This is a genomic window from Marinomonas pontica (assembly GCF_026191375.1).
GTDB lineage: Bacteria > Pseudomonadota > Gammaproteobacteria > Pseudomonadales > Marinomonadaceae > Marinomonas > Marinomonas pontica.
In genome coordinates this window covers 1-57,671 of sequence record NZ_JAODTL010000029.1, presented here as the reverse complement: position 1 = coordinate 57,671, position 57,671 = coordinate 1, and the positions used below count along the sequence as shown (strand labels likewise).

Below are 57,671 nucleotides of genomic sequence, written 5' to 3'. Positions count from 1 at the left end.
ATTTGTCCCGACGCCACCTCGTCCGCCACGTAAAAGCGAAAGAGGCATTCTAGGTACAATTCGTCATCGTTGCTTTAACAGTATTGGTAATAGCTTGCTGACCTTGTGTGTGGCAACTATGCTGTTTTATCTAGTGAAACATGTGTTGGATTGGGCGGTGTTTAATGCGGTTTTCATCGCAGACAATCGTCGTCAATGTATGGATATCAGCCCAGACGGCGCCTGTTGGGCCGGTGTTATTAGCTGGTTCAATGGTTTAATTTACGGGCGCTTTCCAATAGATGAACAATGGCGCGCTCAATATCGGCGTCTTGCTCGGATTGGTTTGGTTATTACCGCTGATGTCGAAGCTTATTCCATTACGCAACTTTGTCTTGCTGTCTTGGATTGGCTTGTATCCTTTTGTGGGCGGTTATCTTTTCTTAGGCGGCCGTTTTGGCGAGGAATTAGGCTTGGTACATGGCGCGATGACGTGTTTGGCCTTGGCATTTTTGGTCATCCTTTACGCTAATTGGATCTTGTCGGCGCTGGGTAAAAAAGGCCTAAACGAACTCTTTGTGCCGCTGGTGTCTCGCTTGGTTGAGCGTCGTATCCATCTGTTTAGCTTTGTTGCTGTTTGGCTGCTTGTTGCATTGGTGATCGCTCTTGGCCTTAGCCAAGTATCACTTGAGCCAGTGCCTATTGAGCGTTGGGGCGGTTTGTTCCTAACCTTCATTATTGCTGGTTTTGCCATCACCATGGCGATTCCTGTTGGTGTGATTTTAGCGTTGGGTCGACGTTCTAAATTGCCAGTGATTCATTGGTTGTCGATGACAGTGATCGAGCTAGTTCGTTCTGTACCTTTGATCACCGTCTTGTTTATGGCGGTGACCTTACTGCCTATCTTTTTGCCGGCGGATATGGAGTTTAACAAGCTCACGCAAGTATTGGTCGCGGTGTGTTTATTTGCTGGTGCTTACATGGCTGAAAACATTCGTGGTGGTTTGCAGGCGATTCCAAAAGGTCAGTACGAAGCCGCGGCTACGCTTGGCTTAGGTTATCTGCACACAATGGTGCTGATTATTTTGCCACAGGCGTTAAGAATGATGATTCCAAATATCATGACGTCGTTTATCAGTTTGCTGAAAGACACCACCTTGGTTTCCATCATTGGCTTGTTCGACATCATGTTGATGGCGCGCAACATTGCTAACGATAAAGACTGGGTGGGAATGCACACCGAGCCTTTGGTAATGATTTCCGTGCTCTTCTTTATCTTGTGCTACAGCATGTCCCAATACAGTTTGAATCTTGAAAAACGTTTAAAGGTGGATCGCTAATGACGACGTCATCAGGAAATTTAGCTCAAAAAGCCGTGACTGAAACGGCGATTAAAATCGACAACCTGAACAAGTGGTACGGAGATCATCACGTTCTGAAAGACGTTTCTCTAGACATTAGTGAAGGCGAAATCATGGTGGTTTGTGGACCGTCTGGCTCAGGTAAATCGACGCTGATTCGTTCTCTGAATCATTTAGAAGAGTACCAAGAAGGCGTAGTTTCTGTGTTTGGACAGCCGCTTTCTCGGGATCGTCAAAGCCATAAAATTATTCACCAAACCATGGGCATGGTGTTTCAGAACTTTAACTTGTTTCCTCATCTGACTGTTTTGCAGAACTGTACCTTGGGTTTGACTTGGCTGCGCAAGATGTCAGAACGTGACGCCGACAAAATGGCGATGCGTTTGCTGGATCGCGTCGGGATTGCCCATCTTGCGACACGTTATCCAGGGCAATTATCTGGTGGTCAGCAGCAGCGTGTGGCGATTTCTCGATCTCTCGCCATGGAGCCCAAAATCATGTTGTTCGATGAGCCGACGTCCGCACTCGATCCCGAAATGGTGAAGGAAGTCTTGGACGTGATGATCGATCTCGCCAAAACCGGCATGACCATGGTGTGTGTCACTCATGAAATGCAGTTTGCTCGACAAGTGGCTGATCGGGTGGTGTTCATGGCCGACGGTGAAATCATCGAAGTTGGGCCGCCAGAGCAGGTGTTGGTGAATCCCCAGTGGGATAGGACTAGAGAGTTTTTACAACACATACTCTGAAACCTTTGAACGATTGCTGTGCTCGTTAATACTTTGTTAAAAATAGACTCGAAATGCTCATTTATAATTATAAACTCTGCTTTCTCGTCTATTTTTTCCTCGTCTTAGCTTCGCTCGCGACTTCGTTCATGTGGTTTAAATTAAATACGAATTTACCCTTATTTTATGGAATGAAATCGATATGTTGGCAAAAAATATATCGACGTATACCAACATGCCTTTTTGGCTGGCAGATACGTCTTTGGCGAGCAAAATACATTCAAATGCACGCTTTGAAATGTCACACAAAGCTGACGCTGTGATCGTTGGTGGTGGCTTTACGGGGCTTTCTGCGGCCATTACTTTGGCGCGAGCGGGGCTCAAAGTGGTACTGCTGGAAGCGGGGCAATTAGGTGAAGGCGCGAGCTGTCGAAATGGTGGTTTGCTTGGGCCAAGCTTTAGTAAATTAGGCGTTGATGGACTCGAACGCCAGTATGGTCGTGACAATGTTCATGAGACGATTCGTGAAAGCTTATTAGCCTTTAATTGGCTGGTGGATTTTATCAAGGAAGAACAGATCGATTGTGATTTGTCTTTATGTGGTCGTTTCCGTGGCGCCAGTCATCCGAGTCATTACGCGGGCTTGATCGAGCAAGCGGAAGAGCTTGCGAAGGTCGTGGACTTCCCCGCGATCACAGTAAGTCGTCAGGATCAATTCGAAGAAGTAGGTTCTAACGCTTACCATGGCGGCGTGGTTTATCCGACCGATGGCACCTTACAGCCAGCCAAGTTACATCGTGGTCTGTGCCAAATTGCTCAGCAAGCGGGTGTGTTGATGCTAGAACACACCAAGGTGCGCGATGTCAGTAAACAAGGCGCCAGCTACAAGGTTCAGTACGATGGCGGTATTATCGATGCCGATCAAGTGATTATTGCGACTAATGGTTACACCGGTGGCGAGTTCGAGAAATTCAAACGTCGCATCATTCCGATTCGCTCTGCGATGATTGCCACCGAAGAATTGCCTGAATCAGTGATTCGTTCCGTGAGCCCGAAACTACGCGCCCACGGCGGTACCGAGCGTTTGGTTGCTTATTATCGACCGTCGCCAGATGGTAAGCGCATCTTGTTTGGCGGACGAGCGTTTGGCCGCGGTGATCAGCCACAGCTGTATTCAAAATACCTACAAGACTTCATGATTCGTACTTTTCCGCAATTGGAAGACGCAAAGATCGATTATGCTTGGTCAGGTTATGTTGCCTACACTTTCGACCATGTGCCACACATCGGCAAGATGGACGATATGCATTACGCCATGGGCTACTGTGGTTCTGGCGTTGGGCGTGCCAATTATTTTGGCCGCAAAATCGCCCAGCAGGTATTAAACCAAGTAGAAGGAAAAACGTCTTTCGACCAGTTTCCGTTCAACACGCGTCCGCTTTACACGGGCAAGCCTTGGTTCTTGCCGATGATCATGAAATGGCACGACTTCGCCGACCGTCGCGGTTGGTAACTTGTAGTCGGCATACTTCCTAAAAAGCCCAGTACATACTGGGTTTTTATCGTTTTGAACATGATTTTTTGCTTACTCTCTACTAGCTTTTGTCACATAACTGTCATCTAGATGCTTTCTACTGTCTGTATAGTTGCTCATAAACTTTTAGGGAAAATGTTATGTATTCACCCCCAGTGGTGTCTTCGCTTCAAGAGCATGTGTCGTTTCTCTTGAATGAAGTGGAAACACACTGTCATCTTGTTGAGCGATTTTTTACGTCTGGTTCTACTTCTATTTTATCGAGTATTCGCAGCCGCCGAGGTTATGTACAGGCGTTGCGTGAGAAGGCCGATATTGAAACGGCGCGGTTGCTAGAGCGTCGTAAAGCGCATACAACGTTCCATGCGCAGGTGTCGGGAATGCACGCGTTGGTGATCGCGCTAGAGCGGTTAACTCAGCATTGTTTTGATTGTGTTCGAGAAGGCACGTTAGCGTCGTCTTATGAGCACCCAACCGGCCCAGAATGCAGTAAGTTGGTAAAGCGCATTCGGCGTGCGTTGCGTTTGGTGCGCGTTGGTGTGAGCGATAATCGTCGCCGTACTGGCATCAAGTTAGGTCGTCGGACTCATAAATTGCTCGCCAGTTATAACGAGCTGCAAGCGCTCACCGTGCAAGCTAAGGCAGATTTAAGCGATGACCAACTGCGCGCTGCGATTGTCAGTAACGTCAGTGTAAAACGCTTGGTCGAGCAGTTGGGTGTGGTCGCAGAAGCCTTGATTAAAGCGGATCTTGGCCAGATCGCCACTTTGCAGAATTATCCACATTTGTTAGACAGCGCAACCAATTTGAATTATGACCTGCGAGACTTGAAAGTTCGACGTTTGGCGTTGACTCGTTCTGGTAGCGCGATTGCGGCGATCACCCATAAAGACGAATCGGGCAAAGAGGTGTTGGCGGTGTACAAGGAAGGGGATCGCTCCAAGATCGAAGAAGAAGTCGCGGGTGTGAATCAGTGGCGCAATATCGATCCAAGATTAGCCCCTAGCGTGCTTTCTCAAACTGGAACGTCTCGAACCGACGGCGGAAAACACAAAGACAACAGCGAATCGTCGTCGTTACTCATTGAACACATTCCCGGAAACACATTAGAAGCCTTGTTGTTGGCGGGGGATCAAGACGGTACCCAAGCCGCGCTAAAAACCTTATTCAAAACGCTGAACCAAACGTGGAAAACCACATTAACAGCGGAATCCTGCGCTGCGAATTTTATGGTGCAGTTGCAAAAACGCATTGGTGACAGCCGCAAAGTGCACCCCGATTTTTTTAAAGACGAAGAGCGCATCGGTTGTTACGTCAGCCAAGGTTTTGATGAGCTGGTGGAGTGTGTGGCGGAAAAAGAAGCACAATGGCGTGCGCCTTTTTCCGTGCTGACACACGGCGATTTTAACGTCGACAACCTCATTTACGACGACACGGAAAAACGTGTCTACTTTATCGATTTACACCGCTCGGCGTATTTTGATTACGTTCAAGATGTTTCGGTGTTGATGGTTTCTATCTATCGCTTGCAGGTGCTAAGCGGCGAAGCGCGAACCCAGATGATGGACAGCGTGAAAGCCGTTTATCGCTTTGCTAGGCGCTTTGCGGCACGCCAGCAGGATACGACCTTTGAAGTCAGGCTGGCGGCGGGGCTGGCGCGATCTTTCGCGACCTCTACGCGTTTTATCTTCGATAAAAAACTGGCTTCTCGCATGCATTTACGCGCTCGCTATTTGCTTGAGCGCTTGGCGAAGTTATCGCCCGAACAAGCCCAAAAATTTACCTTACCATTGAAGGATCTCTATGTTGAATAAGCCGAAAATCGGGGTCATTGGCATCCCCGGAAAATGGTCGACTGAAGTGTTGGCTGATCGCCTTGAAGAGCAAACTGGATTTCGCGCCGTGATCGATATGAATCAAGTGGAATTGCGTTTAGACACCAATGAGCTGATGTATCAAGGGCTGGATTTGATGACGCTGGATGGCTTGATCATCAAAAAAATCAGTGAGGTGTATTCTCCAGCGACAGAAGATCGGATTCATTTGTTGTCTCACGCCGAACGTGCGGGGGTAAAAGTATTCAGCCCGACTGACAGCGTGGGTAACTTGGTGAACCGCTTGAGCGGCACGCTGGCGCTGCAGCAGGGTAATATTCCTATGCCGAAAACCCGCATTACTGAAAGTCCTGCTCAAGCGTTTGAAACAGTGCGAGAGTTCGGCTCAGCGATTTTAAAACCGCTGTATTCCACTAAAGCGCGCGGCATGATCATGTTGACGGACGACGACAGCGATGAATTTGTGCGCAACGCCTTAGAAGAATATCGTCAGAATCAGTCCATTTACTACATCCAGCAAACGGTGAAACTGGATGGTCGTGATTTGGGCATGGTCTTTGTGGGTGGCGAGTATCTTTGTACTTATGCTCGTGTGGGCAATAAGGACTCTTGGAATACCACCATTAACAGTGGCGGGAAATACGAATTATTCGAGCCTGATGTTAGGCTGATTGAGCTGGGTCGCAAAGCGCAAGCGTGCTACGACCTTAGCTTCACCACGGTGGACATTGCCCTAACGGATCAAGGTCCGGTGGTGTTCGAAGTGTCGGCGTTTGGTGGCTTTAAAGGCGCACTTGAAGGGTGCAACATAGACGCGGCACGGGTCTACGCAGAACATGTTTTACAGGAGGTAACGAAATCATGATTAAAACATTATTGAACATGGCCCACGTGGATGAAGGGACAAAACATTGCACCGACACAATACGTTTGGTGTTTGCGGATTTGGCCGTCACGGTACACGCCAATGAGCCGATGTTGCTGGCCGCACTGGCGGATTATTATCGCAGCTACACAAGCATTGAAGCGCAAGCGACAGTGGCGCTGGATTTGTATGTCATCGAGCAAGAGGCCGCAGGCGAAGAGCTGGACTGGCTCGCCGTGCCAAGAGAAGAAGGCAAGCAAGGTCGAAAAGAAGGCTACATTGATGTGGCTGGCGGTCGTTGGATTAAGAAGTTCAAAACCGGTATGGCGTTTTTACAGCGTCCACAAAAGTTATTGGCGATTGGTCCCTGTGCGGCGAATTTGGCGCAAATTATTAATTTTATTAACAACCAGTTTTTAAATTTGTATTTGCGTCATGACTTTACCTTAGGGCATGCGTCTGCGTTCAGTGTTAATGGTGCGGTGACGGCCATTGCGGCGGGCTCTGGTGGGGGGAAATCGACGCTGATGCTGCGTTGTCTTGAAAACCCAGCGCGCCACTTTCTGACCAACGACCGAATCCTGCTGAAGAAAACGGAGCAAGGCACAAAGGCCATGGGGTTAGCAAAACTGCCAAGAGTAAACCCAGGTACTTTGTTGCATTCGGATCGTTTGCGTCACATTTTGCCCGAATCTCGCCAGCAAGCGTTGGCGCAAATGACGCAAGCTGAATTGTGGTCAATAGAAGAAAAGTACGATGTGCAAATCGAAGACGATTACGGTGCTGGTCGCGTGGATTTGGCGGGTAATTTAGAGCGTCTGATTATGCTGGATTGGTCATTGAACAGTGACGAACCCACTCAGATTGAAGCGGTTGATTTGTCCTCCGAACCCGATGCCATTGAAGGCTTGCGTAAGCGTCCTGGGCCTTTTTTTCAAGGCAAAGACGGTGCGTTTATTGATTTGAATGCGATTAGGTCGGTGTCGCACTATGCCTCTGAGCTTAGCCAAGTAGCGGTGTATCGATTGAAAGGCAAAATCGATTTTGATTACGCTTATGAATTAATCGCTGCGCTGGACTGAATGTCACGTGCCTGATTAATGGCTCTTTTAATAAAAAAGGTAAACACAATGCAAAGCCCAATCCCTGCTATCTCTGATCGACCTCACCATACGGATATTATTGCGCGTCTACCAAAAGAGTGGACGTCTTGGCCACGGGACGACAGCTCGGTCAACAGCCATGTATTGGAGCCCAATAAAACGCCTTCGTTGTTTCGGAAGAAAAATTTGCGTTGGCCAAAGCGTTCGGTGGTGTTTATTTCCGATCCGCACGCGGACGCTCATGCATTTGAAGCGTCATTGATCGCGGCGGGTGTGGCAGAGCGCAAGAAAAAAGCGGGCTTGGGTCAATTGACGTTGACGAAAAAAGGCAAACAGTCGGAGATCATCGTCGGTGGGGATTGTTTGGACAAAGGGCCAAGCAACCTCGAATTACTGCGCAGTGTAAAACAGCTTTATAAGCTGAAAGCGCGAGTGACGCTGCTGGCGGGCAACCACGATTTGCGTTTGCTCATGGGCTTGTTAGCGTTGGCGCGAAAAAAGACGTCGGCAATCAGCACTTTTTTGTGCGCATGGGCAAAAAAGTCGTGCCATTGTTTCGCGAAGTATTCGACGAATATTTGGCAGACACGCATTGGGACAAAAAAATCCCTGATGAAGATACCTGTCGAGAATTGCTTTTTCCTGGCGACGAATGGTTTAAAGAGTTTCCTTTTCATGCGGCTGGCTTTTTGACGGCGGAAGGCATCGATCGCGAAGTGCGCAAAATGGAATCGAAGAACCACAGCTTTGAAAAGCATTGCTTGGCTGCGGGATTGAGCCTGCGCAAGGTGTACGCTACCTCGTTGAAATGCCAAGCTTTGTTCCTACATAAAAAAGGCGAGTTCAATTGGTTTTTCCGCAAAATGGAGCTGGTCGCGAAACGTGGCTCGTTCTTGTTTTTGCACGCGGGATTGGATGACAGCATGGGGCAAATGCTACTAAAAAGCGGCACCAAATACGCGAACAAGGCCTTTCACCGTAACCTCAAGCGTCGTGACTTATTCAGCTTTTACTACAGTTCGATTGCCAACACCTTTCGAACCAAATACCGCGATGCCGACCTGCCACTGACCAAACGTGGCGTCGAAGCGATTCATAAAGCGGGCATTCATGTGGTGGTTCAAGGCCATATCAACCGTCAGCAAGGTCAGCGAATCACCATCAAAAAAGGCTTGGTGCACGTGGAAGCGGACATCACGCTAGACGCGCATTCTCGCAAAGCCGAAGGTTTAAGCGGCTTTGGCATAGGTGCGACTTTAATAGGGAAAGACGCCGGTATTGTTGGGTTAAGTTGTGACTACCCAACCGCAAAAGTCATTACGGCTCAGGATCTACAAGGAATTTACGGATAACATTTATGAAATCAAAAACCGAGTTCAAATACGAAGCGTTACTGGATGCTGATGATATTCAAGGCGTATTAAAAGCGCTTTCCAAAGGCTTATCCAAAGGCAAATTGGAGTTCAGCGAAGACAAAGACGGTGCGTTGACGCTCGACCCAAAGGGCCTGATGCGCTTGAAAGTCAGCGCGTCAGAAGACGAAGACAGCCAGCAATTTGAAGTCAAAGTACGCTGGGAAAAACGCCCTAAGCGCCTCAATAAAACCGCTCCCACTATTTCGTCGTGATCGTAGCGTTGGTGTAAATAGTGCCTTGAATCGCAAACTTTGCTAGATTGTCTTATCTATTGTTGATGACCACGAGGTGATTCATGTTAGCGCTGAGACCGAACTGCGAATGCTGCGATAAAGACCTGCCGCCGTCTGCCGACGACGCGATGATTTGCAGTTTTGAATGTACCTTTTGTCGTGATTGTGTCGATTCTGTGTTGCAGGGTCGTTGTCCAAATTGCGGCGGTAACTTTTCCCCTAGACCGATTCGTCCGGTCAGTAAACTGGCGAACAATCCACCTTCGACTGAGCGGGTTGTTTCGGACTGTTCTACCTCATAATATTAGATAGACCTGTCTCGACAGGTCGTTTTATCCAGCCCATTACTATAATTATAAAAAAGAAAAGGGGATGTCCGTGCTTAAACACCTGTTCTTCCTTGTCAGTTTGTTGTGCTCGCCTTCGTGGCTGTTGGCGGCAAATCCGTCTATTAATGAGCTTAATTCTTGTTTTGCTTTGGTGGATTTTGTCGATTCAAAATTGGACGAATTCGCGGGCAATTATGCAAAGGAAGACGTGCTCGCGGTGCATGCTGGTTTATCGGCGTATGGCGGCTTTTTGCAAAATGACATGATTAAGCCCAAGTTGCTGAACATGTATGGTGGCAATGAAGCCCAAGCGAAACTCATGCAAGCGTTGTTTGATCGTCAAAAAGCCAGCTTTTATAAGACGCTAAATGGGCGTTACACCGAGAAAAACTCTTCACTGAATACGCTGCAGGCATCAATGATTGTCGTGCGAATGTCAGCATTCCCCCTGCCATCGCCAAAACCCTTAATACAGCCATCAACACCATGATTAAAATGGCGAGACAGAGACCGTAAGCCATCAGGCTTGGCTTATTGGCAGGGGCGGCGCGCTAAAAACCGCTAGGTTGATCGATCAAGTTAGCCACTGACAGCAAATGCTGCTCATTGAGGTAGTTCAACAGTTCCGTGTTGACGTCATTTTGTATGGTAGGCAATCCTTGGTTGCCAAAGATACGATTGATTTCAATCACATATGGCACTGAACCGACCATGGCAATGTCGAAACCTGCGTGGTTGATGTCTAACGATTCGGCCAAATAGGTGACAAGATCTTGCGCTTCTTTTGGAATCAAGGCCGCTTCCACCTGCCCACCTTGGCTGATGTTGTTGTGAAAGCCGTTGTCTGACTGCAAACGCCAGTAACCGTTAACGATTTTATTACCAACCCAGATGACGCGCATGTCTCGGTCAATGGGCAGGTATTCTTGCGCATACAGAACGTCTGTTTGCGCCACGTAGTCGCGCCATTGACCAATGGTTTCGATCAAAAATACGCCGTTGCCCATGCTGCTGCGTGGAATCTTTGCCACGAAAGGAGAAGGCATGTCGTCCCAGATTTTCTCGGCTTCGTAGGGCGTGTTGGCTGCGATAATCGTGTAGGGATGTTGTGCGGGTGCGACGGTACGAAACGTCCGTGTCATTTCCACTTTATCGTGCCCAATCATGTAGGTGGCCAGACTAGGAAAAATTCGCTTTTTCAGCCCGTGAACCAAGGCGTTGAGTTGCCAATATTGAGGAAAAAGCAGCCAATCGGCGTCTTTTATTTCATCCAAATGGTCGTACATCGATTCGGGTTTGATGTAGCGAACTTGCGGCAAATGCAAGGTTCTTAGGGCGTCAAAAGAGATGATTTTCATAGCGTATAATCAGTAGACAAACATGCCGCGATTTTGGGACTTAGCGCCTAAAAAAGAAACAAAAAACGACGGGGTTTATATATCCAATCATGCTAAAAACTTATTTTATTAGACCGTTTTGTTTTTCATATGTTCGCTTTCTCGTGGCGCGTATTTCAGAAAAATGCCAAGTGAAATCAATAGAAAACCAGCGCTGGCGATGATGGCCACGGGGTAGTACAAGTTCCCCGCCATATCGAGTTGGCTATATTTGATCACCATAATGAGGCCTTCTAGTGCCATCGCAACACACACGGTGCCAATAAAACGGGGCAGCGTGCGTTGTAATAAGACAATGATGTCATGCTCATTACCGTGACCGTACTCTTTATTTATCACCATGGCCAGTTCAAACACGGCAATCGCGATGATGTTTGAATTGATGATTTTAATGACGATTTGGGTAAAGCTTTCACCACCTCGAAAATCGCTTATGGCACCCGCAAAGCTGGCAATGACCACCAAGCCTGCCAGAGTGAAAAAAATGGTTGAGAACGTTTTGGCGAAAGTTTTTTGGACATTGAAGTTCATTGCAAGCAGCCATGTTGTGGAAGTTGTTCTTTACAATGGGGCTTATGGGGGAAATAAACAGTCGGATCAATACGTTACCGCTAAGCTTCCTTTTTGATGACGGTGTTTTGGCAATCCTTACAGAGCGGAAAAAATCCACATGCCGAGGACTCGTCATGTGGATTGGTCATAGGTTCAATGGTGAGGCGAACTTAACGTAAGGCGTTTTTATCGAGTGCCTGTTTGGCTCGGTTTTTACGAATTTTACGAACCGAGTCGAGAATCAATATGGCAAGCGCGGACCAGATCAGCACAAAGGTGGTCAGCTTTTCTGGGCTAAGCGGTTCGTCGTACAAAAACACCGCGAGAAAAAACATGCCCGTTGGGCCGATGTATTGAAAGAACCCAAGCGTCACCATGCTGACTCGGTTTGCCGCTGCCGCAAAGCACATCAACGGTACCATAGTGACTGGCCCTGCCGCGAACAACAACCAATTTACATGCGCGCTGTTGTCAAAAATATTCGCCGTAGCAGATGGGCTCCAGATCAAATACAAAAGCGCAAATGGCAACATAATCCCCGTTTCTATCGCCATGCCGGTGAAGCTGTCGACGGCCACTTTTTTGCGAACCAAGCCATAAAAGCCAAAAGTCACTGCGAGAATAAGCGCTATCCAAGGCAAAGAGCCGAATTGAACCACCTCAAACACCACCGCACAAAAGCACAGAACAACGGCGGCTTTACGTACTTTATCGAGTTTATCCTGAAAGAAAATCATACCTAACAAGATACTGATGAGAGGGTTAATGTAGTAACCCAAGCTGGCGCTGAGCATCTTGTTATTTTGTACCGCCCAAATAAACGTCCCCCAATTGAAGCCAATAAGCAAAGTTGAAACCAGCATGGCCAACAGTGTTTTACGAGAGCGAAGGACGGTTTTCAATGCGTCGGTATAGCGAAGAAGTAAGATCAATATCAGAACAAGGATGAAGGACCAGACGACTCGATGAGCCAGAATTTCTTGTGCCGGAACAAATGACATTTCTTTAAAGTAAATCGGCGCGATGGCCCACAAAGTGAACGCCGTCAGCGCATAAAAAATGCCGCTTTTGGAAGAGGTTTGCATTGAAATCATCCTATTCAATGAAGATTATTTTTAGATGTGAACGTGTGCATGAGAGTGTATAGCAATACTGCATAAATGGTCAGAATTTTGTTGATAAAGAAACAAACAATGTCATTTTGAGGCGGTCAATTTATCGCCGGTTTATTGCCTAAACAAAGGGATAGCGGTAAAGTGACGGTTGAAATTTTTACATTAATCGAACTTCGGGGCGGGGCGAAATTCCCCACCGGCGGTGATTTGACAAGATTGAAGAATCTATCAACAGCCCGCGAGCGCTTTGTTTATTATGAGCAAAGGTCAGCAGATCTGGTGAGACTCCAGAGCCGACGGTTACAGTCCGGATGATAGAAGTCGACCAAGTCTTTGTGGCGCCTGATGCTTTTCAGGTGCTTCTGAGCTGTGCTTTTCTGCGTACAGATCTTGGTACTATTCGTTCTCATCACCCCTGTGCATCTTACTGATTGGAGAAACCAAAGATGGCAGGCACATTTTTCATCATGATCGCGTGTTTCACGTGGGCATTGGATACCTTAATTCGTTACCCTTTACTGGGCGCGGGTTATTCCACACTGCAAATTGTTCTTATCGAACACCTTACTTTGGTGCTGTTCGTCAGTCCTATGCTGTGGCGCTATCGTCACGTTTATCGTCATATGTCGATCAGCGGTTTTTCGTGCCTGTTTTTTATTGGCGGCATAGGCTCGGCCATGGGTACCTTGGCATTTACGGAAGCCTTTCATTATTTGAATCCAACTGTGGTGATCTTGCTGCAAAAGCTGCAACCCATTGTGGCGATTCTATTGGCCTACTGGTTGTTGAAAGAGCGCATTGAAGGGCAGTTTGTTCGCTGGGCGGCGGTGATTTTGCTGGGCAGCTTCGTGATGATGTGGCCAGACCTTCGCCAATTGGGTGATGCGCAATGGCACTATTCAAGCGACACTGCCAGCATCATGAAAGGTTACGGTTATACGCTCATCGCCGTGATTGCATGGGGCGCAGCAACGGTGTGCGGTAAATATTTATCGCATCAACACATGCCCGCCAACGCGATCATGTCAGGGCGTTTTGTAGCGGGATTATTGGTGTTGCTACCGATGGCGTTGGCACAGTCTGAGAGCCTAGTACCAATGACGTCTATTGATTTGAGTTTGGCGGTTGTGATGGCTCTACTAAGTGGTTTTATCGGCATGTGGTTCTATTACCAAGGGCTCAAAACCGTCCCCGCACAACTTGCTACCCTGGCCGAACTGTCCTTTCCCGTCTTCGCCGCCGCCATCAACTGGCTATTCCTAGACATGGGCTTAACTGGCTACCAAATCATCGGCGGTTTGATGCTGATTTTAGGCAATATTGGCCTACGCATGAAAGAACTGAGAAAAACAGAGCTAGCGCCAGCGGCTCAGTAACAGAATGGTAAGAGCCTGACCGACAATTGTCGGGCTCTGTTTCTGCTTTTCCTTTTTTAATTCCGCAAATACCTGCCCCTATTTGGGGCTTTTTGCATTAGAATGGCGCTCTTAATTTGTCCGCGAGGTCAGCTTTTAGCGGGTCTTTTCGTATGGATGCCGTCATTTTTACTCTAATAAGGAAGCGAGATGCCAAACACGTCTGTTCATTCTCCAATGGTTGAGCCGAAAACCCAGTGGCTAAACGTTATTTTATTGTGGATCGCGGGGATTTCCGCGGCGATGCAGTTTGCTAAGGTGTCGGTGTCGTTTGACGCATTGCTGGCGCATTATCAAATGGGCGCGCCGTCTACAGGGGCTGCGTTGTCTGCAGTGGGCATTGTGGGTTTGGTGTTCGGTGTGTCAGCGGGGATGATTGCCAGTCGCGTTGGGTATTTGAAAGTGTTGGTGGGGGCTTTGTTATTGGGCGGCACTTTGTCGTTTGTTCAGTCCAGCTTACCTTCTTTTCAGGTGCTGTTTATCACTCGAATGTTAGAAGGCTTTTCTCAGTTGGGTGTGGTGGTTGCGGCACCCACTTTGATTGCGAAATTGAGTGCGCCACAACATAGATCGTTGACCATGGGCATTTGGGGGACGTTTTTTGGTGTGGCGTTTGCTGTGTGTGGCTGGTTGGGCAAGAGCATTCTAGGTCATTACGGTTTACAGGCTTTGTTTCTTAGTCATGGTGTGTTTATTACGGCCATTGGCGTGGTGTTGTTTTTTAAGTTGCGAAAAAATCCGGTGTTGGATTTGGTGCCTGTGACAGAAATGCAAGAGGGCTTTTTGAAGCAAATGATGCAGGTTTATCGTAACCCGAGAGCCTTGCTGCCTAGCTGTGTGTTCTTGTTTTATACCTGCACTTTAGTGTCGATTTTGACCTATGTGCCGGGGCTGATTGATGATGCGTCGTTAAAGACGTTGATGTTGGTGGTGTTGCCGTTAATCAGTACCAGCGGTACGTTTTTAGCGGGGGCGATTGCGCAGTATTTGATGAAGCCGCAGCGCGTTGCGCTGATGGCGTATTGCGGTGTGGCGAGCTGTGCCGTGGTGCTGTCTTTCATTAATGGTTCCGCGGGGTGGTTTTGTTTTGTCGTTGGGATATTGGTGCTGTTTTTGGGTATGGTGCCGGGCTCTGCGTTGGCGATGATCCCGACTCTGGCGCGCAATCCGAGTGAGCAGGCGCAAGGTTATGGTTTGCTTGCGCAATTTGGTAACCTTGGTGCGACCGTTGGGCCGCCGTCGTTTGCAACGGCCATTTCGCTTTATGGTTTGACGGGGCTGGTGGCGTTGGTATTGGCGGTGTGTTGTTTTGGCGTTTTGTTCAGTCTTCTTGCTGGGCGCATTAAAGGCACTCGTTAATCTTTTCTGGTTAGTCTTTTTCTGGTTAGTACTTTCTGTGTTTTGGCCGTGTTTGATTCACAAGCATGGCCTCTCTTCATGTTTTGTTTCAAAAAGAATCCAAAGTCCTGTAATAATTTAGGCTTGGGCTCAGTCTAATGTCTACACATCGAATCAATTGGTTTTTATCCAGAGTCGAAAAGGCTCTTTCGGGGTTTTACGAATGAAAAAAATGGGATTGCTGGTATTCATCGCAGCATTAGCGGCGGGCTTCTTTTATTTTGACCTGCATACGTTATTGACGCTGGATGGTTTGAAGTCTGGGCTTGCGCAATTTGGTGCGTGGCGCGATGACAGCCCGTTATTGGTCGGCGGCGCATTTTTGCTGCTGTACGTTATTGTGACGGCGCTGTCTTTGCCCGGCGCGGTGATCATGACCTTGGCGGCAGGTGCCTTGTTTGGTTTGTTGTGGGGGACGGTGATTGTGTCGTTCGCCAGCAGCATTGGGGCAACCTTGGCGTTTTTGGTGTCGCGTTATTTGTTGCAAGACACGGTGCAATCGCGTTTTGGCGGGCGTCTAAAAGCGTTTAACGAAGGCATTGCCAAAGACGGCGCGTTTTATCTGTTTACTCTTCGTCTGGTGCCGATTTTTCCTTTTTTCTTAATTAATTTGCTGATGGGGTTAACGACGATTCGTGCTTTGACTTTCTATTGGGTGAGCCAAGTGGGCATGTTCGTCGGAACCTTGGTGTACGTCAATGCGGGAACTCAGCTGGGTCAATTGGAGAGTTTGTCGGGCATTTTATCGCCTTCGTTATTATTATCTTTTGTCTTGTTGGGAGTGTTTCCGCTTATCGCGAAAAAAATCGTCGATCTGGTGAAAGCCCGTCGTGTGTATGCTGGATTTACTAAGCCAAAATCCTTTGATCGTAATTTGATCGTCATTGGCGCTGGCGCTGGTGGATTAGTGAGTGCTTACATCGCGGCGACAGTAAAGGCTAAAGTCACCTTGATTGAAGCTCACAAGATGGGCGGTGATTGTTTAAATTACGGTTGTATTCCGAGTAAGGCGTTAATCAAGAGTGCGAAAGTTGCTCATCAAATGCGCCATGCTGAAAATTATGGATTGAACAGCAGCGAGCCGACGTTTTCGTTCAAAAAAGTCATGCAACGTGTTCACGATGTGATCTCGAAGGTTGAGCCTCATGATAGCGTTGAGCGTTACAGCAACATGGGTGTCGATGTAGTGCAAGGTTACGCTAAATTGATTGACCCTTGGACGGTGGAAATTCAACGAAACGACGGCGATACGCAACGTTTGACGGCGCGCAGTATTGTGTTGGCAACCGGCGCACGTCCTTTTGTGCCGAATTTACCGGGCTTGGACGAGGTAGGCTATTACACCAGCGACACTCTATGGGAAGCTTTTGCCAAATTCGATGAGCCGCCGAAGCGCCTTGTGGTGTTGGGTGGTGGGCCGATTGGTTGTGAATTGGCACAGAGTTTTGCCCGTTTGGGATCGACGGTCACGCAAGTGGAGCGCTCGGCTCGTATTATGGGGCGAGAAGACGAAGATGTGTCCAAGCTGGCACAAGAAAGCCTCCTTCAAGATGGGGTGATCCTGTTGACTTCTCATAGTGCGGTGCGTTGTGAGAAGGAAGGGGAAAGCAAGCGTTTGATCGTTGAACACGATGGGCAAGAGTCTGTGGTGGAATTTGATGCGCTGATTTGTGCCGTTGGTCGTGAAGCGCGCCTGGAAGGTTACGGCTTGGAAAATCTGGGGATTGAAACCAAAGGCACCATTGTCACCAATGATTACCTTGAAACCCTTTACCCTAACATTTTTGCCGCGGGCGATGTGGCGGGACCTTATCAATTTACTCACGTTGCCGCTCACCAAGCGTGGTATGCCGCGGTGAATGCGTTGTTTGGCTCGTTTAAAAAGTTCCGTGTCGATTATCGAGTGATTCCTTGGACGACGTTTGTTGACCCTGAAGTGGCGCGAGTGGGCTTGAGTGAAAAAGACGCCAAAGACCAAGGCATTGCTTATGAAATGGTGCGTTACGAATTGGATGACTTGGACCGCGCCATTGCCGACAGCGCGGCAAAAGGCTTTGTCAAAGTGCTGACGGTGCCGGGCAAAGATACGATCTTGGGCGTGACCATTGTTGGCGAACACGCTGGGGATTTGTTGGCAGAATTTGTACTGGCGATGAAACATGGTCTTGGCCTGAATAAAGTCCTCGGCACGATTCACACTTATCCAACGTGGGCGGAAGCCAATAAATACGCTGCAGGTGAGTGGAAACGTGCCCACGCGCCACAGCGTATTTTGAATTGGCTGGAAAAATACCATGCTTGGCGTCGAGGTTAATGTGATGAATAAACTTCGCTTATTGGTATTCACGCTATTGAGCTTTACCTTCGCTGGTTTGTTCAGTGTTCAGGTAAGCGCGGCAAACGCATTTGATCATGGCCAGTGGGATGCCTTGCTCAAACAGCACGTCGTGGAGCTCAAGGGCGGTCAGGCAAGCCAAGTGGATTACCAAGGTTTTGCCGATGATAAGGCGCAACTGGATCGCTATTTAGCGGATTTGTCTCAAGTCGATAACACTGATTTTGATAGCTGGTCCAAAGACGAGCAATTGGCTTTTTTGATTAATGCGTACAATGCGTGGACAGTGGATTTGATTGTTAGCCAGTGGCCGGATCTGGAGTCGATTAAAGATCTCGGTAGCTTTTTTCGTTCACCGTGGAGTAAGTCGTTTATTCCGCTATTGGGTGAAACGCGCTCTTTGGATGATATCGAACATAATTTGATTCGTGGTTCAGATCGTTATCAAGACCCACGCATTCATTTCGCGGTGAATTGCGCGAGTATCGGGTGTCCTGCGCTTCGCAATGACGCTTATACGGGCAAGCATTTAGATGCTCAACTAGACGAACAAACGCGACTTTTCTTGCAAGATCGCAGTCGAAACCGAATAGATGATGGCAAGTTAGCGCTGTCTTCTATCTTTAAATGGTATCGAGAAGACTTCGAAAAAGGCTGGAAGGGTTATTCATCATTGGAGCTGTTTTTAGTCGATTACGCGGTGGATTTGTCTTTAAACCCTGAAGAGATTCAGAAGCTGAAAGACAAGGATATGACCATCCGTTTTCTAGATTACGATTGGGCGCTGAATCGTACTTTATAAATCGCTTCCCGTGCTGTTAGCGAAGCTCTTCATCATTTCCCAGAATACGTTTGCTTGCGAGCTTTGGGTTTGATGGCGTAAGCGAATCATAAAAATGGGCAGCTGATTCTGTGAGGTGAAATTTTCTACTTCAATCGGCACCAGCTGGCCATTGTCTAACTCGGCTTGAATGCAATGTTTTGGCATGCGTGCCCAACCCAGTCCGTGTATCAACAAGGTTTTCTTCGCTTGGAAATCGTTCACATACCAGCGTTTGCCTGTGGGTAAAACGTATCGGTGGCCATTTTCTGAGGCGTTGGCGGTGGTGTCGTTAACCAAAACTTGGGGAATCGAATACAGGGATTGTTGCTTTATTTTGGTGTCGCTGGCGTTAAGCGTGGCGAGTAATTCTGGGCTGATCACCGCAATCATGGTGATTTTGTTCAGTTCGATAAAGGCGTGTCGGTCATCAAGCCCGTATCGTGGGCCAATGGCGATTTCGCATTTGTTCTTGGCGAGCTTTTCTTGCACGCCATAAAGGTGATCTGTGGTGATGTCTAAGGCAATATCCGCGTGCTGATGCTGAAAGGCTTTGATGCGTGACATGCAGTCATCGTCGAGCGCCATTTGGCTGAGGCAGAGCTGTAACGGTGCTTCTATGCCTTTCGCCAAATCATGGCCAAGGTTTTCCAACTGCTGCGCTTGTGAAATCAGTTTTTTGCTTTGCTGGAAAAAGGCATGACCTTCGGCGGTCAGTGTGGGCCGGTAGCTGTTTCGATCAAATAGCAAAATGCCGTATTGTTCTTCTAGTGCTTTGACCGCGGCGCTGATTCCCGGTTGGGTTTTATGAATCGAATCCGCTGCAGAACGAAAACTGCCCGTTTCGACAACCGCAATAAAGGCTCTGAGTTGGTCGAGTTTCATGTTGCCCTCAATATGATCATTAATTCGAATCGTTTTGATAATAAAACGAAATTATTTATTGTTCATTATTTGCTTTACCATAACACACATTAAACGAGCTATCTCGTGACGGATTAAGAGGAGAAAAACGTGGATACGACGGTTATTGTGTTGTTTTTAGCGGGTTTGATTACCGGCTTTTCGAAATTTTCGGTGGGTGGCATGGGGCTGCTGGTGCTGCCGATTGTGATGATTGCTTTTCCTGGCCCTGAGGCGTTGGCGATATTATTACCGCTTTATATTATTACCGATATTATGGCGGTGTTTAGTTATAAGTCTAAGATTGCTTGGTCGGTGTTAGCGCGCTTTTTGCCTTTGGCATTTTTAGGTGTGTTTGTGGCGAGTCACTTTTTGGCCAACATTAATGCGGATCAATTTGTCGGCTTTCTCGGGGTGATGATCATTGCCATGATTGCACTTGGGTTATATCTGGATTACCGCCCTACGTCTTTTATGCAGAAGCCGCTTGCGGCATATTCCATGGGGTTTATTGGCGGTATTGTGACCATGATGGCCAACGCCGCAGGGCCGATATTTAGTCTGTTCTTGTTAGAGCAAAAACTGGATAAAACAACCTATGTGAGCACGCGTGCGTGGGCGTTCTTTATTATTAACGTAGTGAAACTGCCTTTCTATATTGGTCTTGGTTTGCTGTCTGTCGAGAGTACCGAAGCCAGTTTATACGCTATTCCTGGGTTGATTATCGGGTCTTTTATTGGCTTTCATGTCCTGAAAAAGGTCAATCCTATTCAGTTCAAATGGCTCATTCGTATTATGTCGACGGCGGCGGCGTTGAAGTTGTTCATTTTTTCCTAACGGGCCGTGTCTTGGTGGTTAGTACAAAAAACATACAAATAAAACAGTCTGTTTACTTGTGTTACAGACTGTAATTTCGTATTAGTGGGTAGATAGGCGGCGAATACAGTCAAACGCCGCATGATACAGGCTATATCACGGATTTTTGTATGCAGAACGGCCACAATGATGTTCAATTAAATGATGTTTTAAACGCGACACCCATTGCCGTGGCGTGGTCTGGTCTGACGTCTGGCCATGTCGAATACATTAATTCGTCTTTTAGTGATTTGTTTGGCTACACATTGGATGAATTAGGCAATATCGAAAGCTGGTATTTACGCGTTGTATCGGATCCTCAGCATTATAAAACGGTGATTGAGCCATGGGTTCAGGACTGTTTTCTCAGAAATACATTGGTTGATATTGAAACCACTCTGTTTTGCAAAGACCATTCGGTTAGACACGTGAGAATGTGTTCAACCATTATCGATGATAAACGCCTTTGGTATTTTAATGACGTTACTGAGCATTGGGTGGCGGAAGAGCGTTTGCGAGTGCGCAGTGACATGTTGGAAATGGTCGCGAAAAGCTCTGCGTTAAAAGACATCCTTAATGTGATTGTGAAACAGATACAAAAAGAAAGTCCCCATTCGTTATGCAGCGTGCTGCTATTTGATAAAGTCGAGCAGCGACTGAGACTGGGAGCTGCGCCCGATTTCCCCGATTTTTATAATGAAGCGATCGATGGCGTTCAGATTGGCCTAAATGTCGGATCGTGTGGCACGGCGGCTTTTTTAGGCAAACGTGTCATTGTTGAAGATATTTTCTCTCACCCTTATTGGAAAGATTACACCTCTCTTGCTCGTCATGCCGAGGTGGCGGCCTGCTGGTCCGATCCAATTATGTCGTCAAAAGGCGATTTATTGGGAACGTTTGCGATTTATAAACGCTTTCCTTCTGCACCAACAGACAAAGACTTTGAGCTGATTAGTTTCGCGAGTAATTTAGTGAGTATTGCGATTGAAAGCTTTCGTGCCCAAGAAGAGTTACAAAACCGTGCTTATTTCGATCATTTAACAGGGTTGGCAAATCGAGGGCATTTTTTCCAGCAATGCGAAAGCATTTTGAGCAACGCTGCGGAGCAGGCATTTCCGCTTTCTATTGTCATGATGGATGTGGATCATTTTAAGCAGGTGAACGATAAATTTGGTCATAAAACAGGGGATCTCGTGCTGCAAACGCTGGCTGCGAAAAGCATGTCTATTCTAAGACGGAGTGATTTGATTGCTCGCATCGGTGGCGAAGAGTTCGCGATTTTATTGCCTTTCACAGATAAAAAAGAAGCCTTGCGCATCGCGGAGCGACTGAGAGAAAGTATTGAGAAAAGCACGGTGTTAGGCGAGGGAAATCGGGTTGTTCGCTTTACTGTGTCTTTGGGTGTTGCTCATAGAAAAAATGGTGCGTGTACGGTTGATTCCCTGTTGAATCATGCTGATAAGGCCTTGTATCAGTCTAAAGCGGCGGGTCGAAACTGTGTTTTTGCGTTGGATTTTAATAGCGTTCCTCCTTTGCTTTCATTATGATTCCCTCCCTTTTAGGGGCGTTCATTGTCTCGTCATCCCTTAATAACCATGCTTTAGCAGTAAGTTTATGAGTCAAACTACACCCTTGAGCGATGTGAAAAAATACCTTGGTGGTTATCACCCTCAAGTTCAAGAACAAGCGCAAACCTTGTTGGGTTCGGAACAATCTGGGGCTTGGTTACTCAAAAAATACCCGACGGCGCACACGTTAAATGGCCCACGAGCTTTGTACGAATACGCGATGGATTTAAAGAACGACTTTATGCGCAGTTCGCCGCCGATCAGTAAAGTCATTTACGACGACAAAATTCACATCATCAACAACGCGCTGGGACTGCATACTTATGTGTCTAGGATGCAGGGCAATAAATTAAAAGCAAAGAACGAAGTGCGAATCTCGTCGTTGTTTCGACGTATTCCTGAGCCGTTGCTCAAGATGATTTTGGTGCATGAATTGGCGCATTTAAAAGAGAAAGACCACAACAAGGCGTTTTATAAACTGTGCTGTTACATGGAGCCGGATTATCATCAATTGGAATTTGATCTGCGCTTGTACTTAAGTCATCGAGATCGTTTTGGGGATTTGTGGTAACGCGAAGTACGCCGCAAAGGGGTGAGAAAAAAGGCCTATTGTCATCCAATAGGCCTTTTTTAGGTCTGTGATTTGTTCTGAACTAGCTTACGCGTTTGCTAATGTGAAATCCGGCTTAATCGCGGTGATTTTTTTAGTCAGATAATTCAACAACACACCATACATAGGGATAAACAAGCCAAGGCTGATAATCAGCTTGAAGCCAAAATCTGCCAATGCGATTTCTTGCCAATGTTGTGCCATGAATGGATCTGGGCTTTGGTAAAAAGCGATGCCGAAAAACGCTAATGTGTCTAAACCATTACCAAATAAGGTAGATGCCGCAGGCGCGACCCACCATGCTTTGAGCTGGCGAAGACGATTAAATACCTGAATATCAAGCACTTGACCTAGAAGGTATGCCATTAAACTGGCGATCGCGATTCGGCCAACAAAGCTATTTAATGAAGCCAACGCCCCAAAACCTTGAAACTCACCCTGCGCGAACACAACGGATAAGACATACGAAACGATTAATGATGGGATCATCACTAAAAAAATGATTCGACGAGCCAGAGCTGCGCCAAAAATACGCACGGTTAAATCGGTAGCCAAAAAGATAAAGGGAAAGGTAAAAGCTCCCCATGTCGTGTGAAACCCAGCAATCGTAAAGGGAATTTGTACTAAATAATTGCTAGACGCAATGATTAGCAGGTGGAACATGGCAAGGTAGCGCAGTGCTTTAACCTGCTGCGCGGGCGTGAATGTACTCATAGTGTGACCTTTTTCGTTGAATTGGGGTTAGGGAACCCAAGTGGTTGACGGATCTGTCGATTATACATTTGACCTAGTGGTCAAATGTGGAGCGGAATTATACATTAAACAGCTGGTTAAAAAAGAGCCAAAAGCTAAAAAAGTGGTTTACTCTGTCATGGTGACGGTTTGATGGCATAACTAATTCGTGAAATCTATAAGTAGACCAATCGGTCTCTCTTGTTGGTAGACAGCATTGTCTCCTTGTGTCAGTGTTCGTCTTGATGAAGAGGAAAATATATGACTAAGCCAGATTTATTGATTCATACGGCGTTTAAGCTTTTCTATGAACAGGGCATTCATGCGGTTGGGATCAATACGATTTTAAACGAGACGGGAGTGGCGAAAAAAACGCTGTACCATCATTTTTCCAGCAAAGAAGCCTTGGTTGAGGCGGTATTAAAATACCGAGATCACATTTTTATGGACTGGTTAACGTCTCGAATGTTGGCTGCTGGAGAGGGTAAAGCGGCTGTTTTGGCTATATTTGATGCTTTGGACGATTGGTTTCATAACCAAGTACCAGAGCTGTTGCCGTTTAAAGGCTGCTTTTTTGTCAAAGCAAATGGCGAATTTTCTAATCACGCTGTCAATGCGTTGTGTTTGCGTCATAAACACAATATTACGTCTTTCATTCAAGCAAACTTGGTAAACAGCACCTCGGCATTGCATGCCGCTGAATTGGCTCAAAGTATCAGTGTGTTAAAAGAAGGAGCGATCGCACAAGCGTACGTTGCTGGTGACTTAGAGGCGGCCAAGAGAGCAAAAGCCATGGCTGTTGCTCTCTTGGGATGATTTTAAAATCTGTACCTAATGTCAATCGTCGTCGTTTGAGTCGTTAATACGAGCAAGGCGCTCTTGTTCTTCTTCAAAGGCGTCTTTGATTTCTTGCAGAACAGAGTCCACATCCGCTTCGTCGGTGGGCTCGTCAAATTCGCCCGTTAGCTCTGTCTCTGGTGTGAGCTTGCCGGCTTCAAATAACGCCCAAATTTCTTTGGCGTACTTGGTCTCAAGAAGATCAGGTGCAAACATACCGTAGTAATTCCGCATGTTATTCACATCACGTTCTAGCATCCATTCAGCGTTGTTGTTTGCCGCAGCGTCAACGGCTTGTGGAAGGTCGATGATGACCGGCCCATGAGAATCCACCAATACGTTAAACTCTGACAAATCCCCGTGCACCAGACCTGCGCATAACATGCGTACTATGTCTTTAATAATGGTGTCGTGGTCTCTTCGCGCTTGTTCTTCCGTTAACACCACATCATTGAGTCGAGGCGCTACTTCGCCGCTGTCGTCTGTTACCAATTCCATGAGCAAGACACCATCAAAGCAACCATATGGCGTAGGCGCACGAACGCCGGCGGCGGCCAAACGATAAAGCGCATCCACCTCGGCGTTTTGCCATAAGTTTTCTTGTTCGTCGCGGCCAAACTTAGAGCCTTTTTCCATGGCTCTAGAGCGTCGACTGTTGCGTACTTTGCGGCCTTCACGGTATTGAACGGCTTGCTTAAAGCTGCGTTTGCCGGCTTCTTTATATACTTTGGCGCAACGGATTTCTGATCCGCAGCGAACGACGTAGACAGTCGCTTCTTTTCCGCTCATTAATTGTCGAAGTACTTCGTCTACTAAGCCATCTTCAATGAGTGGTTCTATTCTTTTAGGGATTTTCATGCGGCTCGTTATACAGTGATTAGGTGACAGATGAAACAACCAGGAATAGACATTTTCACTGGTGTTACGAAATCGGATTTATCTGCTTTAGGCAGCTATTCGTTCATTTCACGCTTTTTATATTCACTCCTCACCAAATACTCAATCATTTCATTGATTTTCATGTTTCGTTCTTCTGCCAGCGCATTGAGCTTTTGTTTCGTATTCAGCGTCATGCTAATGCTGTACGGTTTTTTGCCGCTGGATTTCTCTCGAAATTTCTTCTGGCTCCACGCTTTTTTCATTTTATCAATGATTAACGCTTTACGGTCTACGTTATCAGATAAATCCAGAGTAGCAATAACCACCGCCTTTTTTTCTGTGTCTGAGGTTGGCATCCAAGCTTGTTCTAACGGTCGCTGACTTATGTTCTGTAAATACGCCCACGCCCATGCCCATTGGGAAGGGTTGTTGGGTTCCAACCAGTTCACAACCGATTCATTGAAACGAATGTCTTGCCATTTGGCTTTTAGGAGGTCGAGCAATGCCTGTTGTTGTTCTGTATCGGCTTCCCCGTCATAAAACGCGCTCAATATGTCCATGTAACGGTCTGATGTACTGTCCCTATCATCACTAAAGGCTTTTTCTGATAACTGAGAAAATTCAGTGCTGTGTACCGCGGTTGTTGTGGTTGCTGTGTCGGTTTGTTTCGTATGGGTTTTCAGGTAGCACCAGAGCCAATTACACAGTCGTTCGTCTTTTTTGTCGATCCAGCGGAAATAATGAGATGGCAATTGCGTTGCTTTAAATGCGCTGCGCATTTGAGAGGCAAAGTTTTTTGGCGCGCGATTTTTATTGATGAGCGAGTCCAATTCTTCATTGAGTTTTTTCAAACGCTCAGCAAGAGAGTCCCCCCGTAAATTTTTGGCAGAACTTCCACGAATCGTTTTAAGCAAATAATCGGTGTAAAAAGCACATTCTCTTTCTGAGACGGCGACTAAGACTTCCGAGGGATTTTTTATCATTTTTATTCCTTTTGGCTATTTGCTTATTATTCTTTCCATTAAATTACTGTGTAGAGTGTTCCGTAAACCTTACGTGTATTTTAGTAAACTTACAATAATTTGACAGTGAATTTGATGATTTTTTGATCTACTTTTTAGGTTGAAAAGTGCACATTAATGGAATGGATTGACTGTTTTAATCGGAAATTCTTGCATCGGTGAAAGAAGGGTGCAGAGGAAGGCCAAATAAACGATTTATAGTGAATAAGTGCATTGTTTGTTGGGGGGCTGGCAATAAGGTCAGGTACATTTCGGATATAGGTTCGCCATTACTGGAGTAAAATAATGCGCTCCAGTAGGCGAGTCATGCAGAACTGATAAAGGGGCTGAAAGGGTTAGCGTCTTCTACGCTTCGGTTTTTTGTCTTTGGATGGGGAAAGCCCCAGCGCTTTTGCACGCAGTTCTTTTTTCGATGGTTCACGTTTTTTTGGCGTGTTGTCGAGCTGATTCAGGTCGGGCTCAAACCCTGGAAACCACTGCGGAATGAATTGCTCATTCAGTAATTTTTCAATGTCGGTTAATAGGTAACGTTCTTTTTCAGCCACTAAACTAATGGCAAGGCCGTTTGCGCCAGCACGCCCAGTACGTCCGATTCGATGGATGTAATCTTCCGCATTGTATGGCAATTCGTGATTTACCACGTATTGCAGTTGTTCTATGTCTATTCCCCTTGCTGCGACATCCGTCGCAACAAGTGCGCGTACTTTGCCGCTTTTAAAGTCGGCCAATACACGTTCACGCGCACCTTGGGATTTGTCACCGTGGATGGATTGGGTCGTAATGCCGTCTTTTTGCATTTCTTTGGCGAGGTCGTCTGCGCCTTGTTTGGTACGCGTAAAAATCAGCACTTGTTGCCAATTTTTCGAGCCAATCAAATAAGAAAGTAGAGCGCTTTTGCGGTTTTGATCAACGGCATACACCACCTGTTCGACTTTATTTGCGGTTGTGTTGCGATTGTCGACTTCAATCAGTTGCGGGTCTTTTAGTAGGGTTTTGCTCAGCGCAAAAATGTCGTCGTTAAACGTTGCGGAAAAGAACAGGGTTTGACGTGATTCGGGCAGAGTTTTTAAGATTCGTTGGATATCAATGATGAATCCCATGTCGAGCATGCGATCTGCTTCATCCAGCACAAGGGTTTGCAGTTGGCTTAAATCGATCAATTTTTTCATGATCAGTTCAAGCAAGCGACCTGGAGTAGCCACCAAGACATCGCAACCTTGTTTTAAGGCGTCGAGCTGAACATTGATGCTGGCTCCACCATAGGCAACGACAGATTGAATTGGTAGGTTCTCACTGTATTTCACAAAACTGGCGTGGACTTGTTGTGCTAGTTCACGTGTTGGTGTCAAAACAAGCACTGTGATGGCGGTTGTCTCAGCCGGTTTGTTTTGGAGAATATGGTGCAACAGCGGAAGCGCAAACGCGGCGGTTTTTCCCGTTCCCGTTTGTGCGCCAGCCATCAGATCTTTGTGCTGAAGGACAACAGGAATAGCGGCTTGCTGGATAGGTGTCGGTGTTGTGTAGTTGAGTGTCTGTACTTGCTGAAGAATGTCTTGGTGAAGTCCTAATGACGCAAAGCTCATGGGTGTCCCGCTGATAATAAAAATGCACGTTGAAGGCGCTAGTGTAGCACTTTGACGTATTTTTTGATGTTTTTGGGGACGAGAATTTGTATAAGAAGGCGAAGCATAACTAAAGAGAAAGGCCGGTGTGACTTTCTTAAAATAAAAGGCAGATTCCTTTCAGAATCTGCCTTTTGTTGTAGCCGGCTAAATAACGTAGGGACGGTTATTTAGCTTCGGCACCATAATTCATAACCAACTCATTGTTTTTCTCCCATCGTGCTTGTTCTTCAGCAGAAGCTTTTGGAGAGAAGAGTCCAAGCTGTGCGTACATGAGACCTAATACGGGTGAGATCCAGCACGCAAACGCCAATGGAATGTAGAGTAAGTTTTCGAAGTTACCGTCGCCAATACTTAATCCCAATGCTCCGATAACAAAAGCACCACCTGCATTCCAAGGAACAAGAGGAGATACCAAGGTGCCGCCTTCTTCAATGGCGCGAGAAAGGTTCAACGTAGAGTATTTCATACCGCGGTAAACGGGTGCATACATACGACCTGGTAACGCGATCGATAGGTATGGGTCACCTGCGACAAGGTTGGTTGCAACCGACGTTAACGTGGCAGACGTTTGAATACCTTTGAACGTAGACACTTTGGTCATAATCGCGCTGATGATCGCTTCAAGACAACCTGTACGTTCAAGCGCACCACCAAAGCCAAGTGCGATCAAGATCAAAGAGATGGTCCACATCATGGACTGAATGCCGCCACGGTTTAGTAGGCTATTGATCGCATCAGAGCTGGTGGTGATGGAATAACCACTGTTGGCATAAGTGATGATGTCGTGAATGCCAGCGCCTTGAGTAAACACCGCCACAATGGCGCCTGCTACGACACCGGCAAACAAAGACGGAATCGGAGGCATACGGCGAACCGCCAACACGATAACCACTAATGCAGGAGCAAGAAGCCACGCAGAGATTTCAAAGTTACGTTGTAAAGAAGAGGTGATGGCCGTGATGCGTTCAAAAGAACCGTGATCGCTGTCGATCAGAGTGAAGCCTGCAACCAAATAAATCACAAAAGCGATCAGCATGGCTGGAATGGTGGTTGGCATCATATTTTTGATGTGAGAGAACACATCGGTGCCGGTAACCGCAGGTGCTAAATTGGTGGTATCGGAAAGAGGAGAGACTTTATCCCCAAAGAACGCGCCAGAAACAACCGCGCCAGCTGTCCAGTACATTGGAATCTCGAACCCAGCACCAATGCCCATCAACGCCAAACCAACGGTACCAACAGTACCCCAAGATGTGCCCAACGATAGCGAAACCACGGCACAAAGAAGCATGGCCGCTGCTAGGAAAATCTGTGGCGATAACAATGTCAGACCGTAATAAATCAGTGTTGGAACCGTACCACTGGCAATCCACACACCGACCAACATACCGACCAGAATCAATACTGACACCGATGGCATGGAGACGTGAATAACATTGAAAATACCTTTTTCGATTTTTTTCCACTTCAGACCTTGTTTGATTCCGACTAATGACGTGAGCGCCAAACCAATAGCCAACGGAATATGTGGGGTGAAATCGCCAAAGTAAAAAATTTGAATACCAAGTAACGCAAGCGTCAATACAACGGGGACAAGAGCAAGCATTAAGCTTGGCTTTTGCATCTCCGCAGATCCAGTGTTTACAGACATAGGAAGTTCCTTTGTTTCTTTTTTTGTAAGAGGTTAGAAAAAGGAGTGAGCAAGATCGCAAGGCGCTCTTTTTTCTTAATGGATGTTTTAGCAGGAAGATTTAATTAATTCACAAACAAGTCGTAATACTTTGTATGAACAATGTGAAAGGCGAAAACAGTAAAAACACCGAGTTTTGTGGCAGATTTTTGACAGAAACACCCACCCATAAGAGTAATTTTACTGAATTGATGATAAAAAGTGCGTCGAGACAGACGCTTAAAAGCAACACAGCGTTCAGTGTTTATTTCAAACTGCGTTACATAATGGTGCAAAGCAGAAAGTGAAGTCGAAGGCAATAAACAACATTGGCTTAGTTCGCTTTGCTTGCTAAGTGAATCACTGTATAAAACGCACCAATATTGCTCTGTGACGATATTGTGACTCCATTTAAAGCATGAGCTTGGCAGATTGAGTAAACGATAAAACCAACCAAAAGAGAAGAAAGCACCAATCTGTCATGAAATGGTTTTATTTAAATATATTTAAACAAAAATTATAAACGTACATTTACAAAGTCTACCTTCATTTACATCTTGTTAATATTCCAATATTAAATCTACTCTCTTATCTTTTACAGACGTAATTGTTATAGTTCTTGGAACAACTCATGCAATGATTTGTTCAATATTAAAAATAACGATAAAAAACGATCTCGAAATATTGGATTTAACTTTTACCTTGTGTAGTGCCTAGCTATGTTAATGTCAGACAGTAAAATTCTCGTTGTTGACGATTCCAGCGTCATCCGAGAAACCCTCGAAAGTTACTTTGCAGAAGAAGGTTATACCGTGGCAGGCGCAGAAACCGCCGAAGCGGCAGAGCTGTTGTTAAACGAACAAGAGTTCGACCTCATTCTGTTGGATATTCGTCTGCCAGGGAAAGATGGCTTAACCCTCACGCGAGAATTACGAAGCCGATCAGAAGTTGGCATCATCTTAGTGACGGGGAAGCAAGACGACATTGACCGGATTATCGGCCTAGAATGTGGCGCCGATGAATACGTGTGCAAACCGTTTAATGCAAGGGAAGTGTTAGCGCGAGGCAAGAATCTCATTCGTCGCGTGCGCAAACAAAGAGAGCTAGCGAAGCCCATGGTTGAAGAACCTGTTTTGCGCACCGTGGGGACATGGCAATTAGACACGTCGCGCCGTGTTCTAGTGAAATCGGATCGCACTATCAGCCAGCTTACCGAAGGGGAGTTTCAATTATTACTCGCCCTAAAAGCCAATGAAGGCGTTGCCTTAACCCGTGATCAGTTGATGGATCGAATCAAGAACCGAACGTGGAATGCCACTGACCGAACCATTGATGTGCTGATTGGCCGCATTCGTCGTAAATTAAGCGAAGACCCTTTGTGTCCGCAGGTGATTATCACCGTGCACGGTGTTGGGTATCTTCTTAGTCACACTGCACAAGACGACTGTTGATGTTGGCGCGTGCCTATCGTTGGGTCGCCACGCTGGCAATCATGGCGAGTGTGAGTGCGCCGATCTTGGCAGACATGCCGCCTGTGACGGATGAATTGTCTGGGTTGACCATCAGGTGTGCGGTAACAGTGCTTACCCTCCCGTGTCTTGGGTGAATTCTCATGAAGAAATAGATGGTGTGAACGTAGCGGTGATGCGGATGCTGTTGGAGCCGCTCGGGGTAACCATTGATGCGCAACAAGACAGTAATTGGCGTCGTTGCCTAAAAGAAGTGGAATTGGGCAGCGTGGACATGCTGTCCGGTTTTAAAACCGACCAACGCCAGACGTTTATGGTGTATTTGGATGCGCCTGTGATTCGGGAGGTCATTTATCTTTATTATCCCATCAAGCACCCTTTGGTGTTCAGCGGTTGGGAGGACATGGCTGGGTTGCGTGTTGGTGTCTTAATGGGAGACAGCTTTGGCAATGAGGTGGATGCCGCCTTGCATGAATACCCAAGCCTTGAGTTCGTTTCAACGCAAGATCAAAACCTACTAAAGCTGGCCGACAACCGATTGGACGTAGTGCCGATGGGCAAACTGTCGGGGCAATTGGATGTGCATCGGTTGGGGCTAGAAGGAAAGATCGGCTACACCGAAACCGATGTGAGTGACTTTTGGTATCTGGCTATTTCCAAAAAATCGCCGCTGTTGAAGTGGTTGCCCTTTTTAAATCAACGCTTAAATACGCTCTTACAAGACCCGGACACAGTGGCCAAGCTGGTGTCTCAATATCGCCAAAAATACCATTCAGACCTTGGATTGAACACGGGGAGCCGTAACCAATGACACCTCAATCGACCTCGTCAAAATCTCACATTGCAGAACCCGCTAAATTCGCCTTAATTCCTAATCTGCTGCGTTATAAGCAAATGCATCCGCTGGCGTATCGGATTTTCATTAAACTGTTGTCACTGAGCCTTTTGTTGGCGCTGATCTCGACCAGTATTCAGGTATTTAATGAATACCGCCGCGAGCGCGCTTCCATGCAGCAGCAAACCGACTACATCACGTCTTCGCACATCGAAGGTGTTCGCAAAGGCTTATGGGATCTGGACAGCGAGCAACTTGAGCTGCAGCTCAAAGGCATCATGAACTTCTCGAACGTGAACGCGGTGACGCTGCATTCTGCCGATTGGCAAGACGATATTATCGTGGGAGACAAGTCTGCGATTTCCAACAATAACAACGGTACCACCTTGCCGATTTATTACATCGATCGTGAAGGAAAGCCCACACAGCGCCTGCTCGGTGAACTAACGGTGTATCACGACATGGCTGCCATTCAGTCCAAATTGCTTCGATCCGCCATCGAAATCGCGCTTTTTCAAAGTTTATTGGTGTTGATAAATGGCGTGTTGCTGCTGCTGATTGTGCATTTTATGGTGACACGACACCTTGAATACATGGCGCGTTATACACGTTCTATTGGCGCAGGGAATTTAAAAACCAAGCTGATTTTGCCACACAAAACGCCTCGTACAGACAGCGACGAAATCGACTCTGTGGTGAACGCGATGAACGACATGCGAGAAGCTATTTTGGCGGACATCAAGCAAAAAGACCTGATTGAAGCCGAGTTGCGTTATCACCGCGATCAGCTTAAAGAGCAAGTGAGCCGCCGCACACGACGTTTGCAAGACGCCAAAGAAGCCGCAGAAAAAGCCAACTTAGCCAAGAGCCAATTTTTGGCCACCATGAGCCATGAAATCAAAACGCCTTTGAACGGTATTTTGGGTATGGTGGAGCTATTACAAAGCCAGCCCCAGCCTGCGCAAAGTGCGGAAAAATTGGCGGCAATTTACCAATCTGGTGAAGCCTTGCTGGAAATTTTGAACGGTTTGCTGGATTACGCTCGTCTTGAAGAAGGCATGTACAGCCCAGAGATTCTCCCCTTTTCCCTTAGCGAATTGGTGAACTCCACCAGCTTGCTGTTTTTGGCACAGGCACAGCAACAACATACCCAATTAAATGTCATCATCAGCGATCAACTGCCAGACCGTTACCAAGGCGCGGCGGGCGCGCTGCGGCAGATCTTGTCTAATTTGGTATCAAACGCGATTAAATTCACTCGGAACGGATCCGTAACGATCTCTGTGATGCCCGGAAACGAACAGCCGGATCATTCCAACGGCGTATTGATCGAAGTTGAAGATACAGGGATGGGCATTCCCGATCATTACCTTGCGCATATTTTCGAGCGTTTTAGCCAAGCCGATGAAAGTGTTACTCGTCGTTTTGGTGGGACGGGTCTTGGGCTGGCGATCACTGCGCAATTAGTGCGAGTACTGGACGGAGAAATGGGCGTCGAAAGTGAGGAAGGGCGCGGCAGTGTGTTTTGGTTCTACGTGCCATTGTTGGCCGCAGACAATCAGCAACACGAACCGGCGAAGGCAATAGAACCGCTGCGTCAACGGCCACCCATGTCCATCTTGTTGGTTGAAGACACGCCAATCAACCAAGCGGTCACCACCGAACTATTAGAGCAAGATGGCCACCGCGTCACGCTCGCGACCGATGGCCAAGAAGCCTTGAAAAAAGCCGCAGAGTGCCACTTTGACTTGATTTTAATGGACATTCACTTACCTCTGATGAGCGGTTTAGAGGTGGCCAGCCGACTTCGTCAAGAAGGCCAAACCAATGCGCAAACCCCCATTGTGGCGCTCACGGCCAATGTCTTGCCAAGCAACGTGAAACAGTGCCATGACATCGGCATTCGAGCCGTGATTCCTAAGCCTTTTAAACGTGAATTGTTGTATCAAGTGATGGACGAACAGCTAGACCGTCACTATCAATTTGCCATTGATCAGCAAGCCAACAATGGACTGCTAAACATCAGCCTAGTGCACTCTCATCTGGCCGCCTTGGGCAAACAGCGCCTGCAAAAACTGGTGACGTTGTTTTCTTCCGCGATGGAACGAGGCTTGGATGAGATGGCGGAAATGAACGCTCAGCAAGATATGTACGAACTGGCTGACATCGCACACCGCTTGGCCGGTGATGCGGATGCGGTGGGCGCACAAACTCTCGCGGACGCGTTCCGAGCCATGGAAACTCATTGCAATGTCGGCACAGACGAAGACTTTGGTGCAGACATTGCTGCGCTGCGACCGCTCTATGAAGCCACTTTGACATTGCTTGAGGACAAGCTGAAAACCGTTTAGAAACGGTCTAGGCGCAGTGCGTCCAGCGGAATTAGGCTGGGCCGCTGTTCGATCTTGTCCAGCAGTAATTCTGCACTGATCGCCGCTTGAGTGATGCCCAAATGCTGGTGGCCAAAAGCAAAGGACAAGCGCGAATACATCGGATGCAAATCGATCACCGGCAACGAATCTGGGAACGACGGTCGATACCCCATCCACTCTGTCGACTCAAGTTGCGGATTGTCAAAGAGCTTAGGCAGCAGCCCTTTTGTGTGTTCGCGCAACACGCGATAGCGTTTTTGATCGCTGGTAATGTCGTGCCACCGATTTCACTCATTCCCACCGCGCGCAGTCCTGCGTTGAGTGGCGATAACACCAACTTTCTGTCTGCGGATAAAACAGTGTGATGGATGCGAGCGGCATCATGGGGAAAGGTGACGTGATAACCCCGCTCCGCTTCCAGTGGGACGGTTATGCCGACGCGCTCCAGTAACTGTTTACTCCAAACCCCTGCACACAGGGCAACTTTGTCAAAGCGCTGTGTTTGAGCCGCTATGCGTAGATCGATGTGAGTATTACTACTGGGATGAACGTCGTCCACTTTAGCGTTAATGAACACGCCACCACGGGCTGAAAATGCATCAAAAAGCGCTCGACACACCTCGTAAGGATCGGTTAATCGGTGGCTTTCAGGAAAAAACACCGCGTGGCTGAGCGACAGCGACAGTTCTGGTTCGAGCTGAGCCAAGCGTTCTGCGTCCACGAATTCGCATGGAATATCGTAGCGGTGCATTTTCTCTATCAGTTGATGGGCTTCGTCGCGTTTTTGCGTATTTTCCCACACCACAAGGTGACCGCCTTTTATCAGCAGCGCCGAAGCGTTGATGTCGGCTAAGGTGCGTTGCCACGCACCCACGGCCGCTTGATTAAGCTGGTGGATCATGTCTGTTCCGCGCTGTGCTGGCTCGGCTTGCGCGGCGTTTAAAAAACGCCAATACCACGGGATTGCTTTGGCAATATAGCGCCACGGAGTGCAAATTGGCCCCTTGGGGTTTAGCCATAACTTGGGCGCAGCCCGTAAGACGTCTGGCGTGCCTAATGGGTCAATAATTTCGGTCGCCAAATACCCCGCATTGCCATACGAGGTGGCTTTTCCCGGTGCGGTATGGTCGATTAAGGTGACGTGATGGCCACGTCTCTGTGCTTCTAAGGCGACACATAAACCGACAACACCCGCGCCCACGACGGCCAACGAAATGCCCGCAGAACCTTGGTGGGGTAACGAAGCATTCGTAAACGCAGAAAGGGGGTTGTCGTGCATGTCGGCTCTCCTAAAAAGCGGTGTTAATGAACGTGAAGCAAAATGGGATTAGGTGTTATTTGTCTACTCGGTTGGCTGATAAGCCAAAATGGCCGCGGCCAAATCTTCCCGAGAGTCTCCAACGGATTTAAACAAGGTGATAGCGCGGTCTGGTTGCGCTAGGGCGGAACGACCTAGGTGGGTATTTCCACATAATTCGGTCAATTCGGCTTGAATGTCTGTTGTCGCCATTGCCCCTTCTTGAATGGGGATAATAAGATCACCTGTCTCCGCTAAAGCGCCCGCTCGGGTATCCACAAAGATCTTCGCTTTTTGCATGGCAAGATTGTCCACTTCGCGCATGGAAGGCGTGAAGCTGCCGACCAAATCCACGTGAACGCCCGGTGATAGCCATTCGCCTAAGATCACGGGGTCGTTGGCAAGGGTGGCGCAACTGATAATATCGACCTGACCCGTAACGTTTGGCAACTGTTCTGTGTGGCATGAACGGGCATCGATGCCCTGTGACTGTAACTCAGCAACGAAATCGGACACGGCGGCGCTGTTACGATCCCAAATCCACACGGTCTCGATCGGGCGAACACTGCAGTGAGCCGGCACAAGGTGGCGTCCCATTCGGCCTGCGCCAACCATCAACATAGAACGAGAATCGTCGCGTGATAAATACGCCGAAGCCAACGCCGAAGCCGCTGCTGTTCGAATAGCCGTAATCACATTGCCGTCCATTTGCGCTAAGGTTTGGCCAGTTTCGCCACAGCTCAAGGTATACAGGCTGGTCAATCCGGGAAGACCTTTGGCGTTGTTGCCGGGAAAAACACTGACTTGTTTTACGCCCAAATACTGGCCTTCGATCCACGCTGGCATGAGCAATAAAGTGGCTTGGGGCGCGTTTGGTACGTCGATAAAATGATGGTGACGCACAGGAGAATGTACGTCTGCCACAAAAATGTCGCGTAATGCGGCGATCATTTTTGGCCATGTTAAACGCTCTCGTAATGTGTCTGCTGAGATCTGCATCGTCTTCGTCCTGTTGGTTGAATGATTGAGGTGTCATCCTAGCAAGCCAATCCACAGGCGAGTTGACCAAAACTACGGTGATTGATACCAAGGCTATGCACTGTTTAAGGGAGCTGTTATAAAGAGAGACATTGGTAAAATAGAGTGGGTGAACACGGCGCAAATGAAAGGCACGCACAGCGAAATTCGTCGCAATTTGATCTCGACACAGCACGGCGAGCATCTGCATGATTTTTCTCAGATCCTGATAGGGTGGCAGGGAAAAATGACGTGCGAGTTGCCTTCTTCTGCGCGTGCGTTAAGTCGCGGCCAGTTTGCGTTCGCGCCAAATGATATTCCCCATTTGTTTTCGGGTCAGACCCAAGACTGTGAGTTGTTGGTGGTCGACATTCATCAACAAGATCCGTTAATGACTTATATCAAGGACAGTGCCGGCGTGTCTTTGGACACCTTGATGCGCTCGTCTGCGATGTTTTCCCAGCTGCCGGTTGAAATGATGGGTTGCCTTGAATTTGCGGCTAAGCAATTGCATCAAGCGCCGGATGCGCTACGACGCCGTATTAGTACTCAAATGCTGCCGATGTTATTGCTGCAAATTACCGACATTGTCGCAGAACAAGACCGTGCATGGCGCGCCGTGGCGCACCAGCGGTTGGATTTGGCGGTGTTTAATGCCTTGATCGACAAACAGTTGGATCAGACGTTTAGCAATGAATGGCTCGCTCACTATTTCAACATGAGCACGAGCCATTTTTATGTGGTGTGTCAGACTCAGTTGGGCATGAGTCCACAAAAATACATCTTGGCGCGCAAACTTCAGCACGCCGATTATTTGATCAAGAGCACGTCCATTCCTATTTCTATCTTGGCGGATCGCTATGGTTTTTCGAGTGTTTCTTCCTTCTCTCGTGCTTACCGCAAAGTGATTGGACGATCCCCGCTCCAAGCGAGGCGTTGACCCGCCAGTCGTTTGGTTACAAAACGTGTCTTTTTTTCATCGAAAAAAGTGTTTCATTACTCGTTTACGTATAATGGCTTAATTGTTGCTTCACTCGAATGGCCGTGTCTTGCTTTCACCAAATGGAACCGTTTTGAACATGACTATTAAGTCACGCTTTTTACTATCAACGACGTTGATTTTATTGCTTACCTGCTTTTTTCTTGGCTTTCAATGCGAGTGTTGGCAGAAGACATCATTGTCAGCTGGGTGGAGCGGTATGCTGAGAAACAGATTCGGTATGATAAAGTCAGAACGTTATTGCCGCTGATTCAAGAAGTAAAACTCTCCAAAGAACTGGCTGAACTGGAATCGTTAAAAGCGTGGGCGAAGCAACCAGATAATGAGACGTTAAAGCAGCAAGCCTTAATCGACACAGAAGCATTCCGACACCGTTTTTCTGATAAATCCTACTTCATCGCGTTAAAAGCCAACGATCGTTATTACTACAGTGATGGTTCGACATCGGCGGATCCTTATCGATACACGCTTCAGGAAGAAAAGCCCTCCGATGCCTGGTTTTATCAACTCATGGCGATCAAACTGAATCTGCATTTGAACGTGAATCCCGATGTGGAACTAGGGGTGATCAAGCTGTGGAACGATGTGCTGATTCGTGATGGTGATGCGGTGTTAGGGGTGGTCGGAACGGGTCTGGATTTGTCTACATTTTTGCAACAAATGGTCGAAAAACAGGACATTTACTCTGGCATTGTATTTACCAATTACGAAGGGGCGATTCAGCTTCATCAAAAAGAAGAGCTGATCGATTTTGCGTCGATCACGAAAAACGCCCACGACAAAAAATTCATCTTTCAATTGCTGAGCGACGCAGACTCTCAAAAGCGTCTACAACACAGCTTCGCCGACGCGAAAAGCAACCCCAACCACGTCGAAATGACCTCCGTAAATAAAGACGGGGTTCGTCAGTTAGCCAGTGTTATTTACATTCCCGAAATTGATTGGTTCCAAGTAAACTTCATAGACATCAATAGCTTCCTTCCTCTGACTGAGTTTTCCGGTTTGCTGTGGGTGTTCTTTGTTAGCTTGGTTTGCGCCTTAATTATTGTCTATGTCTTGATGACCTTGATGGTCACAAAGCCATTAGAAGAGCTGGATTTATCGATAGCTGAATTAGGTAAAAACCACAATCGCAAGCCTAAACTGAGTCGCTTTGCTGGTTTGGAAATCAAACGCTTGATTCTGCATTATCAGAAAATGTCGACGTCTCTTTTAGAATACCAACAAGAGCTGGAAAGCAAAGTAGCGGAGCGCACAGAAGAGCTGAACCGGATTGCTAAGCTAGACCCCTTGACCGAACTGTACAACCGCCGTGGTTTTGAAGCACACATGAGCGAATACATGGCGCACTGGCAAGCCACTCAGCAACCATTCGGCCTTATTAATGTCGATATTAACCGCTTTAAAGACATCAATGATCAATACGGTCACGCCATTGGAGACCACGTTTTGCAAGACGTCGCTGCGTATTTACACGCCATAGTGAAAGGCAAAGGCGAAGTGGCACGATGGGGCGGAGACGAGTTTCTTATCTTGGTAAAACAATCCAATGACAAAGTGGTTCAACAGATTACAGAGCGTCTATTAGGCGACCTAGAATCCTTGGTGATCAATATACAAGACCACGACGTTACGATTGAATTTAGTGTCGGCAGCGCCCTTGTCCAAGAAGGCGACACACTGGAAAAACTACTGCACCGCGCAGATAAAGCCATGTACGCCGTTAAATTTGCTGAGCGTTGAATACCTTAGTCTCAAGAAGAGCCAAACAGACGCCCATTTTAGTCGTAGTGGACGTTTGTTCGGCTTCTGGTTGTATTTGCCCGCTATTCAATCACTCGTAAGGTCATTAAGTCGCTGTCTTTGGTGATGACCAAGCTGGGGTCGACACGTAAACAACTGCCAGCGTAATGTCCTGCGACTGAAAACGTACACACTTGTGAGCGATAGCCTTCGATGTCGGGCAGTTTCCACAGTGCTTGGAATATTTGATCTTGATGAGAGAAGCGGCCAACGGTTTCCTCCATTAAAGCGTCTTCGCCATCGTACATACTGATGTTAAAACCACAGCGTCCGGCGATGGGTTTGCTTACGTAGCCGTGACTTTTTAGTGAATCGCTTAATTCAAAAGACGATTCCAATAAATACGGATGATCGGGGAAAAGCAGCCATAAAACCGGTAAAATCGCTTTATTGCTTGGAATGAGCGTCCAAAGTGGTTCGTACACCATGACGTCTTTGCGCAATAATACGTCCACCAATCGTGGCGCTTCGCTGCGAACTACGTCGGTTTTGTAGTCACGAAGACGTTGTTCGTCGTCATCGCATTCCGCACGAATTTGGTCTAGCGCGGTTTCCCATGCCCAGGTTTTCCATACCCAGCGTATTTTCACGCCATCAGCATCGACGACATCACCGTCTTCATCCCAACGCAGGCTGCTGACGCCCTTGATGACTTTGCATTGCAGACCGGCTTTTTCCATGGTGCGCTTCATGAAAAGGGCGCTGATAATTTTCTTCAAGATCGGTGTCTTGCATGATGTGAATCACGCCTTTTACCGCACTGTTTTTCCACGCTTCGATCAGCTCGTCGACCAGCTCTGTCGCGGAACCTTCGCCTTCCGTTGCGCCATAATGTTTGGCCCATTTGTCTTGGATAATACCGGCTTCCATGTAACAAGAGGCCGAATCGCAGTTGTATTCGTAGACTTTAATTCCTTGTGCTGACAGGCTGAAATCAAAGCGTCCAGTGATCATTTGGTTGCGACGATTGTCCCAAGATTGGTGGATCTTTGGCCACAGTGCGGGTGGAATATTAAAACTCGACAGCAATTCGTCGTTTTGCAAAACGTAATCGGTGGCGTGCATAAACAAGGCATGCAGTTCGTTTGTCGCACGTTTTAATTCTCGTTCGGCGGTCTGTGTCATCACCATGTATTTGCCGTCGTCTTCTGGTCGGCTGGCGAGTTTGTGTCCGCCCATCATGTCGACAAAGGCTTCTTCCGCCGGATTCGCTATATTTAACCAAGCACGAGAGGCTTGGTTTTTATTCGGGACATGCCGAATCTGTAAATCAAACAGCGCCGGATCGTCGGGTTCGATGTTTTCAGCGTGCTGTTCTTCGTCGGTTTGAATTACCCAACCTAGAATGGACGCGTCACCGTAGGAGCAACGCAGCCAATAACCGCCATCGGCGCTGATGCGGGCTTCTAATTCGCGAGAATAATTTTGTCCCTCTGGCCAAATTTGGTGCCCGACGTTTTGTTCGACTAAATACAAGCGGTCTGGCAATACCTTGGTGACGATGGCCACATGGCCGGTGACTTCAAATTCGCCACCTTCGCTCCAAATCAACAACGCGCCGACTTCGGGGTGACGCAAAGAGCCATTGCGAAAGGATTTCAGTGGCAAACGACTTTCATCGGCAATCAGCCGAGCTGACGTCAGGCGGAAAATATCATAGGCCATGGCGACATCATCAAAGATGTAGCCCTTGTTTATGTACAACCAGCGTCGAGCAAATTCCACGCATTGCCATTTGTACCCCATGAAAATACCGTCGACATAACTGCGATACGCATGGCGATTGGGCAACGCTGCTTCATCGGCGGTATCGTAGTCAGAAGAGTAGACGGGCACATTGCCTGGGGCCATGCCCAATAAAGTACCAAAAGGTGAAACGGGTCTATTGGAGTCGGATGTCATTGCGTTGGATTCCCTCACACAGAACGTGCTTCAAAGGGTCAAAGGAAGGCGACTAAAGGGTCGTCAGATGCTCGCAATATAGTCCTTGCTAGGGCGGGCTGCAAGGTCTGAAAAAGAGTATTTTTTGATCGGCTATTGAGTGAAATTATGACTATCATTCAGTAAAGAAAGTGCAAGCGATTGTTTTTTAATAAGCCAACCCAACTAACTAAACTATCTGAAAGATCAAGATTAAAAATTATTGGAGTAAGTGATGTCTAGTACAGAGAAAACCTTGTTCAGCCCTGTCAAAGTGGGCGATGTCGAATTGCCAAATCGCTTTGTGATGGCGCCATTAACGCGTACTCGTGCGCCTGGGCATTTGCCAAATGCCTTGATGGCCGAATACTACTCACAGCGTGCCAGCACGGGATTGTTGATCACCGAGTGCACCATGGTAACAGAAGGCACGTCGTCTTTTGGTGACGACCCAGGCGTTTACTCGAAAGAGCAAGTCGAAGGCTGGAAGTTGACCACGGAGGCGGTTCACAAAGCAGATGGTCGTATTTTTATGCAAATATGGCACGGTGGCCGTGCGGCTCACCCTTTGTTGAACGACGGCAAAGAAGCAGTATCTGCCAGCGCGATTGCCATTGATGGTGAAACGCATACGCCAGAAGGCAAAAAACCTTACACTGTGCCGCGCGCCTTGACCGTTGCTGAAATCAAAGACATCGTGAACGATTTCCGTTTGGCCGCAATTAACGCTAAAGAAGCAGGCTTTGATGGTGTTGAAATTCACGGTGCCAACGGCTATTTAATTGACCAATTCCTGCGAGACAGCGCTAACCAACGTACGGATGAATACGGCGGCTCGTTGGAAAATCGCTCCCGCTTTCTATTCGAAGTGATTGAAGCGGTAACGGGTGTCTTTGGTAGCGGTCGAGTGGGGTTGCGTCTTTCTCCTTTGAACAGTTTCCAAAGCATGAAAGACAGCGACCCGATCGCGTGGACTCGCTTCTTGGCTGAGCAACTGAACCGCTTTGATCTTGCTTACTTGCATTTGATGCGTGCGGATTTCTTTGGCATTCAACAAGCCGATGTGGTGAGTGTGGCGCGTGAATCTTATAAGGGTCACTTGATGGTGAACATGGGTTATACCCCAGAAGAGGCCAACCAAGTGATTGCCGATGGCCAAGCCGACAGTGTTGCGTTTGGTACGGGCATCTTGGCAAACCCAGACTTCGTTGAGCGAGTCAAACAAGGTGCTGAATTGAATCAACCTAACTCAGACACTTTCTACACGTCAGGCGCAGAAGGCTACACGGATTACCCGTTTATGAGCGCGTAAGCTCAACGTAAAAGTGCAATACGAAAAACGCTAAGGCTTGAGCTTTGGCGTTTTTTTATGGGAGTAATATTGACGGCCGATATCCAAGTCTTTTAACGTAGCGATCATGACTTTTTAAAGGCGCTTCCATCGTGACCATGGCTTCCCTCTTGTTTCCAAGTTGCCGTCTGTCGGCACCACTATTTTCACCAAAATGTCGGCGTTGGCGGCGGAAAAAGGCGCGATCAATCTGTCGCAAGGCTTTCCGGATTTTCCTCCCGATGCAAGATTACTCGCGCGCGCTTCAACGGCGATTTTAACGGGCAATAATCAATATTCGCCCATGACAGGATTGCCAATGTTAAGAGACGCCATTGTGCAATTAGTTGAGCGGCATTATGGCCGAATCGTCAGTTCGCAGGATGAAATCACTGTCACCAGCGGTGCTTCCGAAGCGATCTTTGATGCGATTGCCGCCTTGATCCGCGATGGCGATGAGGTGGTGCTTTTTGATCCCGCTTACGACTTGTATGAACCCGCAGTCACATTGGCCGGAGGCGTTTGTAAGCGAGTGACATTAACCGCACCAGACTTTCGTCCTGACTGGCAGGCGTTCGCATCCTTGCTCACTGACCAGACGCGATTGGTCATTATCAATACGCCTCATAATCCAACGGGAAGCTGCTGGCAGGCGGCAGATTTAGAATCTCTATGGCAAGCCATTGCGAGTCGCGATATTTATGTTTTGTCCGACGAAGTGTATGAGTTTATTCACTTCGGTGAGTCTGCGGTCAGTGTTCACAAACACGCAGGGTTATCAACACGCAGTTTGGTGGTGTCTTCCTTTGGCAAAAGTTTCCACCTGACAGGATGGAAAGTCGGCTACATTATCGCGCCCGCTGAGCTGACGGTGGAGTTGCGCAAAGTTCACCAGTTTGTCAGCTTCTGTACGGCCACACCGTTACAGCAAGCCTTGGCTGAGCACCTGCTTGCTTTGCCCGACGCCAGTGATGAATTAGGGGGTTTTACCAACAAAAGCGCGATGTATTGAGACGTGCTTTGGCCGACAGTCGTTTTACACTGTTGCCGTGCGATGGCACCTATTTTCAGCTGTTGGATTACAGCGCGATCAGTGACCTTGACGACGTGGCGTTTTGTGAGTGGATAGTGGATGAAATTGGTGTTGCTGCGATTCCCGTGAGTGTGTTTTATCAGCAACCACCCAAAAATCAGCGAATCATTCGTCTGTGTTTTGCTAAGGAAGAAAACACCTTACTAGAAGCGGCAAGCCGTTTAAGCGGGCTTTAATCTCGGTTTATAGTGTGATTTGTTAAAGGCAAACAAGCCAATCTACGTAGGCTTGTTTGTCCTTGTCTATTTAGGTTGGCATGCCATCGAAGGCGGCAACGTCGCCTAAATGATCGTCCCAGTTGCCTTTGCTGCCCATGAAGATATGCGCGTTTGGCGTAATGTCCACATCGCTGTCTAAGCAACCAGCTGGGACAGCAACGAGGCCTCGCTCTTTAGAGTCGGTTGGCATATTTGAACCGCACAGCGAGCAAAATGTACGCGCGAAGTGTGTGCCTTCCACGCGGTAATAGCTCAGTTTGTCTTCGCCACTCAACCACGTCAATGTCGCGCCAGGTGCGAACAGATTAGCGCAATGGGCTGTGCCTGACGTTTTTCGGCAGCGGCTACAATGACACAAGAAAAACCGTTTGAACTCGCCTTCTAACTCAAATTTGGTGGCGCCACATAGGCAAGATCCAGTGTGAAGATGGCTCATAATTGAATGCTCCGACAAAACAGTAAGGGTTAAACACCAACGGAAAACATGCCTTCTAAGTCATGTTTTGAATACGCGCGAAACGCCAGCATGGTTTCGGTTTTTAAAATGTGATCAATCTGCGCTAGGTGGTGAGTCACTAACTCAGACAGTTGATCATTCGTTTGAACACGCGCAATGGCGGTAATGTCGTATGTGCCACTGACAGAATACACTTCGGATAAACCGTCGATGGACGCCAGTTTTTCAGCGACTTGGTTGATGTGCTTTTTCTCAACAGAAAGCATGATAATAGCGGTAACCATGGGTGTTTCCTCTTTGAATGTGTCGTCTGCGTTGTCATTTTTACAAAAGAAATGCCAACGAATAATGGAGAATTAAAGCACCTTAAGCGGTGATTTACAAAGGAACAAAGTAGTAACCAATTAGGGATGATGTGGGCAGCGCGAGACGTTTAGAGGAGCACTCTAATGCATTGAAAAACGGCATGGATAGCCATGCCGTTTGAAAAGCCAACACAATGCTTAATTAATTGAAGCGGCTTGTAATGTTGGCAACGCGTTCTCCGTAAATGCGTGCTGTTTCTAAATCGCCTTCCGGAATAGCGTCGTCGCCAGCATCGGATGGAGACTGGACTAAAACACCTACAGAACCACCTAAGTTATTTACGTCGCTACGAGTAGAAGCCAGTGCATTGGCTGGTGGAAGTCCTAAACTTACCCAGATACCGCCATGTTGAGACGCTAATGTTTGTAAGTAAATAAGAGTGACTTGCTTATCGCCGTTTAGACTTGCGCTGTTGGTAAAACCACCAAACACTTTGTCTTTCCATGCTTGCGTGAACCACGCTTTGGACGTTGCATCAGCGAATTTTTTGAATTGCCAAGGCGCGCCGCCCATATACGTTGGAGCGCCAAAAATGACAGCATCGGCGGCGTTTAAGGTATCCCAATCCGCATCGGTAATATCACCATTCTCATCAATTTGGATGCTTTCTGCATTCGCCCCTTTTGCAACAAACTCTGCGACGCGTTTGGTATGTCCGTATCCAGAGAAGAAAACCACGACTGTCTTTTTCATTATTCACTCCAGTGTTATTTCGGGATTGATTCGTTCGAGGTGAGACCTCGTCTTGTTTCAACATGATTGATAGTATATTTTAGAAACTAACCCTACAAGAAGTCACCAATTCGAGACTAGGTTACCTAAGAGAAACCACCATGAATCAAGACAAAGCCCCTTTAGCCTATAGTATTTACTCGAAAGATTGTCCAGCACGGGCTTTTTTTGATCGACTGGCAGATCATTGGACATTGCTCATTCTTGGGTTACTCAGAAACAAAGTTTTTCGTTTTAATCAAATCAAACGCGAGATAGAAGGCATTTCACAGAAAGTCTTATCCCAGAAGCTTAAACAACTGGAGCGAGACGGTTTGGTCATTCGTACGGCCTTTGCGACGGTTCCCGTGACAGTGGAATATCGTTTAACGGACTTGGGGCATGACTTCGCCCAAACGATTGAGCAGTTTGCTGTGTGGGCAGAGAAAAATGTAGGGCAGGTTGAACGAGCACAAAAAACGTACGATGAAGCCGCTTCCTAGCCTGACTTTACGCTTATTTCATCTCTCTTATTCTGTATCAGTTTCCTATTGCTCTATCTAAAAGACGGCGCATGATTTCACTCTCTACCGGAACAAAATCCCCCTGCTTTTGTGTTTTTATCTATGCTTTAACGTAGCGTCGGCTTGTCCATCTAAGCAAAAAAGTGGTTGTGATGCGCAGTCGTAGCGTGCAATATGCGTGATTTTGATTTTCGAGCGGTGATGATTTGCCTGCTTCAACGATGATAATAAATGGAATGAGAGAGTATTATGAATACAACGTTTAAAGTATTACTTGGGATGGGGCTGGGTATTATTGCCGGGCTGATCCTCAATCTTACTGGGCTGAACGCTGAAGGTTCGTGGGCAAACAGTTACTTAACGGATGGCTTGTTTAAAGTCGTTGGCAGCATGTTTGTGAATGCACTGAAGATGTTGGTCGTGCCTCTGGTCTTTTTCTCGCTGGTGTGCGGTGTGTGTGGGATTGGTGACATTAAGTTACTGGGCAGAATAGGTTCTAAGTCCTTTGTCTTGTATCTCGTTACGACGGCATTGGCGATTGCTACGGCGCTGGTGATTGCGACTGGTTTTGGCATCGGCGAAGGAATGAATGCTGAATCCTCTGCGAATTTTGCAGGGAAAGATTCTCCACCACTGTCGACCGTTCTGATCAATATTATTCCTTCCAACCCGATCAGTGCCATGGCGCAAGGTGACATGTTGCCGGTGATCTTTTTCTCGATCATGTTTGGTGTGAGCATCTTAATGGTGGGTAAAAAAGCCACTGTGGTGAGCGATTTCATTGAAACCTTAAACGACATCATGATGAAGATGGTCACCATCATTATGGAAGTGGCGCCATACGCTGTGTTTTGTCTTATTGCCCGAGCCATTGCGGATTTGGGAATGGATTTACTGGCTCAGCTGTTGGGTTATGTATTGGTGTTGATTGGCGTCTTGCTCTTCCATTTATTTGTCACCTTGCAGGTGATTTTGAAGGTTTTGTCCGGCTTGAGCCCTGTCACCTTCATGAAGAAAATGCGCAACACACAAGTGTTTGCTTTTAGTACATCCAGCTCCAATGCGACGATTCCTGTGACCTTGCGCGCGGTAACAAAACGTCTGGGCGTGAAAAACTCAGTGGCGTCTTTTACTGTGCCGTTTGGTGCGACCATCAACATGGATGGCACCGCCATCATGCAAGGTGTGGCGACGGTCTTTATTGCCAATATCTACAACGTAGAACTTGGCATGATGGGCTACCTAACCGTGATATTGATGTCTGTATTGGCATCGATTGGTACGGCAGGCGTGCCCGGTGTTGGTTTGATCATGCTGTCGATGGTGTTCTCACAAGTGGGTTTGCCAATCGAAGGTATTGGTTTGATTCTGGGTGTGGATCGCTTGTTAGACATGATCCGAACGGCGGTTAACGTGTCTGGCGATGCAATGGTGTCTACCGTGGTTGCTAAGAGCGAAGGCCAGTTAGATGAACGTGTCTACAATGACCCTGATGCGGGTAATCAGTCTGAAATGCATTTAGAGCAAAATCAGGCGTAGACAGCCTTCACGTTTACTCTGGGTTCATAATAGTAAAAAGCGCTTACCTTGGTGGTAAGCGCTTTTTTTTGGGTGCTTTGAAGTTGGTCAACTCACATTTACTGCGCGGTATACCCCCCATCAATCACGATGGCTTGGCCGGTGACACCTTTTGCCGATGGGCTGGTGAGAAACAAGCAATAGTCTGAAATCTCTTCAACGCTAAGCAGGCGTTTTTGCGGAACCAGTGGCCAAATGACTTCGTCTAAGACTTTGTCGAGAGAGACGTTTCGCGTTCTGGCGAGGTCTTCTAATTGATTGCGCACCAGCGGCGTGTCCACATAACCCGGGCAAAGCGCATTCACTGTCACGCCAAATGGCGCGGCTTCCAGCGCGGCGACCTTGGTTAGGCCAATCACACCATGTTTGGCCGAGTTATAGCCCGCTTTGCCTGCAAAGCCGATTAAACCATTGATCGATGCCATGTTGATAATGCGGCCTTCACCGGCTTCCTTCATCAGCGGCAGCACTTTTTTTATCGCCAAAAAAGGCGCAATCAACATAATGTCGAGCAAACGCCGATACGTGTCCGAAGGGAACTCCTCTATCGGCGCAATGTACTGCACTCCGGCATTGTTGATCAAAATATCGATGCCGCCAAACTGCGCAACGGCGTCATCGATGGCCCCCATAAACTGCGTTTCGTTGGTCACATCACACGCAAAAAACGCACAATGCTGATGGAATGCCGCGAGTTGAACGGTTGCCGCGTCTATGGCGCTTTGGCTGAAGTCCAAAATGGCGACGTTCATCTCGGCTTTAAGAAACGCGTGGGCAATTTCCAAGCCGATACCGCTGGCCGCGCCTGTAATCAATACCGTTTTATGTGTCATGGTTATTCTCCAAACGGGTAATCAAAAGGGTTAGCCGTAAATGACTTTTGGCAACCAAAGTACGAGATCTGGAAAAATGAACACCAGAAATACCGCCAGTAACTGCAACAAAACGAAAGGAATGATGCCCTTATAAATGTGCAGTGTGGTGACGCTTGGCGGCGCGACACCTTTTAAATAAAACAGAGAAAAACCGACAGGAGGCGTTAAAAAAGAGGTTTGCAGTGCCAAAGCAAAAAGCACTACAAACCACACCAAATTGAAATCCAACGCGACCACAACCGGCCCAACCAAAGGCAGCAAAATCAAACTGATTTCCAGCCAATCCAAAAAGAAACCCGCAACAAAGGCGATCAACAAAATCACCACAATGATGCCCGTCGGCGACAGTGGGATGCTTTGCAATAAGTCACTGATGAACTCATCACCGCCTAGGGTTCTTAGCACCACCGCAAAGGCCGTAGCACCCAAAAAAATGCCAAACACAAACGATGTCGTAATGGTGGTTTTGCGGCACACTTCAGCGAGCATTTTCATGTTGAAGCGTTTATTGATGATGGCCAACAAGGTGGCGCCAAACGCGCCCACTCCTGCGGCTTCGGTTGGTGACACTATGCCCATGAAAATGGATCCCAACACCGATAAAATCAGCGCCAGCGGCGGAAAAATCGCTTTCAGCGTGTCCCAAATTAACCCCATGGTAACGGGTGGCAAATTCTGCGGTGGTTGACAGACTTTCGGGTTAAAAATGGCCGACAGAATGACGTAGACAATATAAAGGCCGCCAAGCAACAAACCGGGAATCAGCGCCCCCATGAATAAGTTACCAACCGACAAAGACAGCTGATCTGCCATGATAATCAGCATGATGCTAGGCGGAATCAGAATTCCCAAGGTGCCAGACGAGGCCACAATGCCGCTGGCAAACGATGGTGAGTACTTTTGCTCCAGCATTACGGGCATAGACAACATCGCCAATAACACGACAGACGCACCAACAATGCCTGTTGAAGCGGCAAATAAAATACCGATCAAGATCACCGCAACACCGAGCCCGCCACGGAAACGGCCGAACAGGTTCACAAAATTGACCATCAGGCGTTCGGCCACGCCAGAACGTTCCAGCATTAATCCCATGAAAATAAACATCGGCAGAGCCACGAGCACCCAGTTGCTCATTTGAGCAAAGATACGCTGGATGATGGTGCCGTAAATCCGCCAGTCATTCATGTAATAGGTGTCCCAGTCCAAATACTGCGACGTTGTTACACCAATGACACTGAAAATAATCGCCAATCCGGCCAAGATCCATGCGACAGGAAAGCCAGAAAAAATCAATAAAATGAAACTGCCAAGCATGGCAATGACCAAGAATTCGTATGTTTCGAACACAAACTTCCCCTAATGACTAGTCGTGTGAAGGGCGACTGGTTGACGCGCCGTTTAAAAAGGCGACACAGCGCAGCCAGCGAGAAACGGCGGCCATGATCAATAACGCCAGTGCAATTAAAATGAATGACTTCAGGACCCAACGCATAGGCAAACCATCAAAAGACGGTGAAACCTCATTAAGACGGTAGGAGCGTTCAACGAAGGGAAGGGCATAGTTAAACATCACAAAACAAAAAGGTAACAGTAATAGGCTAATGCCAAAGACTTCGATCCACACACGTCGTTTCATGGACCAATGTTCGGCCAACGCATCCACTCGGACGTGACCATCGTGAATAAAACAATAAGACAACCCCAGCATGAAACCCACGGCGTAGAGATGCCATTGTAATTCTTCTAATGCCACAAACGTGGTGTTGAAGAAATAGCGCATCAACGCATTGCCAACGATCAAGAGCATGAGAAACAGCCAAATCCAAGACACGAATTGCCCCATTTTCTCAATGCAAGATTCCAAAAAGTGCGACACTTTAGTGTGTGGTAATGCGGCGATATTGGAATGCGATAATCTCGCCTCGATTTCAGCCAAATTCAATTCTGTTGATTGATCGGACATTTGCCTCTCCTTTGATTCCGGATGGTGTGCATCCAGTGAAAAACGTCGGCATCGTATGATGCCGACTCACTCTAATGGGGTTCAAATAGAGTTATTTTGTGCCCCAATCACGTGGCAAGTATCCGAATTTCTTCCAAGTGCTGTGTTCTTTTTGGAAGGCTTTCATGGAAGCGTAAATCTTCGCGAACTCTGGATTTTCAGCCGAATGACGCGCCATAACTTTGTCAGTGGCTTTTTCAAACGCGCTTAAAATCTCGGGAGAATACTGGTGAAGCTGAACGCCTTTTTCCTTGAACTTCTCTAATACTCCGCCTTGCAACGCTTCGGATTTCGCCAAGGACATGGTATTGGCCGCCACACAGGTATTTTCGATCAAGGACTGAGTTTGCTTGTTTAGCTTGTTCCAATCTTTTAGGTTGATGTAAAGGAATTGGTTCGTGGACGGTTGGTGCCAGCCCGGTAAGTAATAATGTTTAGCGACTTGATAGAAGCCAAGCTGCTCATCCACGGTTGGGATCGAAAACTCGGTGCCATCAAGCACGCCCGTTTCCAGAGCTTGGTACAGTTCGCCGCCTGGGAAGACGTTAATTGACATACCGAATTCAGACATGATTTCACCGCCAAGACCCGCTGCGCGGAATTTAAGGCCGTTTAGGTCGTCAACGGTATTGATCTCTTTGCGGAACCAACCAGCCGCTTCTGGGCTGATTGTGCCACACAAAATTGGGTAGACATCGTAAGGTTTGAACAGCTCCTTGAGCATTTTATCGCCGTCGTGATAGTACATCCACGCGGTAAATTCGTTGGATTCTAGACCGAATGGTGTCGCGCCAAACAGTGCCGCCGCAGGAATTTGTCCCCATTCGTAGCCCATCCATGAATATCCTGCAGACACGTTGCCAGCGCTGACATTATCAAAAATACTAAGTGGCGGAATCAGTGTGCCGGGTTCAAATACTTGCAGATTTACTTTTTTACCACTGGATTCACTCAACATTTTGGAGACTTCAGGCATGGCATCGCCCAACGCCGTTAAGGACGATGAGAAAGCCATTGGGACTTGCCAACGGACTTTATCGAAGTCGGCGTAAGACGGCATCGCGAAGCTTAATGTTGTTAAACAAGTTGCTGTTATCAAAGCATTTTTCATTGTTTTTAATCCTATTATTTTTATTGTGTGTGCGGTTACACGCCATAGCGCTGTGTGTTCCTGACAAAGCATGGTGTGCTGTGGTGCTGGAATTGGCTAAATCAAGAAAGATGCCACAAATAAAAAAGCCTTAATTTTCAGTGGCTTATATTTATTTTTACACAGACTCTCAACGTTATGACAACCATACTCCGGAAAACCGGACGATTGATTCGCCAAAATACGCTTTTACGCGCAAGAAACCGTCCGATAAACAAGACTGAGTCCGAATGATCGGACGGTTAGGGCGGTTTTTATGAAGTTTAGATGGCGGTGATCAGCTGATGCCATGTTTATCGAGCTTTTCGTACAGCGTGGATTTGCTGATGCCGAGTTGTTTGGCGGCTTTGGTTCGATTGTCTCCACACTCGATGAGCACGGCTTTAATGATGTTGCGTTCTGCTTGGTTGAGCTGTTCTTTTAAGCTGCTGGCGTTTGGCTGAACCAAGTTTGGCAGCATGGCATTGTCTTGAAGGTCGGCGCCATTCTGAGCGAGCTGAGGGGCAAAAGAGACAGCGGAATCTTCCGATCGTGGCTGGTATAAAATGCCGCTTCCATGACGTTTTCCAATTCACGGATATTGCCCGGCCAGTTGTACGCCAGCATAGCGGTTAAGGCTTGTACGGTCAGCTTAGGTGCGCGTCGTCCTGTTCTTCGAGAGAGCTTCTGCAGGAAAAAATCCGCCAGTTTGGCAATGTCGTCACGACGTTCTCTTAACGGTGGTAAATCGATGGCGACCACGTTGATGCGATAATACAAGTCTTCTCGGAAATCGCCGCTTTCAATTAGGCTTTCTAATGGCCGATGCGTGGCGGTAATGAGACGGATATTGAGCGGTGTAGAACGCGTGCCGCCAACCGATTCGACCTCTCGGTCTTGCAGTACGCGCAATAACTTGGCCTGCATTAACAACGGCAAATCACCAATTTCATCAAGAAATAAGGTGCCGCCATTGGCGAGTTGGAATTTACCGGCTTTGCCGCCTTTTTTCGCACCGGTAAATGCGCCTTCTTCGTAGCCAAACAATTCACTTTCGAGCAAGTTTTCGGGAATGGCCGCGCAATTGACTTTAATAAAGGGGAATTCGGCGCGATCCGAAAGTTGATGGATGGCGTGGGCGTACAATTCCTTGCCAGTGCCGGATTCACCACGAATCAACACTGTCACATCGCCTGACGCCACTTGGGTGACTTTGGCACTGAGGGACTTCATTACCTGACTGTCGCCAATGATGTCGTTAAGGTGAAAATTGGCACCGGTTTCTGTCTTGTCGGCAGTGAGACTTTTCTGACGGTGGAAATCGTGTTCGGCTAAGAGGGCTTTGATGTGGCTGTTGATCTGTTTCCATTCGTGGGTGTCGTGGAAGATAACGGTGCCAACCGCGCCAATAACATCGCCTTGCTCAATGATGGGAAAGCGATTGGCGATCATGTTGCTGCCTAAAATCTTTTGGAACGACAAACGTTCTGCTTGGCCAGTTTGTACCGTGATGTGCATGCGTGTGTTTTCGATCACATCGGTGACTTTTTTACCGATGACGTCTTCGGCTTTGACACCAAGAAAACGCGCGTAAGGTCGGTTAATAAAAAGATTTTGGCCTGGTGGTCGACAATCACTACCCACTCTTCCATCGCATTTAAAATGGTTTTGTAGGTGTTGGCCGCCTGTGTCAGTTTTTCTAATTTTTTTAATGGCATTCCGATTCCGACTCCGCTTGGTTGAAGTTCAACCTGCTTTTTTTGTTATAGAGTTGTGCGTCTGAATGGCTATTCTAATCTAATTGGCAGGGTTTACACCTTTAGCTTCGACAGAATGGCGGTTAATTGATTAACGGCTTCCACGTTGTCTTTGTGGTTGGACGACAAACCCGACACCACGTCTCGTAAGGCTTGCGCGGCATCACTGATGATGACAAGGTTGCGGTTGATCTCTTCGGCCACATTGGACTGTTCTGTGGCAGCGGAGGCGACTTGCGAGGAGTTTTCTGAAATGGTCACCACTCGGTCGTTCACAAAGCCGAGTTTTTCTGCGCTGTTGTTGGCGGCGGTGACGGTGTCGCTGACGTTGGATTGGCTGTTATTGATTAAACTCACAGCGGAACTGACATCCTCTTGCAGGGCTTTAATCAGTGTGTCGACTTCTTCGGTGGAGTCTTGTGTGCGCGCGGCCAAATTACGAACTTCGTCGGCGACAACGGCAAAGCCTCGACCTTGCTCGCCTGCTCGGGCGGCCTCGATGGCGGCGTTCAGTGCCAAGAGATTGGTTTGTTCGGCAATCGCGCGGATAGTGTCTAAAATACCGTAAATGGCATCGCTGCGCTCTGACACTTTGGCCACTTGCGCGCTGGCTTGATTCAGCTCAGACGCTAGGCTTTCCACTTGACCTCGGTTGTGTTGCACCAAGTCGAACGACTCTTTCAAGTAGCCGCTCATTTCATTGGTGGCGTTGCCGTTTTCTTGCGCCAAGTTCGCCACGTCAAAGGCAGAGCTTGACATTTCCGTTACGGCCGTTACGACAGACTGAATTTGATCGGTTTGCGAGGAAATGGAGGAGTCGACCTGCGCCGTAGTCTCCACAAAACGTTCATTAGAGTGTGCGACAACATGGCGCTGTTCATTGAGTTGCAGGATCATTTTTTGCAGTTTTTCCGCAAACAAATTAAATCCATCGGCCAGTTGCACCAATTCGAAATGTTTTTGCTGTCCTAAGCGTTGGGTTAAATCTCCCTCTTCTGATGCCAGTTCTTTCATGCGTAATGCAATGTCGCTCAACGGTGCCGTTACCGAGCGGACAATGACATAAATAATACCCAGCCCGATGACCACCAAGGCCAACGCTAAGCTAAGTAGAACGGTAACCGATTGATCGGTTTTGGTACTTAGCCCAGCGTTCAACGCAATGGAAGGCGCCAATAAAACACGGGTAGGAACCGATAAGTAGACTGTCCAATTTTGTGTGGCGTTGCCGATGGCAAAGTCACTGGTGAATGACCATTCTTGCTGACCTTCAATTAAGCCTTTCTTTGTCAGATCCACACCGGACAGTTGGGTGTCTTTTATATTGCTGCCCACGGCTTTGGGGAAGGCGCTAGAACCCACTACAATGCCTCGCTGACTCACTATGGTGATTTGCCCTTGGCCATCAAACAGGGTTTGCGCTAGCGATGTGACTTCGGTTTGGATTTTAGGTAAGTTGACATCCGCACCGACCAAGCCGACGGAGGTTTGGTTGACTAAGACCGGCTCAGTGTAACTGGTCATCAGTACGCTGTTGCCTTCCGATATTTCGTACAGGTAGGGGTCAAGCAAGCACGCTTTGGCGGTTTCGAGAGAGCATAAGTACCACTCAGATTCACGAATGCCGTTGTCGTCTTTTTCAGTGCCGTATTTTTCCGCTGATTCGGTTTCGTAGGAGGCAAACTCACCGTCTTCTTTCACCCAATACACATCCAGAGTGCCCACGTCCGATGTCGTCAGAGTGTTTTTAGGTGCGCTGTTGTCTAGCTGGTCGTAGCCGTTTTTTTCAAATTGCGCATAAAGCGCGCTCATGGTCGGCGTGCTTTTTAAAAAGCCCTTTGTCATCGCATGAACGCGTTCACGGCTGAAGCTCTCGCCATCGTTGCCCTTGGCCGTTTGCGTGAGCAGCGACGCAAAATTGGTTACTGTCGAAGCGGTAGCGCCTAAAAACACCCGCACCTTGGTTTGTGCTTCGCTGGCGGTGGATTTGAGCAGCGTTTCAGCTTGATCTTTTTGGACTTGATTCAATTCATCCGAGGCGAATTCGTTAATTGAGCGAATGGATTGGGTGGATGCCCAGATCATGATGCCAACTAAACACACGGCAAAAAAGCCAACGAGACAAACAAGCTTTACTCTGATACTAAGATTCGACATTTGGTGCCTTCTATCGGTGAGTCAATCGGTATGGATTCAGCAAGTGAATACGGTGCGTTGATTTTCAGTATAGACAACGCAACGCTAAAAGATAAAAAGATGGGCGCTTAAACGCTATATGCCCTTGGGGGTAGATGGACTGATTGCTCATAAAATTGATGTGGAGTTAAGTGAAATTATGCTCAAAGATACATAATGTGTACCATTTTATGGTTGTTTCTTTCTTGAGGTTTCTTACTATGGAAGGGTGGCATTGACGCTGTGTCGTTGTTTTAACGCGTGAATATAAAGCGTCGGGCCCCTTTTTCATCGGCTACGAAGAGACATTATGGCGTTATTGGCAGTGGTTTTTCGGTGGTGTTTCATTGCCTTCCTTAGCGCAGGCGCATGGGGTGTGCACGCACAAATGCCACTTCAACTATCGAACCAGTCGGTGAAATTGACGGACGCTGGCTTATGGTATCGCTTGTCGAATGTTTCGTCTGACTTCGCGTCTGACTGGACACCTTCCCTAGATCAGGCCGAGCTTATGACGGGCTCCATTCTGGGTCGCTCAGGGCGTTTTGTTGCGTCAATACCGCTGACCAACCAAGAAGCCAGAACGTGGTTTGTCATTCCAAACACCAATTTCATGGATCAAGGGGTCGCTTACTGGCAGCCGGATCAAGGCGTCGCCAAAAAAATAGCGGACTTTTCTCAGCAAAGAGGTCAGAGCATCCCCAGCCTTTTACATGCTCAAACATTTCCTCTGAATTTGCCTGCCAATGCCTCGGGTCGATTGTGGATTGTGATCTCAGCTCAGCATTACCCAACCCCTGTGCCATTGTCTTTTGACACACAGTCCGAGTTTTATCATTACAAATCGGTGATTAATGCGGTCACCATTAGCGCGGTTGTGGTCATGCTGACATTGGCTATTATTGCGTTAGTGATTTCTTTGAGGGTTCGGCTAGGGCTGCCTTTTTGGTGCGCGGGCTATGTGGGTCTTCATGGTGTGGGTTGGGCGGTGGCGTCTGGCTTGGTAAATGATTTGGTTCCTTCGATTCCGGTCAACCTGACGTACGGTGGCATGTATATATTTCCCTTCGCCATTGCGTGCGCGGCCATGTTTTCAAAAGGGTTATTTTCGCCATTATTGAGTGAGCGAAAATTAGGCAAGGCGCTCCAATACTTTGCCACGGCCTCTTTTGTATTGGGTGTGATTCTCGCTTTTGTGCCTTTTCAAACGACTTTTTATGTCTCTCATATTATCGCCATGGTGTGGGTGCCGCTGAGCCTTTATATCGGCATTACCATGCTGTCTAAGCAAGACTTTCGCGCCAAGTATTATCTTGTTGGTAACCTTCTCTACAGTATGTCACTGATGTATTACGTGGCTTCCCATGGGAATGTCTTTGCGCACTTGCTTTACCCTGAATTGGTTGTACTTGCGGCATTAGCGCTGGATTGTATTTGTATCATGCTGTCGTTGTCTGAGTGGTTGCAGCTCAAACAAAGAGAATATCTCAAGGTGATGTTTGAGGCGCGCATTGATCCGCTGACGCAAGTCGGTAATCGCTTCGCTTTGAATGAAGCGCTAGAGAGTGTGGGCAAGGATTATTGTATGGTGTTCATTGATTTTGATGGCGTAAAACAGATTAATGATGGACAAGGTCACAAAGCTGGCGACCAATTTTTAATGGATGCCGCCGATCTAATGCGGCGACACGCTCCGGCGGCAGATCAGGTTTTCCGCTCTGGCGGAGACGAATTTGTGTGGTTGATCGGAGGGGATGACGTGTCAAACGACACGTTGGCCTCTGAGCTTGAGCAACGAATTTTAGACACGGAAGTGGCGTTGAGAAAGCATTGGCCAACGGCAGGTATCAGCTATGGCATTGCTCATAAACACACGGGCAAGAGTCCGATTGACTGTCTTGCCACGGCCGACAAACGGATGTACCAACACAAAGCCAGCAAACGCAAACCCTCATTGAATGATTCGTTATGACGTCATGGCTTGCTTAGCTTAGCGTTGATTCAGGAACAATGACACTCAATGACTTAGGTCTCACGACCACTTCGAGTGTCTTCGCTTCACGCACTTCACCGTCTACCACATAATGGCCGACTTGGCTGATATCCACCGTCACACGCTGTGCCGAACGATGAAAAATACCGTTGTTGCTTTCTGGGCTATTGTTGTCTTTTGATAAGTCGCTGTTTTCATTTTGGTCGCCCAACCCAAGCATAGCCAATTCTGCCAAGTTCAATATTTGCATGCGCTCTGGGTCTAACCACGTCAAATCCAACTCACCATCCATAATATCGGGTACGCCTTTGCCTTGAGCCAATAAGGTCGTGATGGGGGCCGCATTGGCAATGGTTAGGCTTGGTGTGGTGATGGTAAAAGGCTCATCGTCGTTTAATTGAATCGTAAATTCATACACTTCGTTTTGTCCGATGGCTTCCCATAAGCCTTTCAAATAAGCGAGCTGGCCACTGGTGTTCTTTTTGCTGCGATCGGCTTTTTCTATCATTTGTTGTTCGAAGCCGACGCCGGCGAGCAACAGCATTAACTCGTCGTTGCAGGTCGCGGTGTCGATGCGTTGTTCGCAACCGTCAATCAGGTTTAAACAAATGCTTTCTATTGGTGCCACTTTTG

54 protein-coding genes, 1 pseudogene and 1 riboswitch (1 of these 56 running past the window's edge) are annotated in these 57,671 nt (G+C 47.6%); of the genes and pseudogenes, 30 read left to right on the top strand and 25 right to left on the bottom strand.

What is annotated here, in order from left to right; translation table 11 throughout:
- The 11 genes from N5P32_RS06400 to N5P32_RS06350 form a co-directional block, all read left to right on the top strand.
- Positions 1–511: the 3' portion of a hypothetical protein gene (locus tag N5P32_RS06400; protein WP_265728285.1), read on the top strand. It extends 41 nt beyond the left edge of the window; 511 of the gene's 552 nt are visible here — the last part of the coding sequence; its start codon lies off the left edge, out of view; the stop codon is at positions 509–511.
- Positions 453–1,319 carry an amino acid ABC transporter permease gene (locus N5P32_RS06395; RefSeq protein WP_265728284.1) on the top strand — a complete coding sequence of 289 codons (867 nt, stop codon included), beginning with the start codon at positions 453–455 and terminating at the stop codon, positions 1,317–1,319. Before N5P32_RS06400 ends, N5P32_RS06395 begins: the two co-directional genes overlap by 59 nt.
- Complete coding sequence (locus tag N5P32_RS06390) at positions 1,319–2,089, top strand: amino acid ABC transporter ATP-binding protein (RefSeq protein WP_265728283.1); 771 nt, start codon at positions 1,319–1,321, stop codon at positions 2,087–2,089. Before N5P32_RS06395 ends, N5P32_RS06390 begins: the two co-directional genes overlap by 1 nt.
- A 181-nt stretch (positions 2,090–2,270) precedes the next feature.
- The gene (locus tag N5P32_RS06385; RefSeq protein WP_322783830.1) at positions 2,271–3,581 is read left to right on the top strand and encodes an NAD(P)/FAD-dependent oxidoreductase; all 1,311 of its coding nucleotides are present in this window, start codon (positions 2,271–2,273) and stop codon (positions 3,579–3,581) included.
- A gap of 161 nt (positions 3,582–3,742) precedes the next feature.
- Positions 3,743–5,416 carry a phosphotransferase gene (locus N5P32_RS06380; RefSeq protein ID WP_265728282.1) on the top strand — a complete coding sequence of 558 codons (1,674 nt, stop codon included), beginning with the start codon at positions 3,743–3,745 and terminating at the stop codon, positions 5,414–5,416.
- Entirely contained in the window at positions 5,406–6,302 is an 897-nt protein-coding gene (locus tag N5P32_RS06375; protein ID WP_265728281.1) for a GAK system ATP-grasp enzyme, read from the top strand. Before N5P32_RS06380 ends, N5P32_RS06375 begins: the two co-directional genes overlap by 11 nt.
- Entirely contained in the window at positions 6,299–7,384 is a 1,086-nt protein-coding gene (locus N5P32_RS06370) for an HprK-related kinase B (RefSeq protein ID WP_265728280.1), read from the top strand. The genes N5P32_RS06375 and N5P32_RS06370 overlap by 4 nt, the downstream gene beginning before the upstream one ends.
- Before the next feature lie 48 nt (positions 7,385–7,432).
- Positions 7,433–8,098 (top strand): metallophosphoesterase family protein, encoded by a 666-nt coding sequence (locus N5P32_RS06365; protein WP_265728279.1) that lies wholly within the window; start codon positions 7,433–7,435, stop codon positions 8,096–8,098.
- A 664-nt stretch (positions 8,099–8,762) separates the two neighbouring features.
- Positions 8,763–9,032, top strand: coding sequence for an amphi-Trp domain-containing protein (locus N5P32_RS06360; protein WP_265728278.1), 270 nt, complete (start codon positions 8,763–8,765; stop codon positions 9,030–9,032).
- Between the two features lie 83 nt (positions 9,033–9,115).
- Positions 9,116–9,355 carry a DUF1272 domain-containing protein gene (locus N5P32_RS06355; RefSeq protein WP_265728277.1) on the top strand — a complete coding sequence of 80 codons (240 nt, stop codon included), beginning with the start codon at positions 9,116–9,118 and terminating at the stop codon, positions 9,353–9,355.
- A gap of 76 nt (positions 9,356–9,431) precedes the next feature.
- Entirely contained in the window at positions 9,432–9,872 is a 441-nt protein-coding gene (locus tag N5P32_RS06350) for a hypothetical protein (protein WP_265728276.1), read from the top strand.
- 61 nt (positions 9,873–9,933) lie between these two features.
- Here the strand turns inward: N5P32_RS06350 and N5P32_RS06345 are convergent, their stop codons facing one another.
- The 3 genes from N5P32_RS06345 to rarD all read right to left on the bottom strand — a co-directional run bounded on the left by N5P32_RS06345 (position 9,934) and on the right by rarD (position 12,416).
- Positions 9,934–10,740 carry an ATP-grasp domain-containing protein gene (locus N5P32_RS06345; RefSeq protein WP_265728275.1) on the bottom strand — a complete coding sequence of 269 codons (807 nt, stop codon included), beginning with the start codon at positions 10,738–10,740 and terminating at the stop codon, positions 9,934–9,936.
- 108 nt (positions 10,741–10,848) lie between these two features.
- Entirely contained in the window at positions 10,849–11,310 is a 462-nt protein-coding gene (locus N5P32_RS06340) for a hypothetical protein (protein WP_265728274.1), read from the bottom strand.
- Between the two features lie 191 nt (positions 11,311–11,501).
- Complete coding sequence (gene rarD / locus N5P32_RS06335; protein ID WP_265728273.1) at positions 11,502–12,416, bottom strand: EamA family transporter RarD; 915 nt, start codon at positions 12,414–12,416, stop codon at positions 11,502–11,504.
- Between the two features lie 194 nt (positions 12,417–12,610).
- Positions 12,611–12,773: riboswitch (FMN riboswitch) on the top strand.
- Positions 12,774–12,892: 119 nt separating this feature from the next.
- Between rarD and N5P32_RS06330 the strand changes: the two genes are divergently transcribed.
- The 4 genes from N5P32_RS06330 (at position 12,893) to N5P32_RS06315 (ending at position 18,396) form a co-directional block, all read left to right on the top strand.
- Positions 12,893–13,822: a DMT family transporter gene (locus N5P32_RS06330; RefSeq protein WP_265728272.1), complete on the top strand. Its 930-nt coding sequence runs from the start codon at positions 12,893–12,895 to the stop codon at positions 13,820–13,822.
- A gap of 189 nt (positions 13,823–14,011) precedes the next feature.
- Entirely contained in the window at positions 14,012–15,220 is a 1,209-nt protein-coding gene (locus N5P32_RS06325) for an MFS transporter (RefSeq protein ID WP_265728271.1), read from the top strand.
- 202 nt (positions 15,221–15,422) lie between these two features.
- Complete coding sequence (locus tag N5P32_RS06320; RefSeq protein ID WP_265728270.1) at positions 15,423–17,573, top strand: FAD-dependent oxidoreductase; 2,151 nt, start codon at positions 15,423–15,425, stop codon at positions 17,571–17,573.
- A gap of 4 nt (positions 17,574–17,577) precedes the next feature.
- Positions 17,578–18,396 (top strand): DUF547 domain-containing protein, encoded by an 819-nt coding sequence (locus N5P32_RS06315; RefSeq protein WP_265728269.1) that lies wholly within the window; start codon positions 17,578–17,580, stop codon positions 18,394–18,396.
- Here the strand turns inward: N5P32_RS06315 and N5P32_RS06310 are convergent.
- Positions 18,391–19,299 carry a LysR family transcriptional regulator gene (locus tag N5P32_RS06310; RefSeq protein WP_265728268.1) on the bottom strand — a complete coding sequence of 303 codons (909 nt, stop codon included), beginning with the start codon at positions 19,297–19,299 and terminating at the stop codon, positions 18,391–18,393. The two genes, N5P32_RS06315 and N5P32_RS06310, sit on opposite strands and share 6 nt — an antisense overlap.
- Before the next feature lie 129 nt (positions 19,300–19,428).
- On the opposite strand from N5P32_RS06310, the gene N5P32_RS06305 reads away from it, so the two are divergent.
- The 3 genes from N5P32_RS06305 (at position 19,429) to N5P32_RS06295 (ending at position 22,311) form a co-directional block, all read left to right on the top strand.
- The gene (locus tag N5P32_RS06305; RefSeq protein ID WP_265728267.1) at positions 19,429–20,154 is read left to right on the top strand and encodes a sulfite exporter TauE/SafE family protein; all 726 of its coding nucleotides are present in this window, start codon (positions 19,429–19,431) and stop codon (positions 20,152–20,154) included.
- A 149-nt stretch (positions 20,155–20,303) separates the two neighbouring features.
- Complete coding sequence (locus tag N5P32_RS06300) at positions 20,304–21,719, top strand: diguanylate cyclase (RefSeq protein WP_265728266.1); 1,416 nt, start codon at positions 20,304–20,306, stop codon at positions 21,717–21,719.
- A gap of 67 nt (positions 21,720–21,786) precedes the next feature.
- Positions 21,787–22,311 carry a M48 metallopeptidase family protein gene (locus N5P32_RS06295; RefSeq protein ID WP_265728265.1) on the top strand — a complete coding sequence of 175 codons (525 nt, stop codon included), beginning with the start codon at positions 21,787–21,789 and terminating at the stop codon, positions 22,309–22,311.
- 87 nt (positions 22,312–22,398) lie between these two features.
- Here N5P32_RS06295 and N5P32_RS06290 read toward each other — a convergent pair whose 3' ends face one another.
- Positions 22,399–23,064 carry a 7-cyano-7-deazaguanine/7-aminomethyl-7-deazaguanine transporter gene (locus N5P32_RS06290; RefSeq protein ID WP_265728264.1) on the bottom strand — a complete coding sequence of 222 codons (666 nt, stop codon included), beginning with the start codon at positions 23,062–23,064 and terminating at the stop codon, positions 22,399–22,401.
- A 279-nt stretch (positions 23,065–23,343) separates the two neighbouring features.
- Between N5P32_RS06290 and N5P32_RS06285 the strand changes: the two genes are divergently transcribed.
- Positions 23,344–23,898 carry a TetR/AcrR family transcriptional regulator gene (locus N5P32_RS06285; RefSeq protein ID WP_265728263.1) on the top strand — a complete coding sequence of 185 codons (555 nt, stop codon included), beginning with the start codon at positions 23,344–23,346 and terminating at the stop codon, positions 23,896–23,898.
- A gap of 21 nt (positions 23,899–23,919) precedes the next feature.
- Here N5P32_RS06285 and N5P32_RS06280 read toward each other — a convergent pair whose 3' ends face one another.
- The 4 genes from N5P32_RS06280 to nhaC form a co-directional block, all read right to left on the bottom strand.
- Positions 23,920–24,777, bottom strand: a complete 858-nt coding sequence (locus tag N5P32_RS06280) for a PA4780 family RIO1-like protein kinase (protein ID WP_265728262.1) — start codon at positions 24,775–24,777, stop codon at positions 23,920–23,922.
- A gap of 95 nt (positions 24,778–24,872) precedes the next feature.
- On the bottom strand, positions 24,873–25,781 hold the full coding sequence (locus tag N5P32_RS06275; RefSeq protein WP_265728261.1) for a hypothetical protein: 909 nt from the start codon (positions 25,779–25,781) through the stop codon (positions 24,873–24,875).
- Positions 25,782–26,155: 374 nt separating this feature from the next.
- Positions 26,156–27,403 (bottom strand): DEAD/DEAH box helicase, encoded by a 1,248-nt coding sequence (locus N5P32_RS06270; protein WP_265728260.1) that lies wholly within the window; start codon positions 27,401–27,403, stop codon positions 26,156–26,158.
- Positions 27,404–27,608: 205 nt separating this feature from the next.
- Positions 27,609–29,096: a Na+/H+ antiporter NhaC gene (nhaC, locus tag N5P32_RS06265; RefSeq protein WP_265728259.1), complete on the bottom strand. Its 1,488-nt coding sequence runs from the start codon at positions 29,094–29,096 to the stop codon at positions 27,609–27,611.
- Between the two features lie 737 nt (positions 29,097–29,833).
- Here nhaC and N5P32_RS06260 point away from each other — a divergent pair.
- The 3 genes from N5P32_RS06260 (at position 29,834) to N5P32_RS06250 (ending at position 33,769) form a co-directional block, all read left to right on the top strand.
- Positions 29,834–30,565: a response regulator gene (locus N5P32_RS06260; RefSeq protein WP_265728258.1), complete on the top strand. Its 732-nt coding sequence runs from the start codon at positions 29,834–29,836 to the stop codon at positions 30,563–30,565.
- Positions 30,566–30,680: 115 nt separating this feature from the next.
- Positions 30,681–31,394 (top strand): substrate-binding periplasmic protein, encoded by a 714-nt coding sequence (locus tag N5P32_RS06255; RefSeq protein ID WP_265728257.1) that lies wholly within the window; start codon positions 30,681–30,683, stop codon positions 31,392–31,394.
- Complete coding sequence (locus tag N5P32_RS06250) at positions 31,391–33,769, top strand: ATP-binding protein (RefSeq protein WP_265728256.1); 2,379 nt, start codon at positions 31,391–31,393, stop codon at positions 33,767–33,769. The genes N5P32_RS06255 and N5P32_RS06250 overlap by 4 nt, the downstream gene beginning before the upstream one ends.
- On the opposite strand, the gene N5P32_RS06245 is transcribed toward N5P32_RS06250, so the two are convergent.
- From N5P32_RS06245 to lhpI, 3 genes are all read right to left on the bottom strand, one after another.
- A complete protein-coding gene (locus tag N5P32_RS06245; protein WP_265728255.1) occupies positions 33,766–34,035 on the bottom strand; it encodes an NAD(P)/FAD-dependent oxidoreductase in 270 nt (89 codons plus the stop codon). The two genes, N5P32_RS06250 and N5P32_RS06245, sit on opposite strands and share 4 nt — an antisense overlap.
- Positions 33,924–35,069, bottom strand: a complete 1,146-nt coding sequence (locus tag N5P32_RS06240) for an NAD(P)/FAD-dependent oxidoreductase (RefSeq protein WP_265728254.1) — start codon at positions 35,067–35,069, stop codon at positions 33,924–33,926. The genes N5P32_RS06245 and N5P32_RS06240 overlap by 112 nt, the downstream gene beginning before the upstream one ends.
- Positions 35,070–35,132: 63 nt before the next feature.
- Positions 35,133–36,086 (bottom strand): bifunctional Delta(1)-pyrroline-2-carboxylate/Delta(1)-piperideine-2-carboxylate reductase, encoded by a 954-nt coding sequence (gene lhpI / locus N5P32_RS06235; RefSeq protein ID WP_265728253.1) that lies wholly within the window; start codon positions 36,084–36,086, stop codon positions 35,133–35,135.
- A 148-nt stretch (positions 36,087–36,234) separates the two neighbouring features.
- Between lhpI and N5P32_RS06230 the strand changes: the two genes are divergently transcribed.
- Positions 36,235–37,044 carry a helix-turn-helix transcriptional regulator gene (locus N5P32_RS06230; RefSeq protein ID WP_265728252.1) on the top strand — a complete coding sequence of 270 codons (810 nt, stop codon included), beginning with the start codon at positions 36,235–36,237 and terminating at the stop codon, positions 37,042–37,044.
- A gap of 213 nt (positions 37,045–37,257) precedes the next feature.
- Positions 37,258–38,847 carry a GGDEF domain-containing protein gene (locus tag N5P32_RS06225; RefSeq protein ID WP_265728251.1) on the top strand — a complete coding sequence of 530 codons (1,590 nt, stop codon included), beginning with the start codon at positions 37,258–37,260 and terminating at the stop codon, positions 38,845–38,847.
- An 83-nt stretch (positions 38,848–38,930) separates the two neighbouring features.
- Here N5P32_RS06225 and N5P32_RS06220 read toward each other — a convergent pair whose 3' ends face one another.
- Both N5P32_RS06220 and N5P32_RS06215 read right to left on the bottom strand, forming a co-directional pair.
- A complete protein-coding gene (locus N5P32_RS06220; RefSeq protein ID WP_265728250.1) occupies positions 38,931–39,587 on the bottom strand; it encodes a glutathionylspermidine synthase family protein in 657 nt (218 codons plus the stop codon).
- Positions 39,526–40,809, bottom strand: coding sequence for a glutathionylspermidine synthase family protein (locus N5P32_RS06215; RefSeq protein ID WP_265728249.1), 1,284 nt, complete (start codon positions 40,807–40,809; stop codon positions 39,526–39,528). The genes N5P32_RS06220 and N5P32_RS06215 overlap by 62 nt, the downstream gene beginning before the upstream one ends.
- Positions 40,810–41,062: 253 nt before the next feature.
- Here N5P32_RS06215 and N5P32_RS06210 point away from each other — a divergent pair, with 253 nt between their 5' ends.
- The 3 genes from N5P32_RS06210 (at position 41,063) to N5P32_RS18165 (ending at position 43,426) form a co-directional block, all read left to right on the top strand.
- Positions 41,063–42,139 (top strand): alkene reductase, encoded by a 1,077-nt coding sequence (locus tag N5P32_RS06210; protein WP_265728248.1) that lies wholly within the window; start codon positions 41,063–41,065, stop codon positions 42,137–42,139.
- Positions 42,140–42,299: 160 nt separating this feature from the next.
- Positions 42,300–43,169 (top strand): aminotransferase class I/II-fold pyridoxal phosphate-dependent enzyme, encoded by an 870-nt coding sequence (locus N5P32_RS06205; protein ID WP_409371080.1) that lies wholly within the window; start codon positions 42,300–42,302, stop codon positions 43,167–43,169.
- Positions 43,166–43,426, top strand: a complete 261-nt coding sequence (locus N5P32_RS18165; protein ID WP_409371079.1) for a pyridoxal phosphate-dependent aspartate aminotransferase family protein — start codon at positions 43,166–43,168, stop codon at positions 43,424–43,426. The genes N5P32_RS06205 and N5P32_RS18165 overlap by 4 nt, the downstream gene beginning before the upstream one ends.
- A 70-nt stretch (positions 43,427–43,496) precedes the next feature.
- Here N5P32_RS18165 and N5P32_RS06200 read toward each other — a convergent pair whose 3' ends face one another.
- The 3 genes from N5P32_RS06200 to N5P32_RS06190 form a co-directional block, all read right to left on the bottom strand.
- Positions 43,497–43,904 (bottom strand): GFA family protein, encoded by a 408-nt coding sequence (locus N5P32_RS06200; protein WP_265728247.1) that lies wholly within the window; start codon positions 43,902–43,904, stop codon positions 43,497–43,499.
- Between the two features lie 29 nt (positions 43,905–43,933).
- Entirely contained in the window at positions 43,934–44,209 is a 276-nt protein-coding gene (locus tag N5P32_RS06195) for an Lrp/AsnC family transcriptional regulator (protein ID WP_265728246.1), read from the bottom strand.
- A gap of 223 nt (positions 44,210–44,432) precedes the next feature.
- Positions 44,433–44,984 carry a flavodoxin family protein gene (locus N5P32_RS06190; RefSeq protein WP_265728245.1) on the bottom strand — a complete coding sequence of 184 codons (552 nt, stop codon included), beginning with the start codon at positions 44,982–44,984 and terminating at the stop codon, positions 44,433–44,435.
- 140 nt (positions 44,985–45,124) lie between these two features.
- Between N5P32_RS06190 and N5P32_RS06185 the strand changes: the two genes are divergently transcribed.
- Positions 45,125–45,505, top strand: a complete 381-nt coding sequence (locus N5P32_RS06185) for a winged helix-turn-helix transcriptional regulator (protein WP_265728244.1) — start codon at positions 45,125–45,127, stop codon at positions 45,503–45,505.
- Between the two features lie 270 nt (positions 45,506–45,775).
- Positions 45,776–47,065, top strand: coding sequence for a dicarboxylate/amino acid:cation symporter (locus tag N5P32_RS06180; protein WP_265728243.1), 1,290 nt, complete (start codon positions 45,776–45,778; stop codon positions 47,063–47,065).
- A 98-nt stretch (positions 47,066–47,163) separates the two neighbouring features.
- Here N5P32_RS06180 and N5P32_RS06175 read toward each other — a convergent pair whose 3' ends face one another.
- From N5P32_RS06175 to N5P32_RS06145, 7 genes are all read right to left on the bottom strand, one after another.
- Positions 47,164–47,937 (bottom strand): 3-hydroxybutyrate dehydrogenase, encoded by a 774-nt coding sequence (locus N5P32_RS06175; RefSeq protein ID WP_265728242.1) that lies wholly within the window; start codon positions 47,935–47,937, stop codon positions 47,164–47,166.
- Positions 47,938–47,967: 30 nt separating this feature from the next.
- On the bottom strand, positions 47,968–49,329 hold the full coding sequence (locus N5P32_RS06170; RefSeq protein ID WP_265728241.1) for a TRAP transporter large permease: 1,362 nt from the start codon (positions 49,327–49,329) through the stop codon (positions 47,968–47,970).
- Positions 49,330–49,345: 16 nt separating this feature from the next.
- Entirely contained in the window at positions 49,346–49,945 is a 600-nt protein-coding gene (locus N5P32_RS06165; protein WP_265728240.1) for a TRAP transporter small permease subunit, read from the bottom strand.
- A 91-nt stretch (positions 49,946–50,036) separates the two neighbouring features.
- On the bottom strand, positions 50,037–51,095 hold the full coding sequence (locus N5P32_RS06160; RefSeq protein WP_265728239.1) for a TRAP transporter substrate-binding protein: 1,059 nt from the start codon (positions 51,093–51,095) through the stop codon (positions 50,037–50,039).
- 316 nt (positions 51,096–51,411) lie between these two features.
- Positions 51,412–51,594, bottom strand: coding sequence for a helix-turn-helix domain-containing protein (locus tag N5P32_RS06155; protein ID WP_265728238.1), 183 nt, complete (start codon positions 51,592–51,594; stop codon positions 51,412–51,414).
- Entirely contained in the window at positions 51,555–52,757 is a 1,203-nt protein-coding gene (locus N5P32_RS06150) for a sigma-54 interaction domain-containing protein (protein WP_265728237.1), read from the bottom strand. Before N5P32_RS06150 ends, N5P32_RS06155 begins: the two co-directional genes overlap by 40 nt.
- A 167-nt stretch (positions 52,758–52,924) precedes the next feature.
- Positions 52,925–55,027, bottom strand: coding sequence for a methyl-accepting chemotaxis protein (locus N5P32_RS06145; RefSeq protein WP_265728236.1), 2,103 nt, complete (start codon positions 55,025–55,027; stop codon positions 52,925–52,927).
- 328 nt (positions 55,028–55,355) lie between these two features.
- Between N5P32_RS06145 and N5P32_RS06140 the strand changes: the two genes are divergently transcribed.
- Positions 55,356–57,017 carry a GGDEF domain-containing protein gene (locus N5P32_RS06140; RefSeq protein WP_265728235.1) on the top strand — a complete coding sequence of 554 codons (1,662 nt, stop codon included), beginning with the start codon at positions 55,356–55,358 and terminating at the stop codon, positions 57,015–57,017.
- A gap of 13 nt (positions 57,018–57,030) precedes the next feature.
- Here the strand turns inward: N5P32_RS06140 and N5P32_RS06135 are convergent.
- Positions 57,031–57,671, bottom strand: a pseudogene (locus N5P32_RS06135) (diacylglycerol kinase family protein); the annotation flags it as partial.

Coding starts and splice junctions, on each gene's coding strand:
- N5P32_RS06390 (WP_265728283.1), top strand. CDS start 1,319: ATGACGACGTCATCAGGAAATTTAGCTCAAAAAGCCGTGACTGAAACG.
- N5P32_RS06385 (WP_322783830.1), top strand. CDS start 2,271: ATGTTGGCAAAAAATATATCGACGTATACCAACATGCCTTTTTGGCTG.
- N5P32_RS06380 (WP_265728282.1), top strand. CDS start 3,743: ATGTATTCACCCCCAGTGGTGTCTTCGCTTCAAGAGCATGTGTCGTTT.
- N5P32_RS06375 (WP_265728281.1), top strand. CDS start 5,406: ATGTTGAATAAGCCGAAAATCGGGGTCATTGGCATCCCCGGAAAATGG.
- N5P32_RS06370 (WP_265728280.1), top strand. CDS start 6,299: ATGATTAAAACATTATTGAACATGGCCCACGTGGATGAAGGGACAAAA.
- N5P32_RS06365 (WP_265728279.1), top strand. CDS start 7,433: ATGCAAAGCCCAATCCCTGCTATCTCTGATCGACCTCACCATACGGAT.
- N5P32_RS06360 (WP_265728278.1), top strand. CDS start 8,763: ATGAAATCAAAAACCGAGTTCAAATACGAAGCGTTACTGGATGCTGAT.
- N5P32_RS06355 (WP_265728277.1), top strand. CDS start 9,116: ATGTTAGCGCTGAGACCGAACTGCGAATGCTGCGATAAAGACCTGCCG.
- N5P32_RS06345 (WP_265728275.1), bottom strand. CDS start 10,740: ATGAAAATCATCTCTTTTGACGCCCTAAGAACCTTGCATTTGCCGCAA.
- N5P32_RS06340 (WP_265728274.1), bottom strand. CDS start 11,310: ATGAACTTCAATGTCCAAAAAACTTTCGCCAAAACGTTCTCAACCATT.
- rarD (WP_265728273.1), bottom strand. CDS start 12,416: ATGCAAACCTCTTCCAAAAGCGGCATTTTTTATGCGCTGACGGCGTTC.
- N5P32_RS06330 (WP_265728272.1), top strand. CDS start 12,893: ATGGCAGGCACATTTTTCATCATGATCGCGTGTTTCACGTGGGCATTG.
- N5P32_RS06325 (WP_265728271.1), top strand. CDS start 14,012: ATGCCAAACACGTCTGTTCATTCTCCAATGGTTGAGCCGAAAACCCAG.
- N5P32_RS06320 (WP_265728270.1), top strand. CDS start 15,423: ATGAAAAAAATGGGATTGCTGGTATTCATCGCAGCATTAGCGGCGGGC.
- N5P32_RS06315 (WP_265728269.1), top strand. CDS start 17,578: ATGAATAAACTTCGCTTATTGGTATTCACGCTATTGAGCTTTACCTTC.
- N5P32_RS06310 (WP_265728268.1), bottom strand. CDS start 19,299: ATGAAACTCGACCAACTCAGAGCCTTTATTGCGGTTGTCGAAACGGGC.
- N5P32_RS06300 (WP_265728266.1), top strand. CDS start 20,304: ATGCAGAACGGCCACAATGATGTTCAATTAAATGATGTTTTAAACGCG.
- N5P32_RS06295 (WP_265728265.1), top strand. CDS start 21,787: ATGAGTCAAACTACACCCTTGAGCGATGTGAAAAAATACCTTGGTGGT.
- N5P32_RS06290 (WP_265728264.1), bottom strand. CDS start 23,064: ATGAGTACATTCACGCCCGCGCAGCAGGTTAAAGCACTGCGCTACCTT.
- N5P32_RS06285 (WP_265728263.1), top strand. CDS start 23,344: ATGACTAAGCCAGATTTATTGATTCATACGGCGTTTAAGCTTTTCTAT.
- N5P32_RS06280 (WP_265728262.1), bottom strand. CDS start 24,777: ATGAAAATCCCTAAAAGAATAGAACCACTCATTGAAGATGGCTTAGTA.
- N5P32_RS06275 (WP_265728261.1), bottom strand. CDS start 25,781: ATGATAAAAAATCCCTCGGAAGTCTTAGTCGCCGTCTCAGAAAGAGAA.
- N5P32_RS06270 (WP_265728260.1), bottom strand. CDS start 27,403: ATGAGCTTTGCGTCATTAGGACTTCACCAAGACATTCTTCAGCAAGTA.
- nhaC (WP_265728259.1), bottom strand. CDS start 29,096: ATGTCTGTAAACACTGGATCTGCGGAGATGCAAAAGCCAAGCTTAATG.
- N5P32_RS06260 (WP_265728258.1), top strand. CDS start 29,834: ATGTTAATGTCAGACAGTAAAATTCTCGTTGTTGACGATTCCAGCGTC.
- N5P32_RS06250 (WP_265728256.1), top strand. CDS start 31,391: ATGACACCTCAATCGACCTCGTCAAAATCTCACATTGCAGAACCCGCT.
- N5P32_RS06240 (WP_265728254.1), bottom strand. CDS start 35,069: ATGCACGACAACCCCCTTTCTGCGTTTACGAATGCTTCGTTACCCCAC.
- lhpI (WP_265728253.1), bottom strand. CDS start 36,086: ATGCAGATCTCAGCAGACACATTACGAGAGCGTTTAACATGGCCAAAA.
- N5P32_RS06225 (WP_265728251.1), top strand. CDS start 37,258: ATGCGAGTGTTGGCAGAAGACATCATTGTCAGCTGGGTGGAGCGGTAT.
- N5P32_RS06220 (WP_265728250.1), bottom strand. CDS start 39,587: ATGGAAAAAGCCGGTCTGCAATGCAAAGTCATCAAGGGCGTCAGCAGC.
- N5P32_RS06215 (WP_265728249.1), bottom strand. CDS start 40,809: ATGACATCCGACTCCAATAGACCCGTTTCACCTTTTGGTACTTTATTG.
- N5P32_RS06210 (WP_265728248.1), top strand. CDS start 41,063: ATGTCTAGTACAGAGAAAACCTTGTTCAGCCCTGTCAAAGTGGGCGAT.
- N5P32_RS06200 (WP_265728247.1), bottom strand. CDS start 43,904: ATGAGCCATCTTCACACTGGATCTTGCCTATGTGGCGCCACCAAATTT.
- N5P32_RS06195 (WP_265728246.1), bottom strand. CDS start 44,209: ATGGTTACCGCTATTATCATGCTTTCTGTTGAGAAAAAGCACATCAAC.
- N5P32_RS06190 (WP_265728245.1), bottom strand. CDS start 44,984: ATGAAAAAGACAGTCGTGGTTTTCTTCTCTGGATACGGACATACCAAA.
- N5P32_RS06185 (WP_265728244.1), top strand. CDS start 45,125: ATGAATCAAGACAAAGCCCCTTTAGCCTATAGTATTTACTCGAAAGAT.
- N5P32_RS06180 (WP_265728243.1), top strand. CDS start 45,776: ATGAATACAACGTTTAAAGTATTACTTGGGATGGGGCTGGGTATTATT.
- N5P32_RS06175 (WP_265728242.1), bottom strand. CDS start 47,937: ATGACACATAAAACGGTATTGATTACAGGCGCGGCCAGCGGTATCGGC.
- N5P32_RS06165 (WP_265728240.1), bottom strand. CDS start 49,945: ATGTCCGATCAATCAACAGAATTGAATTTGGCTGAAATCGAGGCGAGA.
- N5P32_RS06160 (WP_265728239.1), bottom strand. CDS start 51,095: ATGAAAAATGCTTTGATAACAGCAACTTGTTTAACAACATTAAGCTTC.
- N5P32_RS06155 (WP_265728238.1), bottom strand. CDS start 51,594: ATGCTGCCAAACTTGGTTCAGCCAAACGCCAGCAGCTTAAAAGAACAG.
- N5P32_RS06145 (WP_265728236.1), bottom strand. CDS start 55,027: ATGTCGAATCTTAGTATCAGAGTAAAGCTTGTTTGTCTCGTTGGCTTT.
- N5P32_RS06140 (WP_265728235.1), top strand. CDS start 55,356: ATGGCGTTATTGGCAGTGGTTTTTCGGTGGTGTTTCATTGCCTTCCTT.